Source organism: Rathayibacter sp. AY1F4 (assembly GCF_002931775.1).
In the GTDB taxonomy this organism is placed as follows: domain Bacteria; phylum Actinomycetota; class Actinomycetes; order Actinomycetales; family Microbacteriaceae; genus Rathayibacter.
The window spans coordinates 1-55,426 of sequence record NZ_PSVE01000013.1 but is presented as its reverse complement, the minus strand read 5'-3'; the positions used below and the strand labels follow the sequence as shown (position 1 = coordinate 55,426).

The following is a 55,426-nucleotide window of genomic DNA, read 5'->3' as shown; positions in this document are numbered from 1 at the left end:
GGGCCGACGAACAGGCACAGCAGCAGGCCGAAGATCCAGAACACCGTGCTCCCCCCGTCGTGCAGGACGAAGACGGCGGTGCCGCAGACGACCAGGCCGATGAGCGAGGCGACGATCACGGCCTTGGGGCCGATGCGGTCGTCGAGCGCGCCGACCGAGATGGTCGCCACTCCGGCCACGACGTTCGCGGCGATGGCGAACAGGATCACCTCGCCGGCGTCGAAGCCGAAGGTGCCCTGCGCCAGCACGCCGCCGAAGGTGAAGACCCCGGTGAGCCCGTCGCGGAACACCGCGCTGGCGATGAGGAAGGCCACCGTGCTGCGACTCTCGCGCCAGAGGGCGGCGACCTGCGCGAAGAGCGCGCGGTAGGAGGCGATCACGCCGACGCGCTCCGCCCGGCTCGCGCGCGCCGGCGTCTCCGGCACCGCGACCAGCACCGGGAGGGCGAAGACGGCGAACCACACGCCGGCGACCAGGATCGAGACGCGCACGTCGAGGCCGTCGTCCCCCGTCACTCCGAAGAGCCCGACCTCGGGCGAGATGAAGCCGAAGTACACGATCAGCAGCAGGACGATCCCGCCCACGTAGCCCATGCCCCAGCCGAAGCCGGAGACGCGGCCGATGGTCGCCCGGGTCGAGACCTGGAGGAGCATCGCGTTGTAGTTGACGCTCGCGAACTCGAAGAAGACCGTGCCGACCGCGAGCAGTCCGAGTCCCAGCCAGAGGAGGGCCGGGTCGGGGCGCACGAGGAACATCAGCAGGATGCAGAGGACGACGACGGCGGAGTGGATCCCCAGCCAGAGCCGGCGGCGCCCGCCGAGGTCGGCCCGGCGGCCGGTGATCGGCGCGATCACGGCGACGACCACGCCGGCGCCGGCGAGGGACCAGCCGAGCGCGGCCGAGACTCCGCTCGAGGTGCCGAAGAGCCCGTCGGTGGTCAGGTAGACGGTGAAGACGAAGGTGGTCACCACCGCGTTGAAGGCCGAGCCGCCCCAGTCCCACAGGCCCCAGGCGAGGACGGGCCAGCGGCCGGTGCGCGTCGTCATGGGCCCACCGTAGGGGGAGGAGGTGAACGGCCGGAAGCCGCGGGACCCACGAGTCTGAGAGTTGAGCCGATGCGACTCAACTTCTCGCCTCCGGACTTGACGCGAGACGACGGATGCGTAAACTTGAGCGTGCGGGGCTCAACTCCCGCAGAGGATTCCGCACCACCCGTCAACTGACCGGCAGCCGCCCGCGCGACGCCGATCGCGAAGGAGAACAACGCATATGTCCCGTGCCGTAGGCATCGACCTGGGAACCACCAACTCTGTCGTGGCCGTCCTCGAGGGAGGCGAGCCCACCGTCATCGCCAACGCCGAGGGCTTCCGCACCACGCCGTCCGTCGTGGCGTTCACCAAGGACGGGGAGGTGCTCGTCGGCGAGACCGCGAAGCGCCAGGCCGTCACCAACGTCGACCGCACCATCGCGTCGGTCAAGCGCCACATGGGCACCGACTGGACCTTCGGCGTGGAGGACAAGAAGTACACCCCGCAGGAGATCTCGGCCCGCATCCTGGGCAAGCTCAAGCGCGACGCGGAGCAGTACCTGGGCGACAAGGTGACCGACGCGGTCATCACCGTCCCGGCCTACTTCAACGACGCCGAGCGCCAGGCGACCAAGGACGCCGGCGAGATCGCCGGCCTCAACGTCCTGCGCATCATCAACGAGCCCACCGCGGCCGCGCTGGCCTACGGCCTCGACAAGGGCAAGGAGGACGAGCTCATCCTCGTCTTCGACCTCGGCGGCGGAACGTTCGACGTCTCCCTCCTCGAGGTGGGCAAGGACGACGACTTCTCGACCATCCAGGTCCGCGCGACCTCGGGCGACAACCGCCTCGGCGGCGACGACTGGGACCAGCGCGTCGTCGACCACCTGGTCAAGCGCTTCAAGGACTCGACCGGCGTCGACGTCTCGAAGGACAAGATCGCTCGCCAGCGCCTCAAGGAGGCCGCGGAGCAGGCGAAGAAGGAGCTCTCCTCGAGCACCTCGACCAGCATCCAGCTGCCCTACCTCTCGCTCACCGAGAACGGCCCGGCGAACCTCGACGAGACGCTCACCCGCGCCAAGTTCGAGGAGCTCACCAGCGACCTGATCGAGCGCACCCGCAAGCCCTTCACCGACGTCATCGCCGAGGCGGGCGTCAAGGTCGAGGACATCGCTCACGTGGTCCTCGTCGGCGGCTCGACCCGCATGCCGGCCGTGGCCGAGCTCGTCAAGAAGCTCACCGGCGGCAAGGAGCCCAACAAGGGCGTCAACCCGGACGAGGTCGTCGCCGTCGGCGCCGCGCTGCAGGCCGGCGTCCTCAAGGGCGAGCGCAAGGACGTCCTCCTGATCGACGTGACCCCGCTCTCGCTGGGCATCGAGACCAAGGGCGGGATCATGACCAAGCTCATCGAGCGCAACACCGCGATCCCGACCAAGAGGTCCGAGACCTTCACCACGGCCGACGACAACCAGCCGTCCGTCGCTATCCAGGTCTTCCAGGGCGAGCGCGAGTTCACCCGCGACAACAAGAACCTGGGCACGTTCGAGCTGACCGGCATCGCGCCGGCCCCGCGCGGCATCCCGCAGGTCGAGGTCACCTTCGACATCGACGCCAACGGCATCGTCCACGTGTCCGCGAAGGACAAGGGCACCGGCAAGGAGCAGTCGATGACGATCACGGGCGGCTCGTCGCTGCCCAAGGACGACATCGACCGCATGGTCCGTGAGGCCGAGGAGCACGCCGCCGAGGACAAGGCCCGCCGCGAGGCCGCCGAGATCCGCAACAACGCCGAGACCCTGGCGTACTCGATCGACAAGCTGATCAAGGACAACGAGGACAAGCTGCCCGAGGACGTCAAGTCCGAGGTGCAGGGAGACGTCGACGCGCTGAAGACCGCGCTCGCCGGCGACGACGACGCGGCCGTCAAGACCGCGTTCGACGCCCTCAACGCCTCGCAGACCAAGATCGGCCAGGCGATCTACTCCCAGGACCAGGCCGCGCAGAGCGCCCCCGCGGACGCTCCGGCCGACGGTGACAAGAAGGACGACGAGGACATCGTCGACGCCGAGGTCATCGACGAGGACGAGCCGAAGGACACGAAGTAGCCATGGCAGCCGAGAACGAGCCCCAGGACCTCCCCGAGGAGCAGCCGGTCACCGGCGGCGAGGCGGGAGCCGAGGCGGCGCAGGACGCCCAGGACCAGGAGGGCCTCATCGAGGCCGAGGGGCCCGACGTCGAGACCAGCCTCTCGGACGCCGACCTCTCGTTCCTCTCGGGACAGTCCAGCGCCGAGACGCTCGCGGCCGAGCACCTCGCCGATCTCCAGCGGGTGACCGCGGAGTACGCGAACTACCGCAAGCGCACCGAGGCCAACCGCCAGGTCGACAAGGAGCGGGCGATCGGCGACGCGGTGAAGGTCATCCTCCCCGTGCTCGACGACCTCGACCGCGCCGAGAAGCACGGCGACCTCGCCGAGGGCGGGCCCTTCACGGCCATCGCGCAGAAGCTGCGCGGCGGAGTGGAGAAGCTCGGCCTGGTGAAGACCGGCGCCGTGGGCGACCTGTTCGACCCGAACATCCACGAGGCGATCTTCCAGCAGCCCACCCCCGGCGCCGAGACCTCCACGGTCGCGGACGTCGTCGAGGCGGGCTACTACCTCGGAGGCTCGCTCCTGCGGGCCGCCAAGGTGGTCGTGGCAGTCCCCGCCGACTGACACCGCCACCGGCACCACCACCGCGGAGGACCCCGCCCCGCTCGGCAGCACGCTGCCGGACCGGGGCGGGGTCCCTCGCCGCATTCGACACAGGAAGAGGCACATGGCCAGCCAGGATTGGTTCGACAAGGACTTCTACAAGGTCCTCGGCGTGTCCAAGGACGTCTCCGCCGCGGACCTGAAGAAGACCTACCGCAAGCTCGCCCGCCAGTTCCACCCCGACTCCAACCCGGGGGACGCGAAGGCCGAGGCGCGCTTCAAGGAGATCAGCGAGGCGTACACCGTGCTCTCGGACGCCGAGCAGCGCAAGGAGTACGACCAGATCCGCGCCATGGGCGGCGGAGCGCGCTTCACCGCGGGCGGCCAGCCCGGAGGGTTCGACGACGTCTTCGGCGGCATGTTCGGCCAGGGCGGGCGCACCTCCTACAGCACCCAGCAGGGCCCGCCGCCCGGCTTCGAGGACATCCTCGGCGGCATGTTCGGCGGCGGAGGCAGCCGCTTCGGCCAGCCCAGCGGCGGCTACCGCGGCTTCGGCGGCCCGCAGAAGGGCGCCGACGTCACCGCCAGCACCACCATCGACTTCCGCACCGCGACCCGGGGCGACACCGTCCAGCTGCAGACCGGCGACGGGCGCACCCTCTCGGTGCGCATCCCGGCCGGCGTGGCCGACGACCAGAAGATCCGCGTCCGCGGCAAGGGCCGCCCCAGCCCGGACGGCGGTGATCCCGGCGACCTGGTGCTCACCGTCTCGGTGCGCAAGCATCCGGTGTTCGAGCGCGACGGGCTGAACCTGCGCGTGACGGTCCCCGTGACCTTCGTCGAGGCGGCCTTCGGCGCGACGATCGAGGTGCCGACCCTCGGCGGCGAGCCCGTCAAGCTCCGGGTCGCCGCAGGCACCCCGAGCGGCCGCGTCCTGCGCGTGAAGGGCCGCGGCGTCACGACCCTCAAGGGCACGGGCGACCTGCTCGCCGTCCTGCAGGTCGCCGTCCCGAGCCACCTGTCCGCCGCTGCCCGTGAGGCCCTCGAGGCCTACGCCGCCGCCGAGCCGGACGAGGACCCGCGCGAGGACATCCTGGAGAAGGCCCGCTACTAGCACCGGATCGGCGCGACCGGTCGGAGGAGGAGACATGGACGAGAACACGCCCGTCTTCGCGATCGCCGTCGCCGCCGATCTGGCGGGGATGCACCCGCAGACCCTGCGGCAGTACGACCGGCTCGGGCTCGTGAGCCCGACCCGCACCGCGGGCAAATCGCGCCGCTACTCGATGCGCGACGTGGTGCAGCTGCGCGAGGTCGCCCGGCTCTCCTCCGAGGGCGTCTCTCTCGAGGGCATCGCGCGCATCCTGCAGCTCGAGAACCAGGTGCAGTCGCTCTCGCAGCGGGTGCGCGAGCTGGAGGCGGCCCTCGCCGACGAGCTCCTGAACCGGCCGGGCCGCCGCGTGTTCGCCGCCGGACTCGAGGGGGACGTGGTCACTCTGCGCCACGGCACGCGCGCGCAGCGCCGGACCGAGCTGGTCGTCTGGCGCCCCGCGCCACGATCAGGGGCCGCCGACGACGCCACGCCCTGAACGAGGGGTAGCCTGACCGGGCGCCGCCCCGTCATCGCGGCGCCTGCCCCTCCGCTCGGGGCGGAGAGCAGGAGGACCGCCGTGGACCACGACAGCAGCACCCCGCGCAATGAGCGCGACGAGCGCGACGCCCGCCGAGAGCAGTCCGCCCAGGAGCAGTCCACCCAGGAGCAGTCCGCCCAGGAGCAGTCCGCCCAGGAGCAGGTGTCGAACGCTGCACGACAGGAGCAGGCCCCGGACTCCACGCGCGCGTCCCGCCGGACGCCGGTCGTCCCCGACAACGGGTTCTCCCGCGAGTCCTACGCGATCCACGCCGCCCGCAGCGACCTCCCCCTCTTCTCGGAGGCGCTGAACGCCGGCCGCGACGACTCCGGCTGGCTGTCGTCGCTCTCGAGCACCCTCGCCGGTCCCACCGGACCGGTCGGCTCCCCGGACTCGGCCGCTGAGACGGCACAGGCCGCACTCGACCGCCGCACCCGCCGTCGGAGCGACGAGTCCGACTCCTGAGCCGCGGCTCCGGCTAGTCGCGCAGGCGCGTGGCGGCCATCCGGGCGTCGACCAGGCGGCCGCCGCTGAGGCGGGCGAGGATCACGGAGCCGAACGGCAGCGCGCGCACGAGGGGCAGACCCTCGACCCGCTCCTCGTCCGTGTAGCCGAGGAGGACGTACATCCCGACCACGGCGATCGCGGCGATCGTCGCGACCCGCGCCGGGATCTGGTCCATCGTGCCGCCTCCGCCGTCGATCGGCTCGGCGAGCGTGACGCACATGAGGAAGATCGACGCGTAGACCGCCAGGTGCACGTGGGAGCGGCTCCACGGGCGCGCGAGCGCGGCGATCGGCAGGATCCAGAGGGCGTACCAGGGGTGGATGGCGGTCGACGCCGTCACGAACGCGAGCAGCGCGCCGGACAGGCGGGCGAGCGGATCGATGGAGCGCCGCGACAGCATGAGGCGCGCGGCGATCAGGCCGGCGAGCCCGAGCGCGAGGATCTTGACCACGGCGATCGCCGCGGCGGGGTCGTGACCGGTGAACTCGACGGCGCGGGAGACCGAGACCGTGACGAACGACATCGGCGCGTACCAGTGCAGGATCGAGCCGGGCACGACCATCGCCGCGACCCAGCCGACCCCGACGCCCGCGAGCAGCCCGACGGCGACCACGAGGCCGAGCGCTCCGGCGCCCGTCCAGAGCCAGCCGCGGGCGCGCTCGCGCCACGTCGCGTCGTGGCGCAGCCACAGCAGCGCGAGCACGGGGAGCGCGATCACGGCGATCGGCTTGATCGCGATCGCTCCGGCCATCAGCACGACGGCGGCGATGCGCCGGTCGGTCTGGGCGTAGTAGAGCGACGCGAGGATGAGCGCCAGCATCACGGAGTCGTTGTGGCCGGCGACGACGAAGAGCACGAGGGTCAGCGGGTTGGCGACGATCGTCCAGGCGGTGAGCGGGACCGAGAGGCCGCGCAGGCGCGCCAGGCGGAGCGCGTAGACGGCCATGACGGCGACGCCGGCGACCGACACGGCGCGGAGCATCGCGATCGAGAGCTCGGGTGCGCCGTAGCCCGCGAACTGCACGGCGGTGCGCTCGATCAGGAGGTAGAGGGGCCCGTAGGGCGTGGGCGTGTCGGCCCAGAGCGGGTCGACGCCGAGGTCGAACCAGCCGGGGAGCGTCGCGACGCCATGGGTGTAGGGGTCGATGCCCTGGGTCATCAGGCGACCCTGCGCCACGTAGGAGAACATGTCGTGGCTGAACAGCGGCACCGTCACGAGGAGCGGAGCGGTCCAGGCGAGGGCCGCCACCACGATGGTGCGGACGGAGCCGGGGCCCGCCGCGAGCGCGACCGTGCGCAGGCGCAGCCACGCGATCAGCAGCAGCATCCCGCCGCCCACGACGAGGGCGCCGCTGGACTCGGTGAGCCAGCCCGTGGCGCGGATGGAGGCGACGAGAGGCCAGTCGCGGATGGGCGAGCCGGCGGGCAGGTAGCCCACGCCGAGCGAGCCGAGGAGGATCGCGATCGAGCCCAGCAGGCCCGTCGCCAGCGGTGCGGCCTCCATGAAGCGGAGCCGCGGTCGGCGCTGCCGTCCCGTTGCCCGGGCCGTGTCCGGCCGCTCGATCGTCCCCCGTGAAGCCATCGGAGCCACGCTAAAGGATGGGACTCCGAAGTGCATGGACGGCCGGTGAACGGTTGATCAGTCGGCGCTCAGGTTGTACAAGCACCCGCCCGCGCACCGATCAGGGCAGGCGCGGCACCGGGGCCGGCTCCGCGAAGCGCAGCTGGTTGCCGAACGGATCGATCACGTCGAGCGCGAAGCCGAACGGCGTGCGGGTGATCCGCGGGTTGAGGTAGGGGTACGCCTTCGCGTCGAGCTCGGCGTGCAGCTCGCGGACACCGCGGAGGGCGACGTGCACCGCGGCGCCGGGACTGCCGTCGCGGTGGTGCTCGCTGAGGTGCAGGCGGAGCCCCGAGCGCGACACCTGCAGGTAGAGGGGGGCGTCGAGCGCGGCGCGGTGCTCCCAGTCCACCTCGAAGCCGAGGTAGTCGACGTAGAACTCGCCCGCCTTGGCGACCGAGAAGATCCGCAGGATGGGCACGGCCGCCTCCAGCCGCACCGGCTCGAGCCGGTCCGGCTCCTCCGCGCTCGACCGGTCCCGTGCACGCCGTCTCGTCTCCACGCCACGAGGCTAGCCGCCCCACGGTCGGCCCGGCGCCGGAGGGTCAGTCGACGAGATCGAGACCGCGCAGCAGCCGGAGGGTCTCGACCCCGGCGGGCGGGCAGCGGCCCGCATCGGAGCCGTCGACCCAGTGCAGAGAGTCGATCTCGCCGCTCGGGCGCGCCTCGCGGTCGAGCTCGGCGGCGAAGACGCTCATGTGGACCTCCCGCCCCTCTGGCTCGCCGTGCGCCTGGGTGCGGACGGTGAACAGGGGCTCGAGGCCGAGCGCGACGGCGCCGAGCTCCTCGCGGGCCTCGCGGGCCGCCGCCTCGATCCCGCTCTCGCCCTCGTCGACCTTGCCGCCGGGGAGGTAGAGGACGTCGCGGCCCCGCGCCGTGACCATCAGGACGTGCCGGTCGCGGAGGACGGCGACGGCGGACACGACGATCGGCGGAAGGGTGCTCATCCGCTCATCATGCCCGCCGCGGGCGGACCGGCTCGGCGCCCCCGCGGCTAGCATGGGGGCACACCAGAAGGACGCGCGCAGCCGGCGCGCGCCGGGGCCCCGTGCGCCCGAACAGCTGAGGAGCAACCCGTGGCAGAACCCACCACCCTCGACAAAGTCATCACCCTCGCGCAGCACAGGGGATTCGTCTTCCCCTCGGGTGAGATCTACGGGGGCACCCGCTCCGCGTGGGACTACGGGCCGCTCGGCGTGGAGTTCAAGGAGAACATCAAGCGCCAGTGGTGGAAGACCTTCGTGCAGGGCCGGGGCGACGTCGTCGGCCTGGACTCCGCGGTCATCCTGCCCACGGCGATCTGGCACGCCTCGGGACACGTCGGCGTCTTCTCGGACCCGCTGACCGAGTCGCTGATCACCCACAAGCGCTACCGCGCCGACCACCTCTTCGAGAAGTACGAGGAGGTCAACGGCCACCCGCCCGTGAACGGCCTCGCCGACATCCCGGACCCGGAGCACCCCGACAAGGTCGGCCAGTGGACCGAGATCAAGCAGTTCTCGGGCCTGATGAAGACCTACCTCGGCGTCGTCGACGACGAGTCGGGGCTGCACTACCTGCGTCCCGAGACCGCCCAGGGCATCTTCACCAACTTCGCGAACGTGCTGCAGAGCGCCCGTCGCAAGCCGCCCTTCGGCATCGGCCAGATCGGCAAGGCGTTCCGCAACGAGATCACCCCCGGCAACTTCATCTTCCGCACCCGCGAGTTCGAGCAGATGGAGCTCGAGTTCTTCGTCGAGCCCGGCACGGACGAGGAGTGGCAGGAGACCTGGATGCAGCTCGCCTGGGACTGGTTCGTCGGGCTCGGGATGAACCCCGAGAACATCCGGCAGTACGAGCACCCGAAGGACAAGCTCTCCCACTATTCGAAGCGCACCGTCGACATCGAGTACCGCTTCAGCTTCGCCTCGGGCGAGTGGGGCGAGCTGATGGGAGTCGCGAACCGCACCGACTACGACCTCAAGACGCACATCGAGCACTCGGGCAAGGACCTCTCGTTCTTCGACCAGAACAAGAACGAGCGCTACGTGCCGTTCGTGATCGAGCCGTCGTTCGGTCTCACCCGCGCGCTCATGGCGTTCCTCGTCGACGCCTACGAGGAGCAGGAGCTGCCGCCGAACGCCAAGGGCAAGGTCGAGACGCGGACCGTGCTGCACCTCGACCCGCGCCTGGCGCCGGTGAAGGTGGCCGTGCTGCCGCTCTCGCGCAACGAGGCGCTCTCCCCGCTCGCGCGCCGCGTCGCCGACCAGCTGCGCCAGCTCTGGAACGTCGACTTCGACGACTCCGGAGCGATCGGCCGCCGCTACCGCCGCCAGGACGAGATCGGCACCCCGTACTGCGTGACCGTCGACTTCGACTCGCTCGAGGACGACGCCGTGACCGTCCGCGACCGCGACACGATGAAGCAGGAGCGCATCCCGCTCGAGCAGCTCGAGTCGTACCTCTTCACCGGGCTCCGCGGGGCCTGACGCTCCTCCTGGGACGCCGCCGACCGGACGGCCGGCGGCGTCCCGCCGGGCGCGGACCAGCCGGCCCTGCGGTCAGCGCTCGCGGGCGAGCAGGGCGAAGACGAGGGTCGAGGTCCACTCGCCCTTGCAGAACTCGTCCTCCCGGTGGTGCGCCTCGAGGCGCATCCCGAGGCGCTCGCAGAGGCGGGCGGACGCGGTGTTCCGAGCGTCGAGCTGCGCGATCACGCGGTGCGCGCCGACGGTGTCGAACGCGAGGTCGAGCAGCGCCCGGGCGGCCTCGGTCGCGTAGCCGCGCCGCTGCGCCTCCGGGTGCAGCACCCAGCCGATCTCGACCGCCTCCTGCTCGGCGGACGTCGCGATGAGCGTGAGGTCGCCGATCATCCGCCCGGCGAGGACGCCCTCCCGGGGGACGATCGCCAGCACGGCCACATCGCCGTCGGCGGCGAGCCGTGTCGAGGGGAGGCGGCGCTGCAGGTGCGCCCGCGACTCCTCGGGGGTGCGCACCGGCCAGCGGAGGAACCGGACGGCGTCGGCGTCGCCCTGGTAGCGCGCGTGGTCCTCGGCGTCCTCCGGTCCGAGGGGACGCAGGAGCAGGCGCTCGGTGAGCAGCGGCGCCGAGCGCAGCGGCTCCGCGTCGAAGGGGAGCCGGAGGCTCACGCGGTGGCGGCGTCCGCGTCGGGGCGCGCGGCGGCGGGCTCGGCCGGGACCTCGATGCCGAAGAGCGCCTCGAGCCCGGTGAGGTACGCCTCCTCGGCTCCGGCGCGCGCGTAGTCGCGGGCGCGGACGCTCGGAGTGTGCAGCAGGACGCCGGCGAGGTGGCGGAGCGCCTGCTCGGTGCGGCCGTCCTCGTCGCCGCGCGAGCGGGCCCGCTCGATCTCGGCGTCGAGCGCGTCGAACACGTGGGCGCGCAGGGCGACGACGGCCGGAGTGAGGCTCTTCTCGTCGGCGACGTCCGAGAACTTCCGGGCCGCCTTGTCGACGAGGGCGCGCGCCTGCTGCGACGCGTCGAGCACATCGAGAGGCGCGTGCAGGCTGATCGTCTCGAGGTCGAGGAGCTCGACGCCGGCGACCGAGGTGACGTCGGAGGCGACGTTGCGCGGCAGGCCCAGGTCGATCACGAGCTGGCGCTCGCGGGAGAAGCCCTGGAGGCGCCCGGCGGCGAGCAGGGCGGCGTCGAGCACCGGCTCCTGGGTCGTGGTGCAGGTGATGACGATGTCGGCCGAGACCGCCTCGAGCGCGAGATCGGAGGCGGCGATGGGCCGGAGCGAGCGGCGGGCGGCGAAGCCCTCGGCGCGGCCGGAGGGGGAGTGCACGGCGATGTCGACCACTCCGCGGTCGCGCAGGGCCGCGACGGTCGCCCGCGCGTAGCTGCCGGTGCCGACGAGGAGGACGCGGGCGGCCCGCCAGTCGGTGACGCGGCTCGCGGCGAGGTCGAGCGCGAGGCGCACGATCGAGCGGCCGGCGCTGCCGAGGCCGGTGCGGTTCTTGATGCCGCGCGAGGTCTGCGAGGCGCGCTGGAACAGCCGCTCGAGCTCGGAGGAGGTGGTGCCGAGGCGGCGAGCCTCCTCGAGGGACCGGCGGACCTGGCCCGCGATCTCGCCCTCGCCGACCACGACGGACTCGAGCCCGCTGGAGACGGCGAAGAGGTGCTCGGCCACCCGGTCGCCCGACACGACGTCGACGCTCCCGCGCAGCTCGTCCTGCTCGACGCCGGTCGCGGCGCTGACGGCGGCGGTGGCGGCCTCGACGGCGACGGCCTGCGCGGCGGTCAGCGGCTCCTCGATGTCGAGGTAGGCCTCGAAGCGGTTGCAGGTCGCGACGACGACGGCTCCGGAGACGAAGTCGATCCCCTCGGAGAGGGCCGCGGTCACGGCGGAGGAGTCGACGGAGAGCTTCTCGAGGAGATCGAAGCTGGCGTTCTTGTGCGACGCCGTCAGACACAGAAGCACCACGTCAGTCTACGCGCGCTCTGCGGGGCGGGGTCCCCGGACTGGGGAGGAATGCACGGATGCGCCTGGAATAATGCCGCGGTGACCTCCCCCACCGACGGCCTGCTCGATCCGCTGCACCCCCTCTCCGCCGGCCGCACGGCCGACTCGCTGCTCCTGCGCGCCTACCGCTCCGAGCGGGGCGAGAGGACGCCCGTCTGGTTCATGCGCCAGGCCGGCCGCAGCCTCCCGGAGTACCGGGCCCTGCGCACCGACACGAAGATGCTCGACGCCTGCCTCGACCCGGCGCTGGCGAGCGAGATCACCCTGCAGCCGGTGCGGCGCCATGGAGTGGACGCGGCCATCTTCTTCAGCGACATCGTGATCCCGCTGCGGCTCGCGGGTGTCGGCGTCGACATCGTCCCCGGGCGCGGTCCGGTGCTCGAGAAGCCGGTGCGCACGGCCGCCGACGTCGCCGAGCTCGCCTCGATCGACCCGTCCGTGCTCGACGAGACGCTCGAGCCCATCCGCGAGGGCGTGCGCCGGACCGTCGCGGGTCTCGTCGACACCCCGCTCATCGGCTTCGCCGGCGCTCCCTTCACCCTGGCCGCCTACCTGGTGGAGGGCGGCCCGTCCAAGGACCACCTGCGCGCGCGGACGATGATGCACGCCGACCCCGCCGCCTGGGCCCAGCTGATGGAGTGGACCGCCGAGGTCACCGGCCGCTTCCTCCGCGCGCAGGTGCTCGCCGGGGCCAGCGCCGCGCAGCTCTTCGACTCCTGGGCCGGGGCGCTCTCGCTCTCGGACTACACGACCCACGTCGCTCCCGCCTCCGCGCGCGCCCTCGTCCACGTGCGCGACCTCGCGTTCGACCACGGGGAGACGCGCCGCAACGTCCCGATCGTGCACTTCGGCGTCGGCACCGGCGAGCTGCTCGGAGCGATGCACGGCATCGGCGCCGACGTGGTGGGCGTCGACTACCGGATCCCGCTCGACGAGGCCAACCACCGCCTCGGCGGCTTCGTGCCGGTGCAGGGCAACGTCGACCCGGCCCTGCTGACCGCGCCGTGGGAGGTCCTCGAGGCCCACGTCGACGACGTGCTCCGCCGGGGCCTGAGCGCCCCCGCGCACGTGCTCAACCTCGGCCACGGCGTACCGCCCGAGACCGACCCCGACGTGCTCACGCGCCTCGTCGCGTTCGTGCACGCCTGGCGGCCGTGAGCGAGGAGCGCCCCCGCGACGCCGCGTCGTACGACGTCGCGGTCGTCGGCGGCGGAGTGGCGGGGCTCGCCGCCGCCGCGGAGTGCCTGCGCATCGGCCTGCGCGTCGTGGTGCTCGAGGCGGGGGAGCGGGTCGGCGGCTCCGTCTCTTCGCTCGCCCTGGCCGGAGCCGCGCTCGACGCGGGCGCCGAGAGCTTCGCCACCCGGGGCGGCCACGTCGAGCGGGCGCTCGCCGCGCTGACCCTCGACGGCGTCCCGCTCGCCGAGTCGATCGTCGAGCCCCGGACGCACGGCTCGTGGCTGCACCTCTCGGGCGGCCGCTCCGTGCCGTCGCCCCGGGCCGGAATCCTCGGCATTCCCGGCACGCCGCTCGCCCCCGACGTCGTGCGGGCGATCGGCCGCCGCGGCGCCTGGCGCGCCTGGCTCGACACCCTGATGCCCGTGCTGCGCATCGGCCGCGCCCACTCCCTCGCCGAGCTGGTGCGCACCCGGATGGGCGAGCGCGTGCTCGAGGACCTGGTCGCGCCGGTCGTCTCCGGCGTCTACTCGAGCCGGCCGGACGACATCGACGTCGACCTGGCCGCACCCGGACTGAACGGCGCGCTCACCCGCGCGGGCTCCCTCGCCCGGGCCGTGGCCGCCCTCCGCGCGAACCTCCCGGCCGGAGTCGCGGTCCGCGGGCTCGAGGGCGGGATGCACCGCCTGGTCGCCGCGCTGGTCCAGCGGATCGACTACCTCTCCGGCGAGGTCCGCACCGGCGCCTCCGTGCAGCGGCTCGAGGGCTCCGACGGGGACTTCGTCCTGACCCTCGCCGACGGCACTCTGAGCGCCCGAGCGGTGATCGTCTCGACGCCGGAGCGCGACGCCCGGGCGCTGCTCGCCGGCCTCGCTCCCGCCGTCGCGGAGCGCGCAGACGAGGCGCCCCACGACTCCGTCGAGCTGGTGACCCTCGTCCTCGACGACGCCCGCCTGGACGCAGCCCCCCGCGGCTCCGGTGTGCTCGTGGCGCCCACCGCCACCGACGTCACGGCCAAGGCGATCACGCACGCGACCGCGAAGTGGGACTGGCTGGCCGCCTCCCTCCCTCCCGGGCGCCACGTGCTGCGCCTCTCCTACGGGCGCCCGGGCGAGCGCCCGCCGCTCGAGGGGCGCACCGATGCCGAGGCGGCCGCGATCGCCCTGCTCGACGCCTCGACGCTGCTCGGACTCGCCCTCGATCCGGCGTCGCTCGTCGACTCCGCCCGGGTGCGCTGGGCCAACGTCCGGCCCGCCGCGGCGCTGGGCCGCCGCGCGCACCTGGAGGCGTTCCGCGAGGCGCTCCTCCCGATCGAGGGAGTCGCCGTGACCGGCACCTGGATCGCGGGCACGGGCCTCGCCTCGGTGCTCCCGCACGCCGCCGAGACGGCCGCCCTTATCCGGCGCCGACTGGTGCGTCAAGGAGTCGGGCTGCCGAGCGACGCCCGCGACGCCGACGGCTACTCTTAGGCCCAGGCATCCGCGCGAGCGTGCGGCGTGCCCCGGCACGAGTGGTCACCGACCGCGTGGACGATCGCGAGAGCGACCCAGGACGAGGAGTAGGCGTGAAGGGCAAGATTCTTTTCGTGGCAGGAGCCGCAGCCGGGTACGTGCTGGGAGCACGCGCCGGCCGCAAGCGGTACGAGCAGATCGCCTCGGCGGCAGGCCGCTTCTGGCGGACCCAGCCGGTGCAGGACGTCGCGGGCGCCGTCGGCGGTGCCGCGAAGACCCAGCTGAGCAGCGTCTCGGACAAGGCGTACGAGGTCGTGCGCTCGGTGGTCGTCAAGGCCGTGTCCGGCGGCAGGAAGGCCCAGGGGGCGAGCGACGCGGAGGCGTCGGCCGCCGCCCGCAAGGCGGCCTCGAAGGTCGACGAGGCCGCGGCATCGGCCGGCTCCGGCGGGTCGACGACGTCCACCTCCACCAGCAGGGCCTAGTGCTCATCCCTCCGGCCGTGCCAGGCGCGCGCCGGCCGGCATGTCCCACCCTCGAGGAGCTCCCGTGGTGAACGAACGCAATCCCAAGAACGCCCGATCACTGGGAGAGCTGGTCAGCGACCTGCCCGGCCTCGTGATCGAGCTCGTCAAGGCCGAGGTCGCCTCGCTGAAGAACGAGCTGGCGGGCAAGGCGAAGAGCGCGGGTCTGGCCGTCGGCCTGTTCGCGGTCGCGGCCTTCCTCCTCCTGACCGCGTGGGCGACGCTGGTCGCCTTCGCGATCATCGGCATCGCCTCCTGGCTGCCGGCCTGGCTGTCGGCGCTGATCGTGACGGTCTTCTTCCTCCTGGTGGCCGTGATCCTCGCCCTCGTCGGCGTGCGCACCATCAAGAAGGCCGTGCCGCCGGTGCCGCAGGACTCGATCGACAGCATCAAGAAGGACGTCCAGGCGTTCAAGGGAGTGGGCAGCTATGACAACTGAGCGATCCGTCAGCAGCACCACGCCCCGCTTCGTCGACCCGGCGGAGCTGAAGCCCGGCCAGCTGAAGGCCGACATCGAGCGCGCTCGCTCCGAGCTCGCCGCGACCCTCGACGCGATCGAGTACAAGGTCAACGTGCCGCGCAAGGTGCGTACCGCCCAGCGGACGATCGAGCGCAAGCTCCAGGTGGTGCGCCGCCAGAACCCCTCCGCGCTGATCGCCGGAGCGGTCGGCGCCGCCGCCGCCGTGGGCCTCGTCGTCTGGGGCGTCGCGAAGCAGATCATCGAGGACTGAGTGCCGGAGGGCCCGGGGCGCTAGCGTCCCGGGCCCTTCGGCGCCAGAGCCCCCGCCGCTTTTGTGCATCGGCACGAGCGGAGGGATGATGGATCAATGACCGATCAGACCGCCGGCACGGCGGGTCCCGTTCAGTCCGCCCCCGACACGAGCGCCGCCGCTCCGGCGCCGCAGCCCCCCGCCGATCAGGATCACTCCGATCAGGCCCTGGGATACACGCTCTGGGCGGTTCTCCGCAGGGATCCCGCACGTCCGTTCACCCTCTCCAGCGACGCCGTGGATCCCGCGGTGAAGCAGTACGAGCACCTCGTCGCCCAGCTCGAGGGCGAGGGCGTGACCGTCCGCGGCACCTACGACGTCTCGGCCCTGCGCGCCGACGCCGACATCATGCTGTGGCTCACGGGCCCGGCGCCCGAGGAGCTGCAGCGCGCCTACCGCGAGCTGCGGCGCACGGAGCTGCTGGTCGGCCTCCTGCCGACGTGGAACGCGATGGGCGTGCACCGCGACGCCGAGTTCAGCTCGAACCACCTCCCCGCCTACATGCGCGGGAAGGCGCCGGCCCGCTGGCTCACGGTCTACCCCTTCGTCCGCTCCTACGAGTGGTACATCCTCCCCGAGGAGGAGCGTCGCGCGATGCTCGCCCAGCACGGGCGCCAGGGCTCGCGGTTCCGCTCCGTCCTGACCAACACGGTCGCCTCGTTCTCGCTCGGCGACTACGAGTGGATCCTCGCCCTCGAGGACGAGGAGCTCGTCAACCTCGTCGACCTCATGCGCGACCTGCGCGCCACCGAGGCCCGCCGCCACGTGCGCGAGGAAGTCCCCTTCTACACAGGACGGCGCATCGACGCCGACCAGATCGCCGAGGTGCTCCGATGAGCGACACGACCAGCGAGCCGATCCTCGTCCGCGGCGCCACCCCTGCGGCGGCGTCCGGCCCCGAGCACGTCGAGGTCCCCGTGGCCTACGACGCGATCCTCCTCGCCGGCTTCGGCGGGCCCGAGGGCCAGGACGACGTCATCCCGTTCCTCCGCAACGTCACCCGCGGCCGCGGCATCCCGGAGGAGCGCCTCGAGGAGGTCGCCCACCACTACCGCCACTTCGGCGGCGTCAGCCCGATCAACGCGCAGAACCGTGCGTTGAAGAAGGCGCTCGAGGCCGAGCTCGCGAACCGCGGCATCGACCTCCCCGTGCTCTGGGGCAACCGCAACTGGGCGCCCTACATGAGCGAGGCCGTCGCCGAGGCGAAGGAGCGCGGGTTCACCAACCTGCTCGCCATCGCCACCAGCGCGTACTCCTCCTTCTCGTCCTGCAGGCAGTACCGCGAGGACTACGCGGCGGCGCTCGACGCGACCGGCCTCGAGGGCGAGCTGCGGATCGACAAGGTGCGCCAGTTCTTCGACCACCCCGGCTTCGTCATGCCGTTCGTCAAGGCCGTCCACGACGGGCTCGACGAGCTGCGCGAGCGGATGCCCGACCTCGATGTCACGTCCGAGGTGGAGGTGCTGTTCTCGACGCACTCGATCCCCATGGCCGACGCCGAGCGCAGCGGACCGCACGAACGCCACGACGACGGCACCGTCGTCGACGTGCACGAGTTCGGACCGGGCGGCGCCTACGAGGCGCAGCACCTCGCCGTCGCCGAGGTCGTCATGGCCGCCGCCACGGACGAGGACGTGCCCTGGCAGCTGGTCTACCAGTCGCGCTCCGGTCCGCCCACCCAGCCCTGGCTCGAGCCGGACATCAACGACGCCATCGCGGAGCTGCCGGCCCGCGGCCGCCGCGCGCTGCTGATCGTCCCGCTCGGCTTCGTGTCCGACCACATGGAGGTCATGTGGGACCTCGACAACGAGGCCCTCGAGACCTCGGAGGAGCACGGACTCGTCGCGCTCCGCGTCGCGACCCCCGGCACGGACCCGGTCTACGTCTCCGGCCTGATCGACCTGGTCCTCGAGCGCGTCAACGGCGTGCCGACCGAGGACCGGCCCTCGATGACGGCGCTCGGCCCCTGGTACGACGTCTGCCGCCCCGGCTGCTGCGAGAACGTGCGAGCGGGGTTCAAGCCCGCCCTGGCGGGAGTCGCACCGTGATGAGGAGTCGTCTGTCGTGAGCATCAGAGTCGGCACCCGCGCGAGCGCGCTCGCGGTGGCGCAGACCCGGATGACGGCCGATCTGATGTCGGCCGCCGCGGGGGTCCCCGTGGAGCTGGTGCGCATCGAGTCGGACGGCGACCGCATGCGCGGCTCGCTCGCCTCCCTCGGGGGCACCGGCGTGTTCGTCAGCGCCCTGCGCGACGCGCTGCTCGCCGGGCGCTGCGATGCGATCGTGCACTCGCTGAAGGACCTGCCCACCGCTCCGGTGGAGGGCCTGCTGCTCGGAGCGGTCCCCGAGCGGGAGGACCCGCGCGACGCGCTCTGCGCCCGCGACGGGCTCACCCTGGCGACCCTGCCGGTCGGAGCCCGCGTGGGCACGGGCTCGCCCCGCCGGCGCGCGGCGCTGCTGGCCGCCCGTCCGGATCTCGAGATCGTGGACATCCGCGGCAACATCGACACCCGGCTCCGGAGGGTGCTGCCCGGCAGCGACTCGCCGCTGGACGCGATCGTGCTCGCCCTGTCCGGCCTGCGCCGGCTCGGCCGGGTCGACGCGATCACCGAGGTGCTCGGCTTCGACGTCTCGCCGCACGCCCCCGGTCAGGGAGCGCTGGCCATCGAGGTGCGCGACGAGGAGCCGTCGGAGGAGCTGCGCGCCGCTCTCGCGGCGGTCGAGCACGTGCCGACCCGCGCGGCGATCACGGCCGAGCGGTCGCTCCTCGCCTCCCTCGAGGCCGGGTGCGCCGCTCCGATCGGAGCCTCCGCGGTCGTCGAGGAGGACCGCGTGGTCCTGCACGGCGTGGTCTTCGCCGTCGACGGCACGGCGTCCCTCGCACAGGAGGTCGCGGAGCCGGTCGATAACGGTTCGGTCGGCGGTGGTCGACACCGGGCGGATCCGCAGTATGGTGGTCGCGAACTGCCCGTCGTCGAAGCCGCGTTCCGTTGCGGCTCTCTGCTCGCTGACGCGCTTCTCGGTGCGGGTGCCGCCGAACTCGCACCCCTGGGAGCCCCTTCGTGATCGTCCCCGCCGCCTACTCCCAGTGGGAGAAGCCGTTGCAGGGGTGGCGCATCCTCGTCCCCCGCGGAGGCCCGTGGGGGGACGGTGTCGCCGCCGCTCTCCGTGCCAAGGGAGCCTCGCCCGTCGTCGCTCCGATGATCAACTTCGCGCCGACCGACGACTTCCCCGCGCTCGAGCAGGCCCTCGCCGACCTCGAGGCCGGCGCCTTCGACTGGATGACCGTCACGAGCGCCACCACGGTCGACGTCCTCTCCCTCCTGCGCACCACCGTGCCCGCGAGCACCAAGGTGGCGGCGGTCGGCGAGACCACGGCGGCCGCGCTCGTCGCCGCCGGGTACTCCGTCGACCTCGTCCCCTCCGAGGACAACTCCGCCCGCGGCCTCCTGGCCGAGTGGGAGGAGGCCACCGGCGGCCGGCACCCCCTGCGCGTGCTGACGCTGCGGTCCGAGATCGCCAAGCCGCTGCTCACCGAGGGCCTCACCCGCATCGGGCACGACGTGCGCTCCGTGGTCGCCTACCGCACGGTCGGCGTCCCGGTGGAGGAGCGCGTCGTGGCGGATGTCGCCGGCGGAGCCGTGCACGCGATCCTCGTCACCTCGGGCAGCGTCGCGGAGCAGGTCCAGAAGCAGCTCGGCCCGGTGCCCGAGTCGATCCTCGTCGCCGCGATCGGCCCGCAGACCGCGAAGGACGCCCGCGCCTTCGGCCTGCGCGTCGACGTCGTCGCCGACGAGCGCTCGGCCTCCTCCCTCATCGACGCGGTCGCCGCCGTCGCCACGGAGCGCGCTCCCCGCTGAGCCGCCTCCCCGGCACGACGTCGGCCGGGAGGGGCGGGCCGTGCCCCACAGGCCAGGGACCCGCCTCTCGGCTGACATCGTGCGTCAGGAGCACCTCCACAGGGTGGGGCGTCCGCGCTCCCGGGAGGTGCTCGGCGGGGCGGGATTACGCTGGAGGACATGACTGCCATCCGCCCGCGCCGCCTCCGCACGACCCCCGCACTCCGCCGCCTCGTCCAGGAGACGCGCATCCACCCGGCGCAGCTGATCCTGCCCCTCTTCGTGGCCGAGGGGATCACCGAGGCCCGGCCGATCGGGTCGATGCCGGGGGTCATGCACCACTCGCTGGACAGCGTCCGCGGAGCGGTGACGGAGGCGGCCGAGGCGGGGATCGGCGGCGTGATGCTGTTCGGCGTGCCCACCACGCGCGACGCGGTCGGCTCCGGTGCGACCGACCCCGACGGCGTGCTCAACGCCGCGACGCGGGTCGTCGTGGGGGAGGTCGGCGACGCGCTGGTCGTGCAGACCGACCTGTGCCTGGACGAGTTCACCGACCACGGCCACTGCGGCGTCCTCGACGACCGCGGGCGCGTCGACAACGACGCCACGCTCCTCCGCTACGAGGAGATGGCGCTCGCCCAGGCCGAGGCCGGCTCCCACCTGCTCGGGCTCTCGGGGATGATGGACGGCCAGGTCGGAGCGATCCGCGCCGCTCTCGACGGTGCCGGGCACCTGGACACCGCGATCCTCGCGTACTCGGCGAAGTACGCCTCCAGCTTCTACGGTCCGTTCCGCGAGGCCGTACAGTCCACGCTCGAGGGCGATCGCCGCACCTACCAGCAGGACCCGGCGAACCGCCGCGAGGGCCTGCGCGAGGCGACCCTCGACCTCGCCGAGGGCGCCGACGTGGTGATGGTGAAGCCGGCCATGAGCTACCTCGACGTGCTCTCGGACGTCGCCTCCGTCTCGGACGTGCCGGTCTGGGCGTACCAGGTGTCGGGGGAGTACGCGATGATCGAGGCCGCCGCCGCGAACGGCTGGATCTCGCGCGAGCCCGCGATCCTGGAGTCGGTCACGGGGATCCTCCGCGCGGGGGCCGACGCGGTTCTCACGTACTGGGCCGTCGAGATCGCTCGCGACCTGCTGAAGTAGCCGCTCCTCCTCCCGGGAGCGAGCCTCGGCATCTCGTCAGAAAGCGCTCCTCCGGCGCGAGGGCGCCGGGCGGCGCGCGTACCCTGGAGGGGTGACCACCTCGGCGAACGACACCCTGTACGAGCGTGCCCGGCACGCGATCCCCGGAGGCGTCAACTCGCCCGTCAGAGCGTTCCGCTCGGTCGGCGGGACCCCGCGCTTCATGGTCTCGGCCGCCGGCCCGTACATCACGGACGCGGACGGGCGCGAGTACGTCGACCTCGTCTGCTCCTGGGGCCCTGCCGTCCTCGGGCACGCGCACCCCGAGGTCGTCGCGGCGGTGCAGGAGGCGGCCGCCCGCGGTCTCTCGTTCGGCGCGTCCACTCCCGCCGAGACCGACCTCGCCGAGCTGGTCGAGGCGCGGATCACGGCCGGGGGAGTCTCGCCGATCGAGAAGCTCCGCCTGGTCTCCACCGGCACCGAGGCGACGATGACGGCGATCCGCCTCGCCCGCGGCGTCACCGGCCGCGACCTGCTGATCAAGTTCTCCGGCCACTACCACGGCCACTCCGACGGGCTGCTCGCCGATGCCGGCTCCGGTCTCGCGACCCTCTCGCTGCCCGCCTCCGCCGGCGTCACGGCCGCGACCGCGGCCCAGACGATCGTGCTGCCGTACAACGACCTCGAGGCGGTGCGCACGGTCCTGGCCGAGCGCGGCGCCGACATCGCGGCGGTCATCACCGAGGCCGCGGCCGCCAACATGGGCGTCGTCGCTCCGGACGCGGGCTTCAACGCGGCCCTCGCCGAGCTCGTGCACGCGAACGGCTCGCTGCTGATCATGGACGAGGTGCTGACCGGCTTCCGCGTGAGCGCCGGCGGCTGGTGGGGGCTCGAGAACCGCGGCGCCGAGGCTCCGTACCGGGCCGACCTCTACACCTTCGGCAAGGTCATCGGCGGAGGGATGCCGGTCGCGGCTCTCGGCGGCCGTGCGGACGTCATGGATCATCTGGCGCCGCTCGGGCCGGTGTACCAGGCGGGCACCCTCTCCGGGAACCCGGTCGCGGTGGCCGCGGGCATCCGGACGCTGCAGCTGGCCGACGACGCGGTCTACGCCTCGCTGGACGCCACGGCGCTGACCCTCCAGCGCGAGGTGTCGGCGGCGCTGACGGCCGAGGGCGTCGCGCACACGGTGCAGACGGCCGGCAGCCTCTTCAGCTTCATGTTCACGGACCTGGGCCGGCCGGTGCGCGACTACGCCGAGGTCCAGGCGCAGGAGTCGTTCCGATACCCGGCGTTCTTCCACGCGATGCTCGACGCGGGCGTCTCGCTGCCGCCGTCGGTGTACGAGGCCTGGTTCGTCTCGGCCGCGCACGACGACGCGGCGATCGGGCGCATCGTGGACGCGCTGCCGGCGGCGGCGAAGGCCGCGGCGGCCGCTCGGGCGTAGGCTCCGGGGCCACCCGCGGATCAGGCGGGAGGCGCCCGCCGCACCGGAGCGGCGGACGTCCCGCGCGCCCGGCCGCCGGCGTGCGGCGACCGGGCAGGGGCCCTCAGCCCCGGCGCGAGACCGACCTCGGCAGCACGAACACCAGCGCGAAGGCGGCGACCGCCATCAGGGTGCTGAGGAGCATCGCGGGAGCCGCGGCGTCGAGGAAGCCCGAGGCGACCGTGTCCGGACCCGTGATGACGAGGCTCCCGAACAGCACGCTGCCGATGACCGCGATGCCCACGGCCGAGCCGATGCGCTGGATCGCCGAGATCACGCCGCTCGCCGCGCCCGCGTCCTGCGGGTCGACGGTCGAGACGATGAACTGCACGTTCGGGGCGATGAAGAAGCCGTTGCCGAGGCCCGCGATCAGCAGCGGCGGCAGGAGCTGCCAGTTGCTGATCGAGTCCGGGGTCGCGGTCAGCAGCACCAGCCAGACCCAGCCGAGCCCGACGGCGAGGAGCCCGCTGCCCATCACCAGGACGTTGCGCCCCAGGCGCGCGGTCATCCGGTTGCTCTGCGAGGAGCTGATGATGCTGCCGATCGCGAAGGGGATCGACACCAGTCCCGACTCGAGCGCGGTGTGGCCGAGGCCCGACTGCCAGAGCAGCGAGATGGTGAAGAAGATGCTCGTGAAGGCCGCGAAGTAGACCAGCGCGAGGATCACGCCTCCGGTGAAGGCCGGGTGGCGGAACAGCGACGGCGGCACCAGGGGAGCGCGGCCGCGGCGGACGTGGAGGACCTCCCAGGCGCCGAACGCGGCGAGGAGCAGGACTCCGCCGCCGATCGAGAGGAAGGTCCACAGTGGCCAGCCCTCGTCCTCGCCCTGGATGAGCGGGACGAGCAGGGCGACCAGGCCGCCGGAGACGAGCACGAGGCCGAGCCAGTCGACGCCTCCGCTCGGGGCGCGGTCGCCGGCCTCGAGGTCGCGACGGGCGGGGAGGAGGACCGCGGCGGCGATCAGGGTCGCGACGCCGATGGGCAGGTTCACCCAGAAGACCAGGCGCCAGCCGTTCTCGTCGCCGAAGGCCTGGATGATCAGGCCGCCGATGATCGGGCCGAGCGCCGACGAGACGCCGAGGACCGCACCCATCACCGCGAAGGCCTTGCCGCGCGAGGGACCGCGGAAGAGGAGCTGGATGTAGGCGTTGACCGCCGGGACGAAGACGCCGCCCGCCAGGCCCTGCACGATGCGGGCGATGACGAGCTGGGTGTCGTCCGCGGCCAGTCCGCACGCGAAGCTGGCGACGGTGAAGAGGGCGATGCCGCTGACGAAGACCCACTTGTGCCCGAAGCGGTCGCCGAGGCGGCCGGCGGGGATCAGGGCGAGGCCGAACGCGAGGGCGTAGCCGGAGATGATCCAGGAGAGCGTCGACTCGGAGGCGTCGAGCGTGGTGCGGATGGTGGGCAGCGCCACGTTCACGATGGTCGTGTCGAGCAGGGCGATGAACATGCCCGCGAGCAGGACGATCAGCGAGCGCCAGGCGCGCTTGTCGGGGGCGGGAGGGGCGCCGGTCGATCGGGCGGTCGACGTCTCGGTCATCGCAGGAGTGCCTTTCGAGCAGAGGGGGGAGGGGTGGTCCGTCAGACCTGTTCGAGGGACGCGACCGGATGTGAATGCTCGCAGGAGAAACCGGGTTTCCGCACGCCGGGATCTGTGGGGGCCTTCAGGCGGAGGGTTCGCCGCAGGCTCGCCTCGCGGGGTGTCAGCGGATGCGCGACTCCGCCAGACGGGCGCAGTCGATGCAGAGCTCGGCCGTGGGCCGGGCGGCGAGGCGGGCGGCCCCGATCGGGCGGCCGCACGAGGCGCAGTCCCCGTAGCCGCCGAAGCCGAGGCGGGCGCGAGCGGCGTCGAGCTCGCGCGCCGTGCGGGCGAGAGCGTCGCGGACTCCGGCCATCCGCGACCACTCGGCCGAGAGCGGCGTGCCCTCCGGGTCGTGCTCGTCATCGGCGGTGCCGTCGGCACGGTCGCGCAGGAGCTCGGCCAGCGAGGCCTCGAGCCGGGCCGCCTCGTCGCGCGTCTCGGCCTGCCGCTCGGCCAGCAGCGCGTCGAGGAGGCGCGCCTCGTCCGGATCCATCGGCATCCGACCATGCTGCCACCCACGCGAGCGGCGGGGCATCGTTGTGCGATCCGGCGCTGACCCGGCGGCGGGCGGCGGGGCAGACTAGAGGCATGCCCGTCGTGACCGTGCTCCCCGACCGCCTCGAACTCCGCCTCACCGCGGCCGAGCGACTGCTCGCGTTCCACCGCAGCGACGTCGTCGTCGACCGGTCGAGCATCCGCTCGGCGACGGTCACCGAGGACCCCTGGATCTGGGTCCGGGGCATCCGCGCGCCGGGCACCGCGGTGCCGCTCACGCTCGCAGCCGGCACGTGGAAGTTCCACGGCGGCAAGGACTTCCTGCTGATCAAGCGCACCGCCTCGGCCGTCGTGATCGACCTGGTCGACGAGGACTACTCCCGCCTGATCGTGAGCACCAAGCACGCTCCCGAGCTGATCGCGGCCCTCCAGCTGGGGACGACGACCGCGGCGATCCCCGTGATCGAGACCGACGACCTCGTGATCGTCCCCGAGGTCGCCGAGCAGGCGGAGCGGGCCCAGGCGGCCGCCGCGGAGAAGCGCGCGAAGAAGAAGGCGAAGGCCGCGGAGGCCGCGGCCGTGGCCGCGGAGGCGGCGGGTCCGGCGACGGTGGTCGAGGGCCGGGAGGCGGCGAGCGGCGGGACCGCGGCGACCGCGGCGGCCGCGGCTCCGGAGGCGGACGGCGCCGGGGAGGACGTCGCGGCTCCGACGGAGTCAGCAGCGGGGGCCGCTCCGAAGAGCCCGAAGGTGACGCCGAAGGCCGCTCCGAAGACGAATGCTCGGACCGCCGCGAGCACGTCGGCCGGGTCCGGGGGTCCCGCGCCCGTGGACGTCATCGGCTCCGAGCCGATCGACTCCGCAGCTCCGGTGAAGCCCGCCGAGCCGAAGCCCGCGGAGCCGAAGCCCGCGGGATCGAAGCCCGCCGAGCCCGCCCCCGCGAAGCCGGCTCCGGCCGCTAAGCCCGCGCCGAAGCCCCGGACGCCGGCGAAACCCCGCGCCGCGCGCCCCGACTCCTCCGTCGGTCACGCGTCGGCCGAGCCGAGCGGCGCCACCGAGGCCGCGGAGTAGCGCACCGCCGCACGAGCAGCAGCCACGCAGCGCCGGCCGAGGCGCCCCGTCCTCCACGCTCGAGGCGGGTGGACGCCCTCCGCCGACGCCGTGCCCTCAGGCGCGGACGTCCACCAGCGTCCGACCGTGCGAGCGGCCGGCGAGCACGTCCTCGGCCGCGTCGACCGCCCCGTCGAGCGGCACCGTCGTCGTCAGCTCGTCGAGCAGCTCCAGGTCGAGGTCGTGGGCGAGGCGGCGCCAGGCCTCCTCGCGGAGCTTGCGCGGCGCCTCCACCGAGTTGATGCCGGCCAGCGTCACTCCGCGCAGGATGAACGGCATCACGCTCACCGGCAGGTCCGGCCCCTGCGCGAGACCACACGCCGCCACGGTGCCGCCCCACCGCGTCTGCGCGAGGGCGTTCGCGAGCGTGTGCGAGCCGGCGGAGTCCACCGCTCCCGCCCAGCGCTCGGACTGCAGCGGCTTCCCGCCCTCCTGCAGCTCGGCGCGGTCGATGACGTCGGAGGCGCCGAGGCGCTGGAGCAGAGCGCCGTGCTCGCCGAGCCGGCCCGTCGAGGCGACGACCTCGTGGCCCAGGCGAGCCAGGAGCGCGACGGCGAGCGACCCCACGCCTCCCGAGGCCCCCGTCACCAGGACGGGACCGCTGCCCGGCCGCACGCCGTGCCGCTCGAGCGCCAGCACGGCCAGCATCGCCGTGAAGCCCGCGGTGCCGATCGCTCCAGCCCGTGCCGCCGAGATCGCGCCGGGCAGCCGGAGCAGCGACGCGGAGTCGACACGGGCCCGCTCGGCGAGCCCGCCGTCGTGGCGCTCGCCGAGGCCGGCGCCGTTGAGCACCACCCGGTCGCCGGAGTCGAAGCGCTCGCCCGCCTCGCCGTCCGCGTACTCCACGGTGCCGACCAGGTCGATGCCGGCGACGAGCGGGGTGCGGCGCACGATCCCGGGCCGCCCCGCCAGCGCCAGGGCGTCCTTGTAGTTGACGCTCGAGTACTCGACGGCGATCGACACGTCGCCGTGCGAGCGGTCGGGGTCGTCGCGCTCGAGGAGGCGGGCTCGGTTGGGGGTGTCGGTGTCGGAGTCGGAGTGCCGCTCGACGACGATGGCTCGGTACATGGGCCCACGCTACGCCCGCGGGCCCGCGGCCGGGCGGTCAGTTCAGGGGCCGGGTGCCCTCGGGGAGCGATCCGCCGGAGTAGAGGGCGGCGGCCGCGTCCTGGAGCGCCGTCAGGGCGACGCGCTGCGTCCACGGACCGTAGGAGACGCGGGCCAGCCCGAGCTCCTCGAAGCGGGCGGGGGACTGGGATCCGGGGACGCCGATGACGCTGACGCGCTGCCGCCCGAGGGTGGCGACCAGGGACTCCAGCTCGGCGTCCTGGAGCAGCCCGGGGACGAAGAAGCAGGTGGCGCCGGCGTCGAGGTAGGCGCGGCCGCGCTCGACGGCGTCGGCCAGGACCTCGCCGCGGTCGCGGTCGCCGGCGCGGAGGAACACGTCCGTGCGGGCGTTGAGCGCGAAGGGCACCGCCTCCTCCTCGGCCGCGGCGACGGCCTTCTCGACCGCTCGCAGCGCCTCCGGGAGCGGCTTCGCCTGGTCCTCGAGGTTCGCGCCCACGACGCCGATCCCGATCGCGCGCCGGACCGTCTCGCCCGCGTCGCCGTAGCCCGCCTCGAGGTCGGCCGAGACCGGGACCTCGACGGCGGCGACGATGCGCTCGATCATGCCCAGGTGCAGCTCCAGCGGGATCCGCTCGCCGTCCTCGTAGCCGAACGCCGCGGCGATGGAGTGGCTGGCGGTCGCGAGCGCCCGGGTGTCCGGGAGCGCGGCGATCGTGGTCGCGCTGATCACGTCCCAGACGTTCACCACCTGCAGCAGCTCGGGGGCGGTGTGGAGGTCGACGAGGGTGCGCCCGCGCGCTTCGATGCTCATGGCACGAGCGTAGGGCCCGCGTGCGCGGCGCAGGCCGCCGCATCGCAGTCGGCGCAGACCACGAGCTGGGCGCGGCAGGAGAGGTCGGTGCAGTTGCGCATCCGGCTGGTCGGCGCGGCGCACGAGGTGCAGCGGCCCAGCACCTCGGCGTCGGGGGAGAAGGAGACGGAGCCGCGGCCGTCGAAGACGTACAGGGCCCCCTTCCACAGACCGCGGTCGCGCCGCGCCTCGGCGTAGCGGACGACGCCTCCGTCGAGCTGGTACACCTCGCCGAAGCCGCGCGCCGTCATCAGGCTCGACAGCACCTCGCAGCGGATGCCGCCGGTGCAGTACGTGACCACGGGCCGGCCCTTGAGGTGGTCGTAGACGCCGGCGTCGAGCTGCTCGACGAACTCGCGGGTGCTGGAGACTCCCGGCACGATCGCCCCCTCGAACCGGCCGATCTCGGCTTCGAAGGCGTTGCGGCCGTCGAAGAGCACCACGTCGTCGCGCTCGGCGACCAGGGCGTCCAGCTGGTCCGGGTCGAGCCGCGGCGCCGTCCCGACCACCCCGTCGGCGTCGACCCGCAGCTCGTCGGGCGCGCCGAACGAGACGATCTCGTCGCGCACCTTCACCGAGAGACCGGGGAAGTCGAGGCTGCGGCCAGCGTCGTCGAGCCCGGAGCCGTCGCTCCACTTCACCTCGAGCCCGCGGAAGGCCGAGTGCTCGCGGGTGCGGCGGACGTAGCGCTTCAGGGCGTCCATCCCGCCGCCCAGCGTGCCGTTCACCCCGTGCTCCGAGATCAGCAGGCGCCCGCGCAGGCCCAGCGACTCGCAGAGCTCGCGCTGCCACAGCCGCACGGACTCGGGGTCGGCCAGCGGCACGAAGCGGTAGAACAGCAGGATCTTCGGCAGCACCGGCACATCCTACGAGGACGTCCGGACCTGGTCGCGGCGTGTGGCAGCATCGTCGGGTGCCCGACGCCTCCGCCCCCGTGCCGCACTCCCGCCTCGAGGACGTCTTCGGTCTCGTCACCGGTGCGTTCGTCGTGTCGCTCGGCCTCTACCTGCTGCGCGCGAGCCAGGCGGTCACGGGCGGCACCGCGGGTCTCGCGCTGCTGCTGGGGTACCCGCTCGACATCCCGTTCGGCGTCATCCTCGTCACGGTCAACGTGCCGTTCCTCGCCCTCTCCCTGTGGAAGAAGGGCTGGCGGTTCACGCTGCGGACCATGTTCTCGATCGTGCTGGTCTCGGTCCTGGCGGGGCTGCACCCGCTGGCGTTCGGCGAGCTGCGGATCGAGCCCGTCTACGGCGTCCTCACGGGCGACGTGCTCGCGGGGATCGGCCTCCTGATCCTCTTCCGGCACGGGTCGAGCCTGGGCGGATTCAGCATCGTCGCCCTGATCGCGCAGGAGCGGCTCGGCTGGCGGGCGGGCTACGTGATGATGGCGCTCGACGCGTGCGTGGTCGCGGCCGCGCTGCTGGTGGTGCCTCCGCTGAACGTGCTGATCTCGGCGGCGGGAGTGGTGGTGCTCAACCTGGTCCTGGCGTTCAACCACCGGCCCGGGCGCTATCTCGGGTCCTGACCCCCTCCGCAAGCCCTTCGGCGCGCACCGCCGGGTTCCTAGGCTGAGGGCGCGGGCCCCCGCCCGCCCTTCCCGAACGGAGAAACCGGATGTCCGACTGGACCTACGACCCCTACGCCCGCCTCGGCGAGGTGCCGACCTTCGCGCTCGAGAGCGACGACATCGCCGACGGTGCGCCCCTGTCCGCCCGCCACTACGGCGAGGGCTCTGGCGGCGAGGACGTCTCGCCGCACCTGCGCTGGTCGGGAGCCCCCGCCGAGACGAAGAGCTTCGCCGTGACGGTGTTCGACCCCGACGCGCCCACCGGCTCCGGCTTCTGGCACTGGGCCGTCTACAACCTCCCGGCCGACACCACGGAGCTCCCGACGGGAGCCGGAGCCGCCGGCTTCGAGCTGCTCCCGGCGGGCGCGCAGACGCTGCCCAACGAGATGCGGCTGCGCCAGTTCGTCGGAGCGGCGCCGCCGGACCGCGAGCACCGCTACTTCTTCGTGGTGCACGCCCTCGACGTCGAGTCGCTCGACCTCGACCCGGAGTCGACGCCGGCGATCCTCGGCTTCAACGCGCACTTCCACACCCTCGCGCGGGCGCAGATCGTCGCCACGGCGACGCCGGACGGCGCGAAGGGCTGACCCGCTCCGCGGGGAGCGCGCGCTACCCGAAGAGGGTGCGCGCCTCCTCGTAGCGGGCGTCCGGGACCGTCTTGAGGGTGCCGAGCGCCTCGGCGAAGTCCACGTGGTAGATGTCGGTGCCGCGCAGGGCGACCATGCGGCCCCAGTGCTCGGCGACGACGGAGTCGATGGCGGCCATGCCCAGGCGGGTCGCGAGGACGCGGTCGAACGCGGTGGGCGTGCCTCCGCGCTGGATGTGGCCGAGCGTCGTGGCGCGGGTCTCGATGCCGGTGCGCTCCTCGATGAGCGGGGCCAGCAGCTCGCCGATGCCGCCGAGGCGGGGCCGGCCGAAGGCGTCGAGGCCGCGCTCGGAGTGGGCGTCGTCCATCGTGTCGAGCGAGAAGCCCTCGGCGACCACGACGAGCGGTGCGCGCCCGCGGTCCTGCGCGCTCTGCACCCACTCGACGATCTGGTCGAGGGAGGTGCGCTTCTCCGGGATGAGGATGACGTGGGCGCCCGCGGCCATGCCGGAGTGCAGGGCGATCCAGCCGACGTGGCGGCCCATGACCTCGGCGACCATGCAGCGGCCGTGCGAGTCGCCGGTGGTGCGGAGGCGGTCCATCGCGTCGGTCGCGATGCCGACGGCGGTGTCGAAGCCGAAGGTGTAGTCGGTGGCGCCGAGGTCGTTGTCGATGGTCTTCGGGACGCCGACGATCTTGAGGCCCGCGTCCGTGAGGCGCTTGGCCGCGGCCAGGGTGCCCTCGCCGCCGATCGCGATGATCGAGTCGATGCCGTTGCGGTCCATCATCTCGGCGATCTTCTCGGGGCCGCCGTTCTCGCCCTCGAAGGGGTTCGTCCGGCTGGTGCCGATGATCGTGCCGCCCTGCTTGGCGATGCCCTGGATCTCGGGGCGGCCCAGCGGCAGGAGGTCGCCGTCGACCACTCCGCGCCAGCCGTTCCGGAAGCCCACGAACTCCTGGTCGTAGACCTTGATGCCCTTGTAGACGGCACCGCGGATGACGGCGTTGAGGCCGGGGCAGTCGCCACCGGAGGTCAGGATCCCGATCTTCACCCGCTCAGGTTAGAGGACCCGGTGAACGGATGTGCACGCGGACGACGACGGGCCCCTCCTCGCCGCCTCGAGGAAGGGCCCGTCGTCGTGCTCGGTGCTGGTGGGACTAGGTCGTGACGAGCTCGCCGTTGACGCCGCGGGGGAAGAATCCGCCGGTGCGCGTCCCGGCCGCGGGGTTCAGGTACACGATGTTGAGGACCTGGCCCGGGGTGCGGCTGAATGCGATGGAGCTGCCGTCGGTCGGGACGATGTTCGCCTCGCCGTTGACCTTGACGCCCTGGTCGAGGTCGGTCTTGCCGTCGAGGCTGTCGCGAGCGTCGGAGAGCTTGTTCGCCGAGTCGGACAGGTCGGCGGCGTAGATCGCCGAGCGGATCGCGCCCGCGTGGTACGCCTCCACCGCGAGGATGCCGGCGGCCGCGTCGAGGTAGGTCTTCGACTGGATGAGCGGGGCGGCGCCCTTGTAGGCGGTCACTCCCACGTCCTCGAAGACGAAGGCGCCGAGCAGGAAGTTCGACTCGCTCGCGAACGGGTCGAACGACTGACCGGCCTTGATCAGCCCCGCCGCAACGGCGGCGGAGTTGAAGCTGTCCTTCAGGTTGATCGCCGGGCGGGCCACCTTCGCGGTGCCCAGCGCGGCCCGCAGGAACTTCACGTGGGCCTTCTCGTCGTTCGCGACCTCGGTGGCGAAGCTCTTCAGCCACGGGGTCTTGAAGTCGACGGGGCGGCCGCCGATGACGCCGCCGGGCGTGCCCTTGCCGGTCACGTCCGAGCCGCCGAGGCCGGTGCCGTAGACGGCGCGGAGGTAGAACTCGGCCTCGAGGTACTCGAGGTTCAGGGCGAAGTTGAGGATCGAGGCGTCGCTGGGGCCGCTGGCAGCGACCTCCTCGGCGGAGGCGGTGGGCGCGGCGAGGGCCGCGGCTCCGATGCCGAGGCCGGCGACGCCGGTGGCCTCGAAGAAGCGGCGACGGTCGAGAGCGGTCTCAGAGCTCTTGACGATCGCGTTGCGGATGAAGGTCGTGTCGAACATGTGCGCATCTCCAGTGATAGGCGGGTGCCGGGCGGCTGGAGCGCCGCCGCGACAGCGCGAAGCTACGCCCGGGATCGACCTGCTGACCAGTGGAAACGGGCGATCGGATCCGCGCATGTGTTCACGCCGTCTGAACCAATCCGCCGGGCGTGTCGCTCCGAACACGTCGTGGATGGGGGTTCTGCGGAGGAGCGTCCGATCCGGTGTCGGAGCCGCCGGTTAGCATCACTGCGTGTCGATCCCCGTCCCCGCTCCCGAGCCCTCCTGGGCGACGGTCTACGCGCCGTCGGAGCCGGTGAGCCTCGCGCTCACCCTCCGCACGCTGCTGCGGGGCTCGGGCGACCCGACCATGCTCCTCGACGCGTCCGGCTTCTGGCGGGCGTTCCGCACGCCGCTCGGCCCGGGCACGCTGCATCTGCGGCAGGCGGCGGACGGCGCGGTCCACGCGCGCGCCTGGGGCAGGGGAGCGGAGTGGCTGATCGACGCGGTCCCCGAGCTCCTCGGCCACGGCGACGACTGGAGCGGGCTCGACCTGTCGGCCCACGCGCCGCTCGCCGAGGTGCTCCGCCGCTCGTCGGGCCTGCGCCTCACGCGCGCGAACCTGGTGTTCGAGATGCTCGCGCCGTCGGTCCTCGAGCAGAAGGTCACGAGCACGGAGGCGTGGCGCGCCTACCGGGTGCTGGTGCGCCTCCACGGGGAGCCCGCCCCGGGGCCGGTCGCTCTGCACGTGGCTCCGAGCGCGCAGCAGTGGCGGCGCGTGCCCTCGTGGGACTGGCACCGCGCGGGAGTGGATCCGCGGCGCTCGCGGACCGTCCTCACCGCCGCGCTCGTCGCCTCCGGCCTCGAGCGGACCCTCGCGCTCGGGCGGGGCGGCGACGAGGTCGCCCGCCGGCTGCAGTCGGTGCCGGGGATCGGGCCGTGGACGGCGTCCGAGGTGATGATGCGCGCCCACGGCGATCCGGACGCGGTCAGCGTGGGCGACTACCACCTGGCCGCGGCCGTCGGCTTCGCGCTCACGGGCCGGCTCGGGGTCGACGACGACGGCATGCTCGAGCTCCTCGAGCCGTGGCGCGGGCACCGGCAGCGGGTCATCCGGCTGATCGGCTGCAGCGGAGCGAGGAAGCCGCGGCACGGCCCGCGGATGACCATCCAGGACCACCGCCGGCACTGATCCGCTCCTCCACAGGGGCGGCTCGCGGGCGAGTCGGCGCGACCACCGCGTCACGCCGCGTCCGGGCGGCGGGTCGGGCTTAGCCTCGGAGGATGCAGCAGTCGACGACCCCAGGTGTGCCCGGCAGCGACCCGGAGCGCGGGCCCGACGACGCGGCCGTGCGGAGCGGGGTCGACGCGACGGTCGGTGGTCGGACGCCGGAGGGCGGCACGGGGTCGGACGACGAGGTCGAGGTAGGTGAGGCCCGCGACTCCGGGAGCGGGGCCGAGGTCGAGCCGGCGCCGGAGTCCGCATCCGAGGACGTGCCCGAGCCTCGGGACGCGCAGGAGTCCGACGCTGAGGACGAGGCCGTGCGCGAGTCCGAGATCCAGGACGAGGACGAGGTCGTGCGCGACGCTCAGGACGAGGTCGTGCGCGGGCCCGACGCCGCGTCGGAGTCGGAGCTCGCCGCGCCCGCCCCCGCCGAGCCCGAGGTCGACGACCGCCCGATGATCGAGCGCGTCGAGTCCCTGGTCCGCCGCTGGATCGCGCGCAGCGGCGAGTTCCCGGTCGAGCCCGCCGCCCAGCGGCTCGCGGGCGTGCTCCAGGACCCGAACGGACTCGACTTCACCGTCGGGTTCGTCGACGGCGTCGCCCGGCCCGAGGACCTCTCGGTCGCGGCCGAGAACCTCGCGGCGCTCACCGCGAAGACGCCCGACTTCCTCCCCTCCTACCTGCGCGCCGCGATCAGCACCGGCGGCGCCGTCGGCCCCGTGCTGCCCTGGGTGGTCGTGCCCGCGGCCCGCCGGGTCCTCCGCCGCCTCGTCGGGCACCTCGTGGTCGACGCCTCGGAGGCCCGTCTCGGCGCGGCCGTCGCCGCGCTGCGCGAGGGCGGCGACCGGCTCAACCTCAACCTCCTCGGCGAGGCCGTGCTCGGCGAGCGCGAGGCCCGCCGGCGCCTCGAGGGGACCCTCCGCCTGCTCGAGCGGCCGGACGTCGACTACGTCAGCGTCAAGGTCTCGAGCGTCGTCAGCCAGCTGTCGATGTGGGCCTTCGAGGAGGAGGTCGACCGCGTCGTGGAGCGACTCACCCCGCTCTACCAGGCCGCCGCGTCCGGAGCCGACCCTACCTTCATCAACCTCGACATGGAGGAGTACCGCGACCTCGACCTGACGGTCGCCGTGTTCCGACGCCTCCTCGAGCAGCCGGGCATGCTCGACCTCGAGGCGGGCATCGTCCTGCAGGCCTACCTGCCCGACTCCGTCCGCGTGCTCGACGAGCTGACCGAGTGGGCGCAGGAGCGCCGGGCCCGCGGCGGAGCCCCGATCAAGGTGCGCGTCGTGAAGGGCGCGAACCTCGCGATGGAGCGGGTCGACGCGGCCCTGCACGACTGGCCGCTCGCGACCGTCGGCAGCAAGGTGGAGGCCGACACGAACTACAAGCGCCTGCTCGACCGGGCGCTGCGGCCGGAGCGCGTCGACGCGGTGCGCGTGGGCGTCGCCGGGCACAACCTCTTCGACCTCGCCTGGGCGTGGCTCACGGCGACCGAGCGCGGGGTGACCGGCGCGGTCGAGATCGAGATGCTGCTCGGGATGGCGACCGGGCAGGCGCGCGCCGTCCGCGAGGACGTGGGACGCCTCCTCCTCTACACGCCCGTCGTGCACCCGCACGAGTTCGACGTGGCGATCTCGTACCTCATCCGCCGGCTCGAGGAGAACAGCAGCCCCGAGAACTTCCTCTCGGCCGCGTTCCGCCTCGACGACGAGGAGGTTCTGCAGCGGGAGCTCGGCCGCTTCCGCGCCTCGCTCGAGGCCCTCGACGACTCCGTCCCGCCGCCGAATCGCACGCAGGACCGCCTGCGGGAGTGGTCCTCCGGCTCCGGCCGCCGCCTCGTGCAGGAGCACGCCCGCGCCGGCGAGCGGGCGCAGGACCCGGCCGCCGCTGGCCTGACGCAGGCCGTCCTCGGCCTCAGCCGCGGCTCCGGCGCCGCCGCCGCGACCGCGGGCTTCCACAACGAGCCCGACACCGACCCCGCCCTCCCCGGCAACCGCCGCTGGGCGCGCCTCATCACCGAGCGCATCGCCGGCTCGACCATCGGAGCGGGCGCGGCCGACGCCGCGCGCGTGAGCACCGAGGCGGAGCTCCAGGAGGTGCTGCGCACGGTGTCCCGCCGCGCGGAGCGCTGGGGCGAGCGCCTGGGCTACGACCGAGCGGCCGTGCTCGACCGCGCCGGCCTCGTCCTCGCCGCGAACCGCGACCGCCTGATCGAGGTGATGGCCTCCGAGACCGGCAAGACGATCGCCGAGGCCGACCCCGAGGTCTCCGAGGCCATCGACTTCGCCCACTACTACGCCACCCGCGCCCGCGAGCTCGACGCCGTCACCGGGGCCACCTTCGTCCCCGCGCGGGTCACCGTCGTCGCTCCGCCGTGGAACTTCCCGGTCGCCATCCCGGCCGGATCGATCCTCGCGGCGCTCGCCGCCGGCTCCGGAGTCGTGGTGAAGCCGGCGCCCCAGGCCCGCCGCTCGGCGGCTGTGCTCGTCGAGGCGCTCTGGGACGCGGGCGTCCCGCAGGAGCTCCTCGCCCTGGTCGACCTCGACGAGGAGGAGCTGGGGCGGGCGCTGATCACCGACCCCCTCGTGGACCGCGTGCTGCTCACCGGCTCCTACGAGACCGCCCGCCGCTTCCGCTCCTGGCGGCCCGACCTCGCACTGCAGGCCGAGACCAGCGGCAAGAACGCGATCATCGTCACTCCCCACGCCGACTACGACCTCGCCGTCGCCGACATCGTCCGCAGCGCCTTCGGGCACGCCGGCCAGAAGTGCTCCGCCGCCTCCCTGGTGATCCTGGTCGGGTCGGTCGCCCGCTCCAAGCGCTTCCGCGCCCAGCTGGTCGACGCCGTCACGTCGCTCCGCGTCGGCCGGCCCGACGACCCGTCGGCGGTGATGGGGCCGCTCATCGAGGAGCCCACCGGCAAGCTCCTGCACGCGCTCACCACGCTGGGCGGAGGCGAGTCGTGGCTCGTCGAGCCGCAGCGCCTCGACGAGAGCGGCACGCTCTGGTCCCCCGGGATCCGCGAGGGCGTCACCGAGGACAGCTACGTCCACCTCACCGAGTTCTTCGGCCCGGTGCTCGGGATCATGCACGCGGCGACCCTCGAGGACGCCGTCCGGATGCAGAACGGCACCGAGTACGGGCTCACGGCCGGGCTCCACTCCCTGCACGCCGACGAGCTCGCCCTCTGGATCGACTCGGTCGAGGCGGGCAACCTCTACGTCAACCGTGGCATCACCGGAGCGATCGTCCGGCGCCAGCCCTTCGGCGGCTGGAAGCGCTCGTCCGTCGGCGGCGGCGCGAAGGCGGGCGGGCCCAACCACCTCATCGGCCTCGGCTCCTGGAAGCCCTCGCCCGCGCGCTCCTCCTCGACGCTGCACCTGCGCGGCCTCGACGACCGCGCGCGTCAGTTCATCGAGGCGGCCCAGTCCTCGCTCCGGTTCGAGCAGTTCGACCTGCTCCGCCGCTCCGCCCTCTCCGACCAGCTCGCCTGGGCGACCGAATTCGGCGTCGTCACCGACATCTCGAAGGTCGGCGTCGAGCGGAACCTGTTCCGCTACCTCCGCGTGCCGATCGCGCTGCGCCTGGCCGACGGCGGCGACCTCGGAGAGCTCCTCCGCGTCATCGCCGCGGGCCTGCTGACCCGCTCCCGGATGGACATCTCCACGTCCCTCCCGCTCCCGCCGCGGGTCCAGGAGATGCTCGGCGGCGACGAGCTCGCCGAGATGGCGGGCCTCGTCCCGCGCATCGTCGCTGAGACCGACGCCCAGTGGCTCGAGCGCGCCGCGGCCGGCCGCATCACGGCGCCGCGCATCCGCATCATCGGCGACATCGTCTCCGACCGCGTCGACGGCTATGCGGGCCCGCAGGCCCCCGGCAGCCCGACGCACGGACAGCAGGCCGTCGTCCGCCGATCGTCCGACTCGACCGGCTCCTTCACCGACGTCGTCGCCGGCATGACCCGCGGCAGCACGGGCACGCCGGTCCCGCTCACCCGCGCCGACGGATCCCGCGTCCCCCTCGCGACCGCCCTCGCCGAAGCCCTCGGCGGCGCCCTCGACACCGCCGTCTACGCCGACCCGGTCACCCCCGCCGGCCGCGTCGAACTGCTGCCCTTCCTCCGCGAGCAGGCGATCTCGATCACGAACCACCGCTTCGGCAACCCGATCGATCTGAGCGACGACGTGCTGTGAGTTGGATTCCACGCCCGTCCCTGACGGGCGTGGCGCGGTCGGCTTCTCGACGGGGTGCGTTCTGAGGGGCGGGGGCGTTCGGCTACAGCGATCCGTTGGTACGCGGATCGCTGGTTCGCCTCGGGGGCGGTGCTTGCGGGGATGGTGTGGATCGGGCGTGGCGCGGTCGGCTTCTCGACGGGGTGCGTTCTGAGGGGCGGGGGCGTTCGGCTGCAGCGATCCGTTGGTACGCGGATCGCTGGTTCGCCTCGGGGGCGGTGCTTGCGGGGATGGTGGGATCAGGCTGGCGCGGGTCGGCCTCCCGACGGAGCCCCGGGACGCGGCTCGACGAAGCGCGGAGGGACTTACTTGTCGCGGCAAGTAGTGGGTAGGGTGGGGGGATGAGTGCGCCCGAGACACGCTGGCTGACGCCCGATCAGCTCGACGCCTGGCTGCGCTTCATCGCGGTCGTGGAACTGCTGCCGGGCGCCCTCGACACGCAGCTGCAGCGCGACGCGGGGCTCACGCACTTCGAGTACCTGACGCTGGCGATGCTGTCCGAGGCGCCCGACCGCGCCCTCCGGATGACCACGCTCGCCGCCCGCACCAACGCGACCCTGCCCCGGCTCTCGCACGTGGTGACCCGCCTCGTCGCCCGCGGCTACCTCGAGCGCCGCCCCTGCGCCTCCGACGGCCGCGCCACGAACGCGGTGCTCACCGACGCCGGCCTCCAGAAGATCGTCGACACGGCGCCCGGTCACGTCGCGACCGTTCTGGCCGACGTCATCGATCCGCTCGACGCCGAGCAGATCCCGCAGCTGGCCGACATCATGTCGCGCATGCTCGCCCGGCTCGACCCCGAGGGCAGGATGACGGTCGACGCCGTGCGCTCCTCGCTCGGAGACCCCGACACCCGCTCCTGCTGAGCGCGCCGACCCTCACTCCCGGGGCGGACCGGCCTCGGCCGCGGCCGGATCGGTGTACAGGGACTCCCGGACGTGGCCGTCAGGGTCCTCGAGGCCGCGCGCCCGCATGGAGCCGAGGTCCTGCACCGCGACCGGCTCGGCGCCGCCGGAGGCCTACCCGTTCCCGAGCACCTCGCCGACCTCCTCCCGGCTGCCGACGCTCACCGCGAAGAGGCCCTGCACCCGGGAGCGCGCGTCGATGATCTCCTTCGATCTGGAGGTCGAGAAGGAGGGGTGCGGGAGGAGCATCGCGGACACGTGCTCGGAGGCGACGGAGCAGGCGGCGTCGTCGCTGAACAGCGGACTCAGGGCTGAACAGAGGATCCAGGGTCCGGCCGAGCGCCGGGGAGAACGCCCTCGAGCGCTCCGGATCCGTGAACGGGAGGTCGACGAGGATCGAGTCGACGGCCCTCCGCGTCAGTACAGCGATCGGCCGCGCGACACGCGGGAGTCCGTGCCATCATCGCCTCGTGCAGTTCACCACGACGCTCTTCCAGATCGGCAACAACACCGGCATCGAGGTGCCGCCCGAGGTCCTCGAGGCACTCGGCGGCGGCAAGCGTCCCGCCGTCGCGGTGACGGTGAACGGCTACCGCTTCACCAGCACGGTCGGAGCGATGGGCGGACGCGCGCTCATCCCGTTCTCGGCCGAGAAGCGCCGCGAGACGCAGCTCGCCGGCGGTGACGCGATCGACGTCGTGATCGAGCTCGACACCGCGCCGCGCGAGGTCGCCGTGCCGGAGGACCTGGCGTCCGCGCTGGCCTCGGCGGGCGCTGCGGAGCGCTTCGCCGCGCTCTCGCCGAGCGCGCGGAAGGCCCACGTCACGTCGGTCGAGGGCGCGAAGGCCGCCGAGACGAGGGCGCGCCGCGTCGCCTCGATCGTCGCGGCGCTCGTCGGCTGACGGGCGCGCCACGGTCCGTGACGCGACCTCCCCGCCGGATAGGCTGCCTCCGGCGCCCCACGGCGGAGCGCCCTGGAAGCGGAGTCGGGGGACTTGATGGGTGCGGTTCGGCGTTGGGTGTTCCCGATCGTGTGGATGGTCATCATCGGAGCGGCGAGCATCGCCCTGGTGAAGATCGCGTTCTTCCCGGACGGCGCGGCCGAGGCCGATCCGACGCAGCCGACCGGTGAGATCACCGAGCCGACCGTCACGGTCGCCCGCGGCACGGTCACCAACGACCTCACCCTCCAGGGCACCGTCGCCGCCGACCCCGCCGTGCCGCTGAAGGCGACGGCGGCCGGAACGGTCGACGACGTCTACGTGCAGCAGGGCGCGGCCGTCGCGTCGGGCGATCTCATCTACGACATCCGCGTCGAGACTCCGCGCGAGCCGGTCGAGACGACCGGCCCGGACGGCGCCGTCACCCTCACCCAGCAGGAGCCCTCCGTGCGCTTCGAGCGGGTCTACGCCGCGACCGGCGGCACCCTCAGCGCCCTCGGCGTCATCCACGACCAGGCCGTCACGGTCGGCGAGGTGACCGGACAGGTCGCGCCGCCGAGCTACGCCGTCACCGGCACGATCGACGCGCAGCAGCTCTACCGCATCCAGAACCGGCCGACGGAGGCGCAGGTCGCGATCACCGGCGGGCCCGCGGGCTTCACCTGCACCGACCTCACCATCAGCACCCCTCTCGCCGGAGCCGGCGAGGGCGGCACGACCGGCGGCGCGACGGACGGCGGCGGCGGTGGAACCTCCACCGGCGGCTCCGGCACGAGCTTCACCTGCCAGGTGCCGACGGAGGTCACCGTGTTCCCCGGGCTCGCCGCCTCGGTGACGCTCGCGGGAGGCAAGGCGGAGGACGTCCTCGTCGTGCCGACCACCGCGGTCGAGGGCACCGCCCAGTCCGGCGTCGTGTTCCGCCGGGCGGACGACGGCAGCACCGAGGAGGTCCCGGTGACGCTGGGACTCACCGACGGCAGCTCCGTCGAGATCACCGGCGGAGTGGAGGAGGGCGCCGAGCTCCTGCAGTTCGTGCCGGGCGCGGAGGAGGCGGCTCCCGACGTCCAGCTGGGCGGCGACTGCATCGCGCAGCCCGACGGCTCGGTCTTCTGCTCGTGACCATCCTCCGGCTCGAGGGGATCCGCAAGGTCGTCCCGCTGCCCGATGCACCGCCGCTGACGATCCTCGACGGCGTCGATCTCGAGGTGGGCGAGGGCGACCACGTCTCGGTCGTGGGGCGCAGCGGTTCCGGCAAGTCGACGCTGCTCAACATCCTCGGACTCATCGACGAGCCGACCGAGGGGCGGATGCTGCTCGAGGGTGCTCCCACCGAGACCCTGTCCTCGCGGGCCCGCGCGCGCATCCGCGGCGGCAGCATCGGCTTCATCTTCCAGCAGTTCAACCTGCTGGAGGGGCGGACCGCCCGCGAGAACGTGATGACGCCGCTGCTCTACGCGACCGGATCGGAGTTCTGGCGCCGCCGCGACCTCGCGGCCGAGATGCTGGAGCGCGTCGGCCTCGGGCACCGCGTGGACTCGATGCCCGGGCGCATGTCCGGCGGCGAGCAGCAGCGGATCGCGATCGCCCGCGCCCTGGTGCGCCGACCGCGGCTGATCCTCGCCGACGAGCCGACGGGCGCCCTCGACACCGACACCGGCGAGAGCGTGATGGGCCTGCTCGACGAGATCGCCCGCGAGTCCGGCTCCGCGCTGGTCACCATCACCCACGACCCGGCCATCGCGGCGCGGGCCGAGCGCCACTATCGGCTCGATCACGGCCGCCTGGGCTCGACCGCGGATGCGGGCCCCGTCGCCGAGGGGGTGGTCCTCTGATGCGCGCGCTCGTCGCGATCGCCGGCGCGATCGTCGAGGCGTGGACCGAGCTGCGGATCCACCGCGGACGCGTGCTGCTCTCGCTGATCGGAGTCGCGGTGGCCGTCGCCGCCCTGACCGCGGTCGTCGCCGCCGGCGGCATCGCCCGCCAGGCCAGCATCGAGCAGGCCGAGCGCTCCAGCGGGCGCCCGGCGAGCCTCTTCCTCTCCGCCTACCCCTCCGGCACCGGCACCGCCGAGGTGGATGCCGACGCACTCCAGGCCGCGTGGACCGGTGCGCTCGAGCGCTACTCCATCACCTACGCGAGCCGCTCGACCTACGGCAGCGCGCGCGTCCAGTTCGCCGACGGCGCCGTCGACGTCGCGGTGCAGGCGGTCGACCAGCCCTTCGCCGAGATGCACCGGCTGAAGATCGTGGACGGCTCCTGGTTCACCGCCCGCGACTCCCAGCGCCTCGCTCCCGCCCTCGTCGTCAACGAGCGCTTCTGGGAGCGGATCGGGAGCCCGGATCTGCGCACCCACCCGGTGGTCACCCTGCTCGGCTCCGAGCGCGACGTCACGGGCGTGGTGGTCGGCGTGACTCCCTCCTCGCAGTTCGAGACGGATCCGTCGATGATGATGCTCGCGGACGCCTACCCGGCGGTCGCCCGCGACGCCGACCCGCAGTACGGCGGGCAGGGCGTGCCGAACTACGAGATGTGGGTGCCGCTCGACCTGGCCGAGCCCCTCGCCGCGGCGGTGGAGCGCGACGTGGCCGGCGCCCTGGGATCCGACTTCGAGGTGTCGGTCGACCGGCAGGACTACCTGGTCTACGACTCCGACCCCTTCGGCGTGCTGACCTGGGTGATCGGCGGCGTGGCGGGCCTGGTGCTGGCGCTCGGCGCGCTCGGACTGCTCAACATCGCCCTGGTCACCGTCCGGCAGCGGATCCGCGAGATCGGCATCCGGCGCAGCTTCGGCGCCTCCTCCGGCCGCATCTTCTTCTCGATCATGATGGAGAGCGTCGTGGCGACCGTCGTCGCGGGAGTGGTCGGCGTGACGGTCGCGGTCATCCTCGTCACCAACCCGTGGACGGTGGCCTTCGTGCAGGACAACGGGATCGCCGACATCCCGCCTTTCCCGGCCGAGGCGGCGCTGCTCGGGCTCGGGGCGGCGACCCTCGTCGGCGCGCTCGCGGGCCTGGTGCCGGCGATCGTCGCCGTGCGGGTGAAGGTGATCGACGCGATCCGCTACTGAGGCCCGCCGAGGGTGACGACGAGCTCGTCGCCCTCGAGCACGGCGCGTGCGTCGGAGTAGTGCGCGATCCGGGGCAGCCCCCGGGTGCTCGCACTCTCGTGGCTCCCGACGACGATCACGCGCATGCCGGCGTCCAGACCCGCCCGGATGCCGGCCTCGGCGTCCTCGAACACCAGCGCGTCCTCGGGGGAGACGCCGAGCAGGGCCGCGGCGGCGAGGTAGCCGTCGGGAGCAGGCTTGCCGTTCGCGACGTCGTGCGCGGTGACGACGGTGTCGGGGGAGGGGACGCCCGCCGCAGCCAGACGTGCGGCCGCCAGCGCCGGGCTCGCGGACGTGACCAGGGCGACGCGCTCGCGGGGGAGTGAGGCGAGGAACGCCGTCGCGCCGGGGATCTCGACGGTGCCCTCGGTGTGCTCGAGCTCGTACGCGTCGAGCTCCGCGACGATCGCGTCGACGTCGCTGCCGGCCGGAGCGAAGCGGCGGACGCTGTCGGCGGCGCGGACACCGTGAACGGCGCCGAGCACCGCGTCGTGGTCGAGAGCGAAGCGCTCGGCGAAGGCGCCCCAGATGGTCTCCACGACGGCCGTCGAGTCGACGAGCGTCCCGTCCATGTCGAAGAGGGCGGCGCGGGCTCGGAGGAGGTGGGGCATGCGTCCATCCTGGCGGTCGGCGGCCTCCGGCGCCTGCCGGTGCGGACAGCGCTCGGACAGCGCGCGATCAGCCCGCCCTCAGGCCACGCATCGTGTCACGGCGCTACGGTGGTCCGAGATCGCGGGCAGACGCCCGGAGGGGAGTGGAGGACGCCATGACGGACGACAACGGAACCGGCACGGACCAGGGCGCGAGCACGGGCGGCGAGGCCTCCGGACCCCGCGCCGGGTGGTACCCGGACCCGGCGGGCTCGTCCCGTCAGCGCTGGTGGGACGGGACCGGCTGGACGGAGTCGCTCCGCGACGCGCCGGCGGCCACTCCCACCGCCCCGGCCGAGAGCGGATCGGCGCAGGCCGCCGCGACTCCCGTTCCGCCGACCGCACCGACTCCGCCCGCGCCGCCCGCCGAGCGTCCCGCCTACGGGGAGACGTCGAGCGGAGCGGCGACGAGCTACGGGCAGTCGGCCTCGGGTCGGTATCCGCAGCAGCCGTCGTCCGTCGACCCTCAGCAGGGGTACGGGCAGCAGGGCTACGGGCAGGGCTACGGCCAGCAGGGCGCCGGTCAGCAGCCGCAGCCGCAGCAGCCCTCCGGCCAGCAGGCTCCCCAGCAGTACGGCCAGCAGGGGTACGGCCAGCAGCCCTACGGCCAGCAGCGGCAGCAGCCCTACGGCCAGCAGCAGCCGCAGTACCCGGCCTACGCCGCGGCTCCCGGAGCACCCGTGCAGCAGCGCGACACGAGCATCGTCACGTCCACCCCGTGGATCTGGGTGGTGGTCCTCCTGCCGCTGCTCTCGGCGCTGTCGATCTTCCTCCTCCCGCCGAGCGCGATCGTCGACTCGTCGATGGCCTCGACCTACGGGCCGAGCTCCTCGATGGGGATGTCGACCGCCTACCTCGTCGGCCTCGGCGTGCTCCAGGTCGTCGGCTTCCTGATCTACGCGGCGGAGGTCGTCTTCGCCTTCCTCGACTGGCGCCAGCTGAAGCGAGCCGGCCTGCAGCGTCCGTTCCACTGGGCGTGGGCCTTCCTCGCCGCTCCCTACGTCTACGTGATCGGCCGCAGCGTGGTCGTGAAGCGCGTGACCGGCGGCGGACTCCTCCCGCTCTGGGTCTTCCTCGGCGTCGTGGTCGTGTCGTTCCTCATCGCGATCGGCTGGACGGTGTCGCTCTTCTCCCAGATGACGCAGGCCTTCGCTCCCGCGGGCTTCTGAACCCGTGCGCGCCGCCGATCTCGTCCTGACCGGCGGCGCCGTCTTCACCGCCGACGCCGTGCGCTCCCGAGCGCACGGCGTCGCTGTCGTCGGAGGGCGGATCGTCGCGGTCGGCGCCGACGCCTCCGACCTGATCGGGCCGCGCACCGAGGTGGTCGACCTCGAGGGCCGGATGCTCGTCCCCGGCTTCCAGGACGCCCACGTGCACCCGGTCTGGGGCGGCGCCGCGCTGCTGCGCTGCTGGCTCGGAGCGGGCGGGTCGCCCGCCGAGCACCTGGCGACGGTCGCCGAGTACGCGGCTCGGGAGAGCGGAGCGGAGTGGATCCTCGGCGGCGGCTGGAACCTGCCCGACTTCCCCGGAGGCACCCCGACCGCCCGCGAGCTCGACACGGTCGTCCCTGACCGGCCCGCCTTCCTCACCAACGCCGACGGGCACGGCGCCTGGGTCAACTCCGCCGCACTGCGCCTCGCGGGGATCGACCGCACGACGCCGGACCCCGCCGACGGCCGCATCGAGCGCCTGGCCGACGGCACCCCCTCCGGCACCCTGCACGAGGGGGCGATGGACGCGGTCCGCCGCCATCTCCCGCCCGCCAGCGCGGACGAGCTCCACCGCGCGCTGCTCCTCGGGCAGGAGACCCTGCACTCGTTCGGAGTGACGGCGTGGCAGGACGCGATCATCGGCTCCTACGGCGATGTGGGCGACCCCGGTCCGGTGTACCGCCGCGCGGCGCTGAGCGGCGAGCTGACCGGGCGCGTCCGCGGTGCGCTGTGGTGGGACCGGGGCCGCGGCGTCGAGCAGATCCCGGAGCTCGTCGAGCGGCGCGCGGCGCTCGCCGCCGACGGCTTCGCGCCGACGACCGTCAAGATCATGCAGGACGGGGTCGCCGAGAACTTCACGGCGGCGATGCTCGAGCCCTACCTCGACGGGCACGGCGGCCACGGTCACGGCGACGGCCTCTCGATGGTCGACCCGCGCCTCCTGAACGAGGCCGTGCCGCTCCTGGACGCGGCGGGGTTCCAGGTGCACTTCCACGCGATCGGCGATCGTGCCGTACGCGAGTGCCTGGACGCGGTCGAGCGGGCGATCGAGGCGAACGGGAGCCGCGGCAACCGCCACCACCTCGCCCACCTGCAGGTCGTGCATCCGGACGACCTGCCGCGCTTCCGTGCGCTCGACGTCGCGGCCAACCTGCAGATGCTGTGGGCCTCGCTGGAGCCGCAGATGGTGGAGCTGACGCTGCCGTTCCTCGGTGAGCGGCGCGGCTCGTGGCAGTACCCGTTCGGCGACCTGCTCCGCTCGGGCGCGGTGCTCGCGGCGGGGAGCGACTGGCCGGTGTCGACGCCCGACCCGCTCGCCGCGATCCACGTCGCGGTGAACCGGCTCTCGGCGCCGTCCGAGCGCGAGCCGGGGTGGAGCGAGGAGGTGTTCCTCCCGGAGCAGCGCCTCGACCTCGCCACCGCCCTCTCCGCCTCCACGGCGGGCTCGGCGTGGGTGAACGGCCTGGAGGGCGAGTCGGGCTCGATCGCCGTGGGACTCGCGGCGGACTTCGCCCTGCTGGACCGGGACCCCTTCGCCGGCGACCCCGGCGCGATCGGGGACACCCGGGTGCTGGGCACCTGGATCGGCGGCGAGCGCGTCCACACCGCAGCGGACGCGCCCGCCTGATCCGGGTCGTTCAGGAGGCGGCGCTCAGCAGGTGATCGCTCCGCCGATGATCCCCGCGAGCAGCCCGCCGGTCGCGGAGGCGATCGCGCCGGGACCGGAGATCGCGCCGATCACCCCGCCGGTCGCGGCACCGCTGACGCCGCTCCCGGCGACGCAGTGGCCCCACTAGGCGAGCTCCAGTCGCTGTTCAGGTGCAGGCCGCCCACCGCCGAGCGGGACGCCGAGTCCGGGGCGAAGTGGAAGGTGAGCGTGTCGGAGTCGTCGATCGACCAGTGGCCCGACACGGTGCGGCCGCGTCCGACGTCGATCCTCTCCGGGGGTGCGTCGGACGTCTCGGCGCCGTCCGTGAAGCCGACCCCGCCGCCCGCCGGCTCGACGATCCGCGTGCCGTCGGTGACATCGAAGGTCACCGTCGACGCCGATCCGCACCGTGCCTCGAGGTGCACCCGGCTGCTCGTCTCCTGCCTCGCCGGCTCGGCGCGCGCGGCCTGCGCTGTGAACAGCGGCACCGCCAGCAGAGCGGCCGCCGCCGCGACCAGTGCCGTGCTCGTCCTCTGTCGTTCCATCGTCGTTCCCTCCCTCGGATTCCGATCCAGGAGGGAGGGCTCAGCGCCGCCGGTCGACGAGGGCGAGGACGACGGACGCCACCGCTGCCGCGACGGCGGCGGTGACCACGACCTCCCGCGGATCCTCGGCGCCCACCGCGGTCGCGACGAGGTACCCGGCCAGGACGCCGACGAACAGAGCCGGCAGCATCAGCCGGATGCGCCGTCTCCGTCGTGCCGCCGTACCGGCCTGTTCCCTGTCGCTCATGCTCACCCTCCTGGATTCACCATACAGGTATGGAGTACCAGGCGGTCGCGACGCGCGTCGAGGAGGTGGCGCGATCCGTCAGGCCTCGCTGCGCTGGATGAGGCGGGAGAGGACGATCGCGGAGCGCGTGTGGTCGACGTTGGGTGCGATGCGGACCTTCTCGAGGGCGAGCTCGAGGCTGGGGATGTCACGCGAGCGGATGTGGACGATCGCGTCGGCGGAGCCGGTGACCGTACCCGCGTCGACGACCTCGGGGACCGCGGAGAGGATGCGGCGGAGCTCGTCCGGAGCGACGGTGCCGCGGCAGAAGAGCTCGACGTAGGCCTCGGTGGCCATGCCGTCGACCGCGGGGTCGACCTTGATCGTGAAGCCGCGGATCACGCCGTCGGCCACGAGGCGGTCGACGCGGCGCTTCACCGCGGAGGCGGAGAGCCCGACCACGCCGCCGATGTCGCCGTAGCCCGCGCGGGAGTTCTGGCGCAGCAGATCGAGGATCTTCCGATCGATGTTGTCCATGCTCCGAGGATAGGCGCGGCCGGAGCGGCGCCTGGACGGCGGCCGAGTGCCACTGGAGATTCGCGACGCCCGGCTATATAGTTGCTCTCGGTCAATAGTTGATCGCGGTCAACTAGAACCGCCGCCGTGCTGAAGAGGAGCCCATGTCACACCCCGAACACCGCGCCGCATCGCGCGGAACCACCGCGCCCCACGCCCCCGCCGGGCCGGACGGCGCCATGTCGCACCGCCAGGTGCTCGAATCGCTCAGCGGCCTGCTGCTGGGCATGTTCGTCTCGATCCTCGCGGGCACGGTCGTGTCGACCTCGCTGCCCCGGATCATCTCCGACCTCAAGGGCGACCAGAACGCCTACACCTGGGTCGTCACCGCGACCCTGCTCGCGACCACGGTCTCCACCCCGCTCTGGGGCAAGTTCGCCGACCTGTTCAACCGCAAGCTGCTGATCCAGCTCGCCCTCGGGCTGTTCGTCATCGGCTCCGCCCTGGCCGGCTTCTCGCAGGACACGAACATGCTGATCGTCTTCCGCGTGTTCCAGGGCCTGGGCGCCGGCGGACTCGCCGCGCTGAGCCAGATCATCATGGCCGACATCATCAGCCCCCGTGAGCGCGGCAAGTACGCCGGCCTCTTCGGCGGCGTGATGGCGATCGGCACCGTCGGCGGCCCGCTCCTGGGCGGCGTCGTGACCGACGCGTTCGGCTGGCGCTGGAACTTCTTCATCGCGATGCCCGTCGCGATCGTCGCGATCGTCCTCCTCCAGATGACCCTCCGCCTCCCCGCGCACCCGAAGCGCAAGGTGCGGATCGACTACCTCGGCGCCGTGCTCATCGCGGGCGGAGTCTCGCTCCTGCTGATCTGGGTCTCCCTCGCCGGCAAGAACTTCGACTGGGCCTCGTGGGAGACCGCGGTCATGGTCGGCGGTGCCGTCGTGCTGCTGATCGCCGCCGTGATCACCGAGCTCACCGTGGCCGAGCCGATCATCCCGATGGGGATGTTCAAGAACCGCACCTTCAGCCTCGCCGTCGTGGCGAGCATCTCGGTCGGCGTCTCGATGTTCGGCGTCGCCGTCTTCCTCGCGCAGTACATGCAGCTGGCCCGCGGAGCCACGCCGACCCAGTCGGGCCTGCTCACCATCCCGATGATGGCCGGCCTGCTGATCGCGTCGACGATCTTCGGCGGGATCATCTCCCGCACCGGCAAGTGGAAGGCGATCATGATCAGCGGCGGCGTGCTCGCCGTGATCGGAACCTCCCTCCTCAGCACCCTCCGCTACGACACGGACCTGGTCCTCGTCGGGATCTACATGGCCGTCCTCGGCGCCGGCCTGGGCATGCTGATGCAGAACCTCGTCCTGGTGGTGCAGAACTCGATCGAGGTGAAGAACCTCGGCGTCGCGACCAGCGCGGTCACGTTCTTCCGCAGCCTCGGCGGCACCGTCGGAGTCTCGGTCCTGGGCTCGATGCTCGGCACCGTGATCGCCGACCGCATCAAGACCGGCATCGCGGGTCTCGCGCCCGCCGACCAGGCTCTCGCCGCGCAGGCGCTGGGCAGCGGCACGATCCCGCAGCCGGCGACCCTGCCCGACGCCGTGCGCGTCGTGGTCGAGAGCGCCTACGGGATCGGCGTGGGTGACGTGTTCCTCTACAGCATCCCGCTCGCCGTGGTCACGCTGATCGCCGTCGTCCTCCTGCCGAACGTGAGCCTCGGCTCGAAGAACGCGGTGCAGCTCAAGGCGGAGCCGACCACTCCGCTGCAGGCCGCGGAGGACGCCCTCATCGCCGCCTCGGACGGCCAGGCGGCGCTCCGCCCCGTCGGCCAGGCCCGGCGGACGGACGACGCGACGCACGCCCGGGAGGGTCGCGAGGCCACTCCCGCCGGACACGGCCGCCACGCCGACGAGGAGCGGCAGGAGGAGCCGGTCGGGCACGCCCGGCACGCTGCTCCCACCGGCTCCGTCGACGTGATCGAGCGCTCCTGATGCCCGCCGCCGCGCCCTCGGCCGAGGCGCTGCACGAGGTCGAGGAGCAGATCACCGTGCTCGCCGTCCAGGTGCGCCTCGCCGTCCGGGACGCGGCGGCGTCGATCGACCCGGCGCTGCCGCCCTTCGGACTGCGGCTGCTGCGGATCCTCGAGCGCTGCGGTCCGGTTCACTCCGGCGCCGCGGCGGAGCGGCTCGGGGTCGACCGCAGCGCGATCAGCCGCCAGGCCCGCCAGCTCGCCGAGCTGGGCCTGGTCGAGATGACCTCCGATCCCGCCGACGGCCGAGCGCGGTTCCTCTCGCTCAGTTCGGCCGGATGCGAGCGGATGCGCGACCTCGGCGGCCGTCAGCGGCAGCGGATGCAGGAGGCGCTGAGCGCCTGGCCCGAGGAGGACCTGCGCGCGTTCGCGGGATATCTGGAGCGGCTGACTGCGGCGGAGTGAGCCGCGTGATCTGAACGAGTGGCGCGGACCGATGCGGTCCGCGCCACTTCTGCGTGCCGCCGGACGCGGCGCGGGCGCGCTGACCGCGCGCCGTCTCGCGCCACCCGGTGCCGACGCCGTCGTGGTCGTTCTACATTTCCTGAGATGTTCTCACTCAGGAGGCGATGACCCTGTTCTCTTTCGACCATGCAGCAGCGGCGGAGCTGGTCCGCGCCTCGGACGAGGCGGCGGAGGCGCTCGCCTCCCAGGAGCTGCTGAGGTCCGTCGCTGCCGAGTACGCACTGGGCGAGTTCCGCGGCGCGTACGCCGAGCTGTTCCGCCGGGTCCGCCTCTGCGACAGGGAGAACCGCGGTCGGCTGAGCGCCGAGCTGCACGAGCTCGCCGACACGGTGCGGCTCGTGGCGAGGAAGGCCGAGGAGGAGCGTCGGCGCCGGGAGGAGTACGCGGCCTGGGAGCGGCGGGCGGACGAGCGCGAGCAGCAGCGCCGCCTCGATCCGGTCGCGGCCCTCGCGGCGGGAGTCGACGAGGTCGTCGACCGGCCGCCGTCCGATCGGCCGGTCGTGCCTCCGCCGATCCGTGCGCTGTTCTCCCCCCGGTCGGTGCCCCGCACGTCCCCGGGCGTCCCCGCCGCGGGAGGCACGACCTCCGCCGACCCGGAGCGCCTCGACGTCTTCGTCTCGCAGACCCGGCAGTCGGACGAGGCGATGCGCTCCCGGCTCCAGGATCTGATGGCCGCCTGGGGAGCCTTCGGCAACCGCTGCTCGTGGGCGCCGGTCGAGTCCTTCTCGGTGCTCCGGGGCTTCCGCGAGCTGCTGTCGATCGGTGCGGCCGACGCGACCTGGGTCGAGCAGATCTCCCTGGCCTTCACCGCCGCGGGGGGAGCGGCGCTCTCCGTTCCGGTCCTCGACGCCGTCGGCACCCTGGCGCGGCCCCGGGGCGGCCGGAGCCTGCTCGACTCCCTCGCGGCGCTCTCGTCCGACGATCTCGCGACACTCCTGGCGGCGTCGCCCGACCTCGCGGCGCGCCTCGGGCGACTGGCTCCGACCCTCGTGAACGACTGGTGGCGGAGCCTCGACTCCACGGACGGCGCGCGCTTCTCGCCGCAGCAGGAGGCGCTGATCGCCGGTCTGCCCGGGGTGATCGGGAATCTGGAGGGGGTGCCCTACCGCGCCCGGGCGAGGGCGAACGAGAGGGCGCTGAGGGCGCGGATCGCGGCGCTGAGGAGCGAGGCGGCGGGCCTGCGCGGGAAGGCGGGCGACGGGGAGCGACTCGCGGCGGTGGAGTCGCAGCTGGTGGCGCTGAGGGACGTCCGGGCATCGCTGCGGCGCGGTCCCGGTCAGGACCCGCGCTTCCTCATCTCCCTGACCGCCGACGAGCCTCCGCTGGCCGCCGTCTCGATCGGCGATCCCGACACCGCCACGAACGTCACCTACGCCGTCCCCGGAATGGGACAGACGACGGAGAGCATGACCCGATGGACGAAGGCGTCGCAGAATCTGCAGTCGCTCCTCCCGCCCGGCAGCGCCGTCGTCTCCTGGATCGGCTACGAGACCCCGCCGATGGCGCGGCTCGGCGGGAACGGCATGGACGTCCTCACCTCGAACCAGGCGGTCGCCGGCGGCGCCGCACTCGCCTCGGCTGTCCAGGGGCTCTCCGCGGTCCGGGGCGACGACCTGCCGAAGCCGAACGTCGTCGCCCACTCCTACGGCAGCACCGTCATGGCCGTCGCCGCCTCGCGCTCGGACGTCGAGCTCGGGGTCGTCGTGACGCTGGGCTCGGCCGGCCTCCCGGACAGCGTCGACGAGGCGAGCGACCTGCACGCGGAATCCGTCTTCGCGGGGCAGGCGCGGGACAAGTACCTCGGCGAGACCGAGAGCGGCGACGAGGCCGCGTGGATGGGCCGCGCCTTCAGCTGGAACCACCACACGGATCCCGCTGACGAGGACTTCGGCGCGCGCGTCTTCGGTGTGGAGACCGGAGGCGACGCCGGGAGGATCGTGACGGATCACGCTGCGCTGAAGAGCGACGACGGCGATCTCGCGGGGTATCTCGACACGAACACCGAGTCCCTGCAGAACGCGGCGTGGGCCGTCTCCCGGCGACTCGACCTGCTGACCGAGAACCGGCCGCTCGGACCGACCGCCTTCCAGAAGGCGGTCGTGGGAGCCTCCCATGGCGGGTAGAGGCTCTCCTCAGCGGACGGGCGTCGCGCTGACCGTCGCCGCTCTGCTCGTGATGTCGATGACCGCTTGTGCAACGGAGAAGGAGGCGAGACCGGTGAGCACGATGAGTCCTCGGGAGGGTCGGGATCGGGTGGTGGAGTTCGTGCGGGACTCCGCGGGGCGGCTCGATGTGGAGGGGTGGTGGCCGCGGAGCGGCGCGGCCAGGCCCGATGTGTGCGGCCCCGGCGACCGGCTGAGCGGTGCGAGCTACAGCTACGCCTGGTGGGCCCCGGCGGGCACCGATGTCGAGGGGGATGCGCGGAAGGTCGCGGACTACTGGGAGTCTCTGGGGATGACGGTGAGAGTGACGGATTCGACTCCGCGCCCGACGGTCTACGGGCAGGGCGGACCGGTGCTGCGGGCGAGCTTCGTCACCGGCGCTGTCGAGGAGATGTACATGATCGGGGCGGAGATGCCGTGCGCGCCCGGCGATTTCGAATCACTCCTCCTCGAGGACGAGGCTCAGCGCGCGGCGGGCGCGGTCCTTCCGGGTGACGAAGGGGTCGTCCCGAAGCCGGATCCGTGGGACCTCCCACTCCAGTCCGATCCGTCGGGTTCCGGCTCGGAGGGATGAGCCGCCCCGTCCACCGCGTCCGGATCGGAGATGCCGACGTCGCTTCCGTTGCCGGGGGAGGGGTCGGCCTCAGCGCGGTGCGCCCACCAGCTGCGCGACGTGCACGACGAAGGCGCGGCGGCGGTCGCGCGTCTCCTCCCCGCCCCGGGAGGCGAAGGGGGTGAGGTGCCAGATCTCGCAGAGGCCGAGGAGGGCGATGAAGAGGTCGTCGGCGGACCAGCTCGCGTCGACGACGCCGGTGCGCTGCCACTCGAGGACCCGGGCCTCGGGGGCGGGGACCCCGCCGAGCTGCTCGCCGGCCTCCTCCCAGACGCCGGCTCCCTCCAAGCGCGCCCAGGTGAGCAGGCGCAGGAACTCCGGGTGCTCCCACACGTGGTCGAACATGCGGCCCGCGAGGTCGGGGAGGTCCGCCGCCTCGGCGAGGAGCGTCTCGTCGAGAGCGCCGAGCGCCTCGACGACGGTCGCGACGAACAGGCCGCGCTTGCCGCCGTAGTAGGCGTAGAGCCGCTCCTTGTTCAGACCCGCGGCCGCGGCCACGCGGTCGACCCGGGCGCCCGCGAAGCCGTGGGCGGCGAACTCGACGGAGGCGGCGCGGAGGATCCGCTCGCGTGCGGGCAGCGCCGCATCGGATGTCGGCTCCATGGTTCACCTCCGGGCGCTCGAACGATACACTCTTCTTCGCCCAACCAACTGGTTGGGGTGGTTCGGCCCCGATGACGCGGCTCGGATCCGGACCCGCCGGTCCCGCTCCGCTCCGTGTGAAAGGCCGCCATGCCCTCCCCGTCCGCTCCCTCCTCCGCCCGCCGCTGGTGGGTGCTCGTGATCCTCGCGCTCACGCAGCTCGTCGTCGTGCTCGACGGCACCATCGTCACGATCGCCCTCCCCGCCGCGCAGGCCGACCTCGGCCTCACCGACGTCGAGCGCCAGTGGGTCGTCACCGCCTACGCCCTCGCGTTCGGCGCGCTCCTGCTCCTGGGCGGCCGCATCGCCGACTACACCGGCCGCAAGCGCACCTACCTGATCGGGATGATCGGCTTCGGCGCCGCCTCCGCCTGGGGCGGCCTCGCCACCTCCGGCACCGAGCTGATCGCCGCCCGCGGGCTGCAGGGCGCCTTCGCCGCGCTGCTCGCCCCGGCCGCCCTGGCCCTCCTCACCGTCTCCTTCCCCTCCGGCCGCGAGCGGGGCACGGCCTTCGCCGTCTTCGGAGCGGTCGCCGGAGCGGGCGCCGCCGTCGGCCTCGTGCTGGGCGGGCTGCTCACCGAGTTCGCCGACTGGCGCTGGTGCCTCCTCGTCAACGTCCCCGTCGTCGTGGTCGGCGCGATCGCCGGCCAGCTGCTCGTCACCGAGAGCCGCGCGGAGGGGCGCAACCGCTTCGACGTCGCCGGGACGATCACCGTCGCGCTCGGGCTCGCGAGCGTCGTCTACGGCTTCACCCTCGCCGAGCAGGGCTGGCTCCGCGTCGACACCCTCGGCTTTCTCCTCGCCGGCGTGCTGCTGCTGGCCCTCTTCGTGCGGATCCAGGCCCGCTCGGACCACCCGTCGCTGCCGCTGCGCATCGTCGCCGACCGCGTCCGCGGCGGAGCCTTCCTGGTCCAGGCGATCGTCGGCAGCGTGATGATCGGCTCCACCCTCTACCTGACCCTGCACCTGCAGCTGGTCCTGGGCCTGCCGCCGCTCGAGGCGGGCCTGGCCAACCTGCCGATGACGGTGACGATCATGATCGTCGCGGGAGTCGCCGCCAAGCTGCTGCCGCGCACCGGCCCGCGCGTGCTGATGATCGTCGGCCCGCTGATCGCGGCGGCCGGGCTCCTCTACCTGAGCCGCATCACCTCCGACGGCGGCTACCTCCTCGAGGTGCTGCCCGCGCTGATCCTCCTGGGCGTCGGCATGGCGATGGTCTTCGTGCCGCTGCAGAACCTCGCGCTCACCGGAGTCGCGGCCCACGACGCCGGTGCCGCCGGAGCGACCGCCAACGCCGCCATGCAGATCGGCGGCTCGATCGGGCTGTCGATCTTCACGACCCTCTACGCGGGAGTCGCGGGCGAGCAGCAGTCGCCGGTCGCCTTCGTCGACGGCTACTCCGCGGTCTTCGTCGCGGCCGCGATCGGGCTGGTCGTCGCCTCCGTCGTCGCCGTCGCGATGATCCGGGTGAAGAAGGAGGAGTTCCTCGCCCAGGCTCCGAAGGAGGCCGTCGCTCACCTGGGCTGATCCCGGCATAGGCTCGGAAGCGCCATGCAGCCACTGACCGAGACCGAGATCCGCGAGTCCTTCGTCAACGCCTCCCGCAAGGAGGTCGCCGATCTCGCGCTGCCGAAGGACTTCGACGCGCTGGACTGGTCGGTCATCGACCATCTCGGCTGGCGGGACCGGAGGATGGGCCGCCGCGCCTACGTCGTCGTGCCGCTGGAGGAGCGCCTCGTCGGGGTCCTGCTCACCCAGGCGGACGCCCTGCCGCGCTCGCGGGCGCAGTGCTCGTGGTGCCGCGACGTGCAGCTCCCGAACGACGTCGTCTTCTTCGGGGCGCGGAAGGCCGGAGCGGCCGGGCGGGCGGGGGACTCGCTCGGCACGCTCGTCTGCTCCCGCTTCGAGTGCTCGGTGAACGTGCGGCGGCGCCCGTCGGTGGCCTACATCGGCTTCGACCTCGAGGCGGCGCGAGCGCAGCGGATCGCGACTCTGCGGGCGCGCACCGAGGGCTTCGCGCGCGAGGTGCTCGGCGAGGCGTGACCGCGGTCAGCGGCGCGTGGATGCGCGCACGTGCATCCGCTCGCCCTGGCGGCCGAAGAGGCTGAGGAACTCGACCTGCTGCTCGTCGGCGCGGCCGAACCAGTGCGGCACCCGGGTGTCGAACTCGGCGGCCTCGCCGGCCGGCAGCACCAGATCGTGCTCGCCGAGCCGCAGGCGGAGCCGCCCGCTCAGGACGTAGAGCCACTCGAAGCCCTCGTGCGCGCGCTGCTCCGCCGGCTCCGTCACCGGCCCGGCCGGGAGCGTGTGCTTGAACGCCTGGAGCGCGCCCGCGTCGCGGCTGAGCGGCTGGATGAGCATGCCGTTCCGGCGCACCGGCCGCCCGTGCACGCGGGGATCCTCCGGCGCGGCACCGACGAGCTCGTCGAGCGGCGCCCCGAGGGCGCGGGCGATCGGAAGGAGCAGCTCCAGCGTCGCGCGACGGCCTCCGCTCTCGAGGCGCGAGAGGGTGCTCGCCGAGATGCCGGTCTCGGCCGCGAGGGACGCGAGCGTGCGGTCGCGGCGGGTGCGCAGGCGCCGGAGCCGTGGTCCGACGGCGGCGACGAGGACGTCGCGGAGACTGCGGCCGAGGGCGGTGGCGGCGGCGAGGCCGGCGAAGGAGGCGCCGAGGATCAGGACG

55 protein-coding genes (1 of these 55 cut by a window edge) are annotated in these 55,426 nt (G+C 73.2%); 35 read left to right on the top strand and 20 right to left on the bottom strand.

The annotated features are described in order from the left end of the window. On the bottom strand, window positions 1-1,046 hold the 5' portion of the coding sequence (locus C5C59_RS09830) for an MFS transporter (RefSeq protein ID WP_104237616.1). 310 nt of this gene lie to the left of the window's left edge; the window shows 1,046 of its 1,356 coding nt (coding positions 1-1,046); its start codon is at window positions 1,044-1,046; its stop codon lies off the left edge, out of view. Between the two features lie 223 nt (window positions 1,047-1,269). On the opposite strand from C5C59_RS09830, the gene dnaK reads away from it, so the two are divergent. The 5 genes from dnaK (at window position 1,270) to C5C59_RS09805 (ending at window position 5,815) form a co-directional block, all read left to right on the top strand. Next, entirely contained in the window at window positions 1,270-3,132 is a 1,863-nt protein-coding gene (dnaK, locus tag C5C59_RS09825; RefSeq protein WP_104222890.1) for a molecular chaperone DnaK, read from the top strand. 2 nt (window positions 3,133-3,134) lie between these two features. Next, window positions 3,135-3,740 carry a nucleotide exchange factor GrpE gene (locus C5C59_RS09820; RefSeq protein ID WP_104237617.1) on the top strand — a complete coding sequence of 202 codons (606 nt, stop codon included), beginning with the start codon at window positions 3,135-3,137 and terminating at the stop codon, window positions 3,738-3,740. 103 nt (window positions 3,741-3,843) lie between these two features. Continuing rightward, window positions 3,844-4,833, top strand: a complete 990-nt coding sequence (locus tag C5C59_RS09815; protein ID WP_104237618.1) for a DnaJ C-terminal domain-containing protein — start codon at window positions 3,844-3,846, stop codon at window positions 4,831-4,833. 34 nt (window positions 4,834-4,867) lie between these two features. Next, window positions 4,868-5,308, top strand: coding sequence for a heat shock protein transcriptional repressor HspR (locus C5C59_RS09810; RefSeq protein WP_104237619.1), 441 nt, complete (start codon window positions 4,868-4,870; stop codon window positions 5,306-5,308). Between the two features lie 81 nt (window positions 5,309-5,389). Beyond that, on the top strand, window positions 5,390-5,815 hold the full coding sequence (locus C5C59_RS09805; protein ID WP_104237620.1) for a hypothetical protein: 426 nt from the start codon (window positions 5,390-5,392) through the stop codon (window positions 5,813-5,815). 13 nt (window positions 5,816-5,828) lie between these two features. Here C5C59_RS09805 and mptB read toward each other — a convergent pair whose 3' ends face one another. From mptB to C5C59_RS09790, 3 genes are all read right to left on the bottom strand, one after another. Continuing rightward, window positions 5,829-7,439, bottom strand: coding sequence for a polyprenol phosphomannose-dependent alpha 1,6 mannosyltransferase MptB (gene mptB, locus C5C59_RS09800; protein WP_146082798.1), 1,611 nt, complete (start codon window positions 7,437-7,439; stop codon window positions 5,829-5,831). Between the two features lie 100 nt (window positions 7,440-7,539). Next, window positions 7,540-7,980: a glyoxalase superfamily protein gene (locus tag C5C59_RS09795; protein WP_208543318.1), complete on the bottom strand. Its 441-nt coding sequence runs from the start codon at window positions 7,978-7,980 to the stop codon at window positions 7,540-7,542. 43 nt (window positions 7,981-8,023) lie between these two features. Next, a complete protein-coding gene (locus C5C59_RS09790) occupies window positions 8,024-8,425 on the bottom strand; it encodes an NUDIX domain-containing protein (protein WP_104237622.1) in 402 nt (133 codons plus the stop codon). Window positions 8,426-8,554: 129 nt separating this feature from the next. On the opposite strand from C5C59_RS09790, the gene C5C59_RS09785 reads away from it, so the two are divergent. After that, a complete protein-coding gene (locus C5C59_RS09785; RefSeq protein ID WP_104226140.1) occupies window positions 8,555-9,946 on the top strand; it encodes a glycine--tRNA ligase in 1,392 nt (463 codons plus the stop codon). A 72-nt stretch (window positions 9,947-10,018) separates the two neighbouring features. Here the strand turns inward: C5C59_RS09785 and C5C59_RS09780 are convergent, their stop codons facing one another. Next, entirely contained in the window at window positions 10,019-10,603 is a 585-nt protein-coding gene (locus tag C5C59_RS09780) for a GNAT family N-acetyltransferase (protein ID WP_258062693.1), read from the bottom strand. Continuing rightward, window positions 10,600-11,895 (bottom strand): glutamyl-tRNA reductase, encoded by a 1,296-nt coding sequence (locus C5C59_RS09775; protein ID WP_104237673.1) that lies wholly within the window; start codon window positions 11,893-11,895, stop codon window positions 10,600-10,602. Before C5C59_RS09775 ends, C5C59_RS09780 begins: the two co-directional genes overlap by 4 nt. 51 nt (window positions 11,896-11,946) lie before the next feature. Between C5C59_RS09775 and hemE the strand changes: the two genes are divergently transcribed. From hemE to hemL, 11 genes are all read left to right on the top strand, one after another. Beyond that, window positions 11,947-13,095 (top strand): uroporphyrinogen decarboxylase, encoded by a 1,149-nt coding sequence (hemE, locus tag C5C59_RS09770; RefSeq protein WP_104237623.1) that lies wholly within the window; start codon window positions 11,947-11,949, stop codon window positions 13,093-13,095. After that, window positions 13,092-14,579, top strand: a complete 1,488-nt coding sequence (locus tag C5C59_RS09765; RefSeq protein ID WP_258062692.1) for an NAD(P)/FAD-dependent oxidoreductase — start codon at window positions 13,092-13,094, stop codon at window positions 14,577-14,579. The genes hemE and C5C59_RS09765 overlap by 4 nt, the downstream gene beginning before the upstream one ends. 116 nt (window positions 14,580-14,695) lie before the next feature. Beyond that, on the top strand, window positions 14,696-15,043 hold the full coding sequence (locus tag C5C59_RS09760) for a YtxH domain-containing protein (RefSeq protein ID WP_146076886.1): 348 nt from the start codon (window positions 14,696-14,698) through the stop codon (window positions 15,041-15,043). Between the two features lie 67 nt (window positions 15,044-15,110). Further along, window positions 15,111-15,521 carry a phage holin family protein gene (locus C5C59_RS09755; protein ID WP_244229489.1) on the top strand — a complete coding sequence of 137 codons (411 nt, stop codon included), beginning with the start codon at window positions 15,111-15,113 and terminating at the stop codon, window positions 15,519-15,521. Beyond that, the gene (locus C5C59_RS09750; RefSeq protein WP_104222879.1) at window positions 15,511-15,813 is read left to right on the top strand and encodes a DUF3618 domain-containing protein; all 303 of its coding nucleotides are present in this window, start codon (window positions 15,511-15,513) and stop codon (window positions 15,811-15,813) included. Before C5C59_RS09755 ends, C5C59_RS09750 begins: the two co-directional genes overlap by 11 nt. Before the next feature lie 96 nt (window positions 15,814-15,909). After that, window positions 15,910-16,689, top strand: a complete 780-nt coding sequence (hemQ, locus tag C5C59_RS09745) for a hydrogen peroxide-dependent heme synthase (protein WP_104233087.1) — start codon at window positions 15,910-15,912, stop codon at window positions 16,687-16,689. Then, window positions 16,686-17,900: a ferrochelatase gene (locus tag C5C59_RS09740; protein WP_104226143.1), complete on the top strand. Its 1,215-nt coding sequence runs from the start codon at window positions 16,686-16,688 to the stop codon at window positions 17,898-17,900. The genes hemQ and C5C59_RS09740 overlap by 4 nt, the downstream gene beginning before the upstream one ends. Window positions 17,901-17,916: 16 nt before the next feature. After that, complete coding sequence (gene hemC, locus C5C59_RS09735; protein WP_104237625.1) at window positions 17,917-18,918, top strand: hydroxymethylbilane synthase; 1,002 nt, start codon at window positions 17,917-17,919, stop codon at window positions 18,916-18,918. After that, complete coding sequence (locus C5C59_RS09730; protein WP_104222950.1) at window positions 18,918-19,712, top strand: uroporphyrinogen-III synthase; 795 nt, start codon at window positions 18,918-18,920, stop codon at window positions 19,710-19,712. The genes hemC and C5C59_RS09730 overlap by 1 nt, the downstream gene beginning before the upstream one ends. A gap of 159 nt (window positions 19,713-19,871) precedes the next feature. Further along, window positions 19,872-20,843 carry a porphobilinogen synthase gene (gene hemB / locus C5C59_RS09725; protein WP_104237626.1) on the top strand — a complete coding sequence of 324 codons (972 nt, stop codon included), beginning with the start codon at window positions 19,872-19,874 and terminating at the stop codon, window positions 20,841-20,843. A gap of 91 nt (window positions 20,844-20,934) precedes the next feature. Further along, the gene (gene hemL / locus C5C59_RS09720; protein ID WP_104237627.1) at window positions 20,935-22,269 is read left to right on the top strand and encodes a glutamate-1-semialdehyde 2,1-aminomutase; all 1,335 of its coding nucleotides are present in this window, start codon (window positions 20,935-20,937) and stop codon (window positions 22,267-22,269) included. A 103-nt stretch (window positions 22,270-22,372) separates the two neighbouring features. On the opposite strand, the gene C5C59_RS09715 is transcribed toward hemL, so the two are convergent. Both C5C59_RS09715 and C5C59_RS09710 read right to left on the bottom strand, forming a co-directional pair. Continuing rightward, entirely contained in the window at window positions 22,373-23,851 is a 1,479-nt protein-coding gene (locus C5C59_RS09715) for an MFS transporter (protein ID WP_104237628.1), read from the bottom strand. Between the two features lie 163 nt (window positions 23,852-24,014). Continuing rightward, window positions 24,015-24,392 carry a TraR/DksA C4-type zinc finger protein gene (locus C5C59_RS09710; protein WP_258062691.1) on the bottom strand — a complete coding sequence of 126 codons (378 nt, stop codon included), beginning with the start codon at window positions 24,390-24,392 and terminating at the stop codon, window positions 24,015-24,017. Window positions 24,393-24,481: 89 nt separating this feature from the next. On the opposite strand from C5C59_RS09710, the gene C5C59_RS17570 reads away from it, so the two are divergent. Then, window positions 24,482-25,456, top strand: a complete 975-nt coding sequence (locus C5C59_RS17570) for a hypothetical protein (RefSeq protein ID WP_258062690.1) — start codon at window positions 24,482-24,484, stop codon at window positions 25,454-25,456. 96 nt (window positions 25,457-25,552) lie between these two features. Here C5C59_RS17570 and C5C59_RS09700 read toward each other — a convergent pair whose 3' ends face one another. The 3 genes from C5C59_RS09700 to C5C59_RS09690 are packed head-to-tail and all read right to left on the bottom strand — an operon-like array spanning window position 25,553 to window position 28,270. Further along, window positions 25,553-26,563 carry an MDR family oxidoreductase gene (locus C5C59_RS09700; RefSeq protein WP_104237629.1) on the bottom strand — a complete coding sequence of 337 codons (1,011 nt, stop codon included), beginning with the start codon at window positions 26,561-26,563 and terminating at the stop codon, window positions 25,553-25,555. 37 nt (window positions 26,564-26,600) lie between these two features. Then, entirely contained in the window at window positions 26,601-27,374 is a 774-nt protein-coding gene (locus C5C59_RS09695) for an isocitrate lyase/phosphoenolpyruvate mutase family protein (protein WP_104237630.1), read from the bottom strand. Next, the gene (locus C5C59_RS09690; protein WP_104237631.1) at window positions 27,371-28,270 is read right to left on the bottom strand and encodes a rhodanese-related sulfurtransferase; all 900 of its coding nucleotides are present in this window, start codon (window positions 28,268-28,270) and stop codon (window positions 27,371-27,373) included. Before C5C59_RS09690 ends, C5C59_RS09695 begins: the two co-directional genes overlap by 4 nt. 56 nt (window positions 28,271-28,326) lie before the next feature. On the opposite strand from C5C59_RS09690, the gene C5C59_RS09685 reads away from it, so the two are divergent. Continuing rightward, window positions 28,327-28,938, top strand: coding sequence for a YitT family protein (locus tag C5C59_RS09685; protein WP_244230588.1), 612 nt, complete (start codon window positions 28,327-28,329; stop codon window positions 28,936-28,938). An 89-nt stretch (window positions 28,939-29,027) separates the two neighbouring features. Then, entirely contained in the window at window positions 29,028-29,567 is a 540-nt protein-coding gene (locus C5C59_RS09680) for a YbhB/YbcL family Raf kinase inhibitor-like protein (protein WP_104222867.1), read from the top strand. A 22-nt stretch (window positions 29,568-29,589) separates the two neighbouring features. Here C5C59_RS09680 and C5C59_RS09675 read toward each other — a convergent pair whose 3' ends face one another. Together C5C59_RS09675 and C5C59_RS09670 are read right to left on the bottom strand one after the other, a co-directional pair. After that, window positions 29,590-30,618 carry a 6-phosphofructokinase gene (locus C5C59_RS09675; RefSeq protein ID WP_104237632.1) on the bottom strand — a complete coding sequence of 343 codons (1,029 nt, stop codon included), beginning with the start codon at window positions 30,616-30,618 and terminating at the stop codon, window positions 29,590-29,592. A gap of 106 nt (window positions 30,619-30,724) precedes the next feature. Further along, complete coding sequence (locus tag C5C59_RS09670; RefSeq protein ID WP_104237633.1) at window positions 30,725-31,645, bottom strand: ferritin-like domain-containing protein; 921 nt, start codon at window positions 31,643-31,645, stop codon at window positions 30,725-30,727. Between the two features lie 232 nt (window positions 31,646-31,877). Between C5C59_RS09670 and C5C59_RS09665 the strand changes: the two genes are divergently transcribed. The 3 genes from C5C59_RS09665 to C5C59_RS09655 all read left to right on the top strand — a co-directional run bounded on the left by C5C59_RS09665 (window position 31,878) and on the right by C5C59_RS09655 (window position 37,947). Beyond that, window positions 31,878-32,816 carry a DNA-3-methyladenine glycosylase gene (locus C5C59_RS09665; protein ID WP_258062689.1) on the top strand — a complete coding sequence of 313 codons (939 nt, stop codon included), beginning with the start codon at window positions 31,878-31,880 and terminating at the stop codon, window positions 32,814-32,816. Between the two features lie 488 nt (window positions 32,817-33,304). Continuing rightward, window positions 33,305-37,042 carry a proline dehydrogenase family protein gene (locus tag C5C59_RS09660; protein ID WP_104237677.1) on the top strand — a complete coding sequence of 1,246 codons (3,738 nt, stop codon included), beginning with the start codon at window positions 33,305-33,307 and terminating at the stop codon, window positions 37,040-37,042. A gap of 380 nt (window positions 37,043-37,422) precedes the next feature. Then, window positions 37,423-37,947, top strand: coding sequence for a MarR family winged helix-turn-helix transcriptional regulator (locus tag C5C59_RS09655; RefSeq protein WP_104233099.1), 525 nt, complete (start codon window positions 37,423-37,425; stop codon window positions 37,945-37,947). 153 nt (window positions 37,948-38,100) lie between these two features. Here the strand turns inward: C5C59_RS09655 and C5C59_RS17240 are convergent, their stop codons facing one another. Continuing rightward, window positions 38,101-38,244: a hypothetical protein gene (locus tag C5C59_RS17240; RefSeq protein WP_181134870.1), complete on the bottom strand. Its 144-nt coding sequence runs from the start codon at window positions 38,242-38,244 to the stop codon at window positions 38,101-38,103. A 212-nt stretch (window positions 38,245-38,456) separates the two neighbouring features. On the opposite strand from C5C59_RS17240, the gene C5C59_RS09650 reads away from it, so the two are divergent. The 4 genes from C5C59_RS09650 (at window position 38,457) to C5C59_RS09635 (ending at window position 41,994) form a co-directional block, all read left to right on the top strand. Beyond that, on the top strand, window positions 38,457-38,888 hold the full coding sequence (locus C5C59_RS09650; protein ID WP_104233100.1) for a YdeI/OmpD-associated family protein: 432 nt from the start codon (window positions 38,457-38,459) through the stop codon (window positions 38,886-38,888). Between the two features lie 135 nt (window positions 38,889-39,023). Continuing rightward, window positions 39,024-40,046: an efflux RND transporter periplasmic adaptor subunit gene (locus C5C59_RS09645; protein ID WP_146082799.1), complete on the top strand. Its 1,023-nt coding sequence runs from the start codon at window positions 39,024-39,026 to the stop codon at window positions 40,044-40,046. Continuing rightward, complete coding sequence (locus C5C59_RS09640; protein ID WP_104233102.1) at window positions 40,043-40,759, top strand: ABC transporter ATP-binding protein; 717 nt, start codon at window positions 40,043-40,045, stop codon at window positions 40,757-40,759. Before C5C59_RS09645 ends, C5C59_RS09640 begins: the two co-directional genes overlap by 4 nt. Beyond that, window positions 40,759-41,994 (top strand): ABC transporter permease, encoded by a 1,236-nt coding sequence (locus C5C59_RS09635; protein ID WP_104237635.1) that lies wholly within the window; start codon window positions 40,759-40,761, stop codon window positions 41,992-41,994. The genes C5C59_RS09640 and C5C59_RS09635 overlap by 1 nt, the downstream gene beginning before the upstream one ends. On the opposite strand, the gene C5C59_RS09630 is transcribed toward C5C59_RS09635, so the two are convergent. Next, window positions 41,988-42,644, bottom strand: coding sequence for an HAD-IA family hydrolase (locus C5C59_RS09630; protein ID WP_104237636.1), 657 nt, complete (start codon window positions 42,642-42,644; stop codon window positions 41,988-41,990). The genes C5C59_RS09635 and C5C59_RS09630 overlap by 7 nt on opposite strands. A 155-nt stretch (window positions 42,645-42,799) precedes the next feature. On the opposite strand from C5C59_RS09630, the gene C5C59_RS09625 reads away from it, so the two are divergent. Together C5C59_RS09625 and C5C59_RS09620 are read left to right on the top strand one after the other, a co-directional pair. Continuing rightward, window positions 42,800-43,852 carry a DUF2510 domain-containing protein gene (locus C5C59_RS09625; RefSeq protein ID WP_146082800.1) on the top strand — a complete coding sequence of 351 codons (1,053 nt, stop codon included), beginning with the start codon at window positions 42,800-42,802 and terminating at the stop codon, window positions 43,850-43,852. A gap of 4 nt (window positions 43,853-43,856) precedes the next feature. Next, window positions 43,857-45,521, top strand: coding sequence for an amidohydrolase (locus C5C59_RS09620; RefSeq protein WP_104237638.1), 1,665 nt, complete (start codon window positions 43,857-43,859; stop codon window positions 45,519-45,521). Between the two features lie 110 nt (window positions 45,522-45,631). Here C5C59_RS09620 and C5C59_RS09615 read toward each other — a convergent pair whose 3' ends face one another. The 3 genes from C5C59_RS09615 to C5C59_RS09610 form a co-directional block, all read right to left on the bottom strand. Then, entirely contained in the window at window positions 45,632-46,087 is a 456-nt protein-coding gene (locus tag C5C59_RS09615; RefSeq protein WP_104237639.1) for a hypothetical protein, read from the bottom strand. Between the two features lie 40 nt (window positions 46,088-46,127). Continuing rightward, window positions 46,128-46,334, bottom strand: a complete 207-nt coding sequence (locus C5C59_RS17025; RefSeq protein ID WP_146082801.1) for a hypothetical protein — start codon at window positions 46,332-46,334, stop codon at window positions 46,128-46,130. Between the two features lie 78 nt (window positions 46,335-46,412). Beyond that, entirely contained in the window at window positions 46,413-46,850 is a 438-nt protein-coding gene (locus C5C59_RS09610) for an Lrp/AsnC family transcriptional regulator (RefSeq protein ID WP_104222855.1), read from the bottom strand. 218 nt (window positions 46,851-47,068) lie between these two features. Here C5C59_RS09610 and C5C59_RS09605 point away from each other — a divergent pair, with 218 nt between their 5' ends. From C5C59_RS09605 to C5C59_RS09590, 4 genes are all read left to right on the top strand, one after another. Beyond that, window positions 47,069-48,826: an MDR family MFS transporter gene (locus tag C5C59_RS09605; protein ID WP_104237640.1), complete on the top strand. Its 1,758-nt coding sequence runs from the start codon at window positions 47,069-47,071 to the stop codon at window positions 48,824-48,826. Beyond that, a complete protein-coding gene (locus C5C59_RS09600) occupies window positions 48,826-49,269 on the top strand; it encodes a MarR family winged helix-turn-helix transcriptional regulator (RefSeq protein WP_104237641.1) in 444 nt (147 codons plus the stop codon). Before C5C59_RS09605 ends, C5C59_RS09600 begins: the two co-directional genes overlap by 1 nt. 164 nt (window positions 49,270-49,433) lie before the next feature. Continuing rightward, window positions 49,434-51,452 (top strand): alpha/beta hydrolase, encoded by a 2,019-nt coding sequence (locus C5C59_RS09595; protein ID WP_104237642.1) that lies wholly within the window; start codon window positions 49,434-49,436, stop codon window positions 51,450-51,452. Window positions 51,453-51,582: 130 nt separating this feature from the next. Further along, window positions 51,583-52,065: a hypothetical protein gene (locus C5C59_RS09590; RefSeq protein ID WP_146082802.1), complete on the top strand. Its 483-nt coding sequence runs from the start codon at window positions 51,583-51,585 to the stop codon at window positions 52,063-52,065. 69 nt (window positions 52,066-52,134) lie between these two features. Here the strand turns inward: C5C59_RS09590 and C5C59_RS09585 are convergent, their stop codons facing one another. Further along, window positions 52,135-52,707 (bottom strand): TetR family transcriptional regulator, encoded by a 573-nt coding sequence (locus C5C59_RS09585; RefSeq protein WP_104222850.1) that lies wholly within the window; start codon window positions 52,705-52,707, stop codon window positions 52,135-52,137. Between the two features lie 129 nt (window positions 52,708-52,836). On the opposite strand from C5C59_RS09585, the gene C5C59_RS09580 reads away from it, so the two are divergent. Together C5C59_RS09580 and C5C59_RS09575 are read left to right on the top strand one after the other, a co-directional pair. Continuing rightward, window positions 52,837-54,273: an MFS transporter gene (locus tag C5C59_RS09580; RefSeq protein ID WP_104237644.1), complete on the top strand. Its 1,437-nt coding sequence runs from the start codon at window positions 52,837-52,839 to the stop codon at window positions 54,271-54,273. Between the two features lie 24 nt (window positions 54,274-54,297). Next, a complete protein-coding gene (locus C5C59_RS09575; RefSeq protein WP_104222848.1) occupies window positions 54,298-54,789 on the top strand; it encodes an FBP domain-containing protein in 492 nt (163 codons plus the stop codon). A gap of 6 nt (window positions 54,790-54,795) precedes the next feature. Here the strand turns inward: C5C59_RS09575 and C5C59_RS09570 are convergent, their stop codons facing one another. Continuing rightward, on the bottom strand, window positions 54,796-55,419 hold the full coding sequence (locus C5C59_RS09570; protein WP_104251267.1) for a helix-turn-helix domain-containing protein: 624 nt from the start codon (window positions 55,417-55,419) through the stop codon (window positions 54,796-54,798). Window positions 55,420-55,426 lie beyond the last annotated feature (7 nt).

What these genes read in the sequence shown, in the direction of transcription:
- dnaK (WP_104222890.1), top strand. Translation starts at nt 1,270, where the DNA reads ATGTCCCGTGCCGTAGGCATCGACCTGGGAACCACCAACTCTGTCGTG.
- C5C59_RS09820 (WP_104237617.1), top strand. Translation starts at nt 3,135, where the DNA reads ATGGCAGCCGAGAACGAGCCCCAGGACCTCCCCGAGGAGCAGCCGGTC.
- C5C59_RS09815 (WP_104237618.1), top strand. Translation starts at nt 3,844, where the DNA reads ATGGCCAGCCAGGATTGGTTCGACAAGGACTTCTACAAGGTCCTCGGC.
- C5C59_RS09810 (WP_104237619.1), top strand. Translation starts at nt 4,868, where the DNA reads ATGGACGAGAACACGCCCGTCTTCGCGATCGCCGTCGCCGCCGATCTG.
- mptB (WP_146082798.1), bottom strand. Translation starts at nt 7,439, where the DNA reads ATGGCTTCACGGGGGACGATCGAGCGGCCGGACACGGCCCGGGCAACG.
- C5C59_RS09790 (WP_104237622.1), bottom strand. Translation starts at nt 8,425, where the DNA reads ATGAGCACCCTTCCGCCGATCGTCGTGTCCGCCGTCGCCGTCCTCCGC.
- hemE (WP_104237623.1), top strand. Translation starts at nt 11,947, where the DNA reads ATGCACGGATGCGCCTGGAATAATGCCGCGGTGACCTCCCCCACCGAC.
- C5C59_RS09750 (WP_104222879.1), top strand. Translation starts at nt 15,511, where the DNA reads ATGACAACTGAGCGATCCGTCAGCAGCACCACGCCCCGCTTCGTCGAC.
- hemQ (WP_104233087.1), top strand. Translation starts at nt 15,910, where the DNA reads ATGACCGATCAGACCGCCGGCACGGCGGGTCCCGTTCAGTCCGCCCCC.
- C5C59_RS09740 (WP_104226143.1), top strand. Translation starts at nt 16,686, where the DNA reads ATGAGCGACACGACCAGCGAGCCGATCCTCGTCCGCGGCGCCACCCCT.
- hemB (WP_104237626.1), top strand. Translation starts at nt 19,872, where the DNA reads ATGACTGCCATCCGCCCGCGCCGCCTCCGCACGACCCCCGCACTCCGC.
- C5C59_RS09715 (WP_104237628.1), bottom strand. Translation starts at nt 23,851, where the DNA reads ATGACCGAGACGTCGACCGCCCGATCGACCGGCGCCCCTCCCGCCCCC.
- C5C59_RS09710 (WP_258062691.1), bottom strand. Translation starts at nt 24,392, where the DNA reads ATGCCGATGGATCCGGACGAGGCGCGCCTCCTCGACGCGCTGCTGGCC.
- C5C59_RS17570 (WP_258062690.1), top strand. Translation starts at nt 24,482, where the DNA reads ATGCCCGTCGTGACCGTGCTCCCCGACCGCCTCGAACTCCGCCTCACC.
- C5C59_RS09700 (WP_104237629.1), bottom strand. Translation starts at nt 26,563, where the DNA reads ATGTACCGAGCCATCGTCGTCGAGCGGCACTCCGACTCCGACACCGAC.
- C5C59_RS09695 (WP_104237630.1), bottom strand. Translation starts at nt 27,374, where the DNA reads ATGAGCATCGAAGCGCGCGGGCGCACCCTCGTCGACCTCCACACCGCC.
- C5C59_RS09680 (WP_104222867.1), top strand. Translation starts at nt 29,028, where the DNA reads ATGTCCGACTGGACCTACGACCCCTACGCCCGCCTCGGCGAGGTGCCG.
- C5C59_RS09670 (WP_104237633.1), bottom strand. Translation starts at nt 31,645, where the DNA reads ATGTTCGACACGACCTTCATCCGCAACGCGATCGTCAAGAGCTCTGAG.
- C5C59_RS09660 (WP_104237677.1), top strand. Translation starts at nt 33,305, where the DNA reads ATGATCGAGCGCGTCGAGTCCCTGGTCCGCCGCTGGATCGCGCGCAGC.
- C5C59_RS09655 (WP_104233099.1), top strand. Translation starts at nt 37,423, where the DNA reads ATGAGTGCGCCCGAGACACGCTGGCTGACGCCCGATCAGCTCGACGCC.
- C5C59_RS09645 (WP_146082799.1), top strand. Translation starts at nt 39,024, where the DNA reads ATGGTCATCATCGGAGCGGCGAGCATCGCCCTGGTGAAGATCGCGTTC.
- C5C59_RS09635 (WP_104237635.1), top strand. Translation starts at nt 40,759, where the DNA reads ATGCGCGCGCTCGTCGCGATCGCCGGCGCGATCGTCGAGGCGTGGACC.
- C5C59_RS09630 (WP_104237636.1), bottom strand. Translation starts at nt 42,644, where the DNA reads ATGCCCCACCTCCTCCGAGCCCGCGCCGCCCTCTTCGACATGGACGGG.
- C5C59_RS09625 (WP_146082800.1), top strand. Translation starts at nt 42,800, where the DNA reads ATGACGGACGACAACGGAACCGGCACGGACCAGGGCGCGAGCACGGGC.
- C5C59_RS09615 (WP_104237639.1), bottom strand. Translation starts at nt 46,087, where the DNA reads ATGGAACGACAGAGGACGAGCACGGCACTGGTCGCGGCGGCGGCCGCT.
- C5C59_RS17025 (WP_146082801.1), bottom strand. Translation starts at nt 46,334, where the DNA reads ATGAGCGACAGGGAACAGGCCGGTACGGCGGCACGACGGAGACGGCGC.
- C5C59_RS09610 (WP_104222855.1), bottom strand. Translation starts at nt 46,850, where the DNA reads ATGGACAACATCGATCGGAAGATCCTCGATCTGCTGCGCCAGAACTCC.
- C5C59_RS09605 (WP_104237640.1), top strand. Translation starts at nt 47,069, where the DNA reads ATGTCGCACCGCCAGGTGCTCGAATCGCTCAGCGGCCTGCTGCTGGGC.
- C5C59_RS09600 (WP_104237641.1), top strand. Translation starts at nt 48,826, where the DNA reads ATGCCCGCCGCCGCGCCCTCGGCCGAGGCGCTGCACGAGGTCGAGGAG.
- C5C59_RS09595 (WP_104237642.1), top strand. Translation starts at nt 49,434, where the DNA reads ATGACCCTGTTCTCTTTCGACCATGCAGCAGCGGCGGAGCTGGTCCGC.
- C5C59_RS09585 (WP_104222850.1), bottom strand. Translation starts at nt 52,707, where the DNA reads ATGGAGCCGACATCCGATGCGGCGCTGCCCGCACGCGAGCGGATCCTC.
- C5C59_RS09580 (WP_104237644.1), top strand. Translation starts at nt 52,837, where the DNA reads ATGCCCTCCCCGTCCGCTCCCTCCTCCGCCCGCCGCTGGTGGGTGCTC.
- C5C59_RS09575 (WP_104222848.1), top strand. Translation starts at nt 54,298, where the DNA reads ATGCAGCCACTGACCGAGACCGAGATCCGCGAGTCCTTCGTCAACGCC.